This is a genomic window from Streptomyces sp. NPDC051963 (assembly GCF_044593495.1).
In the GTDB taxonomy this organism is placed as follows: Bacteria; Actinomycetota; Actinomycetes; order Streptomycetales; family Streptomycetaceae; genus Streptomyces.
On sequence record NZ_JBIUCC010000001.1, the window covers coordinates 628,900 to 685,464 of the forward strand.

49 protein-coding genes (2 of these 49 cut by a window edge) are annotated in these 56,565 nt (G+C 71.1%); 23 read left to right on the plus strand and 26 right to left on the minus strand.

Annotation, left to right across the window (positions count from 1 at the left end; all coding sequences use genetic code 11):
• The 3 genes from ACIHFB_RS02590 to ACIHFB_RS02600 form a co-directional block, all read left to right on the plus strand.
• On the plus strand, positions 1–943 hold the 3' portion of the coding sequence (locus ACIHFB_RS02590; RefSeq protein ID WP_400124966.1) for an ATP-binding protein. 515 nt of this gene lie to the left of the window's left edge; the window shows 943 of its 1,458 coding nt (coding positions 516–1,458); its start codon lies off the left edge, out of view; the stop codon is at positions 941–943.
• Positions 940–1,293 carry a UBP-type zinc finger domain-containing protein gene (locus tag ACIHFB_RS02595; protein WP_400124967.1) on the plus strand — a complete coding sequence of 118 codons (354 nt, stop codon included), beginning with the start codon at positions 940–942 and terminating at the stop codon, positions 1,291–1,293. Before ACIHFB_RS02590 ends, ACIHFB_RS02595 begins: the two co-directional genes overlap by 4 nt.
• Positions 1,294–1,378: 85 nt before the next feature.
• Complete coding sequence (locus ACIHFB_RS02600) at positions 1,379–4,339, plus strand: AAA family ATPase (protein WP_400124968.1); 2,961 nt, start codon at positions 1,379–1,381, stop codon at positions 4,337–4,339.
• A gap of 29 nt (positions 4,340–4,368) precedes the next feature.
• On the opposite strand, the gene ACIHFB_RS02605 is transcribed toward ACIHFB_RS02600, so the two are convergent.
• The 5 genes from ACIHFB_RS02605 to ACIHFB_RS02625 all read right to left on the minus strand — a co-directional run bounded on the left by ACIHFB_RS02605 (position 4,369) and on the right by ACIHFB_RS02625 (position 12,928).
• Complete coding sequence (locus ACIHFB_RS02605) at positions 4,369–5,544, minus strand: SGNH/GDSL hydrolase family protein (protein WP_365268930.1); 1,176 nt, start codon at positions 5,542–5,544, stop codon at positions 4,369–4,371.
• Positions 5,541–7,916, minus strand: a complete 2,376-nt coding sequence (locus tag ACIHFB_RS02610; RefSeq protein WP_400124969.1) for a glycosyl hydrolase family 95 catalytic domain-containing protein — start codon at positions 7,914–7,916, stop codon at positions 5,541–5,543. The genes ACIHFB_RS02605 and ACIHFB_RS02610 overlap by 4 nt, the downstream gene beginning before the upstream one ends.
• Positions 7,917–7,989: 73 nt before the next feature.
• On the minus strand, positions 7,990–9,792 hold the full coding sequence (locus ACIHFB_RS02615; protein ID WP_400124970.1) for an alpha-galactosidase D: 1,803 nt from the start codon (positions 9,790–9,792) through the stop codon (positions 7,990–7,992).
• Positions 9,793–9,833: 41 nt separating this feature from the next.
• Complete coding sequence (locus ACIHFB_RS02620; protein ID WP_400124971.1) at positions 9,834–11,009, minus strand: ROK family protein; 1,176 nt, start codon at positions 11,007–11,009, stop codon at positions 9,834–9,836.
• A gap of 116 nt (positions 11,010–11,125) precedes the next feature.
• A complete protein-coding gene (locus tag ACIHFB_RS02625) occupies positions 11,126–12,928 on the minus strand; it encodes a M4 family metallopeptidase (protein WP_400124972.1) in 1,803 nt (600 codons plus the stop codon).
• 385 nt (positions 12,929–13,313) lie between these two features.
• Between ACIHFB_RS02625 and ACIHFB_RS02630 the strand changes: the two genes are divergently transcribed.
• From ACIHFB_RS02630 to ACIHFB_RS02650, 5 genes are all read left to right on the plus strand, one after another.
• On the plus strand, positions 13,314–14,774 hold the full coding sequence (locus tag ACIHFB_RS02630; protein ID WP_365268944.1) for a CAP domain-containing protein: 1,461 nt from the start codon (positions 13,314–13,316) through the stop codon (positions 14,772–14,774).
• A 70-nt stretch (positions 14,775–14,844) separates the two neighbouring features.
• Positions 14,845–15,525, plus strand: coding sequence for an AIM24 family protein (locus ACIHFB_RS02635; RefSeq protein WP_365268947.1), 681 nt, complete (start codon positions 14,845–14,847; stop codon positions 15,523–15,525).
• A 231-nt stretch (positions 15,526–15,756) separates the two neighbouring features.
• Positions 15,757–16,026, plus strand: coding sequence for a hypothetical protein (locus tag ACIHFB_RS02640; protein ID WP_365268950.1), 270 nt, complete (start codon positions 15,757–15,759; stop codon positions 16,024–16,026).
• An 83-nt stretch (positions 16,027–16,109) separates the two neighbouring features.
• Entirely contained in the window at positions 16,110–17,078 is a 969-nt protein-coding gene (locus tag ACIHFB_RS02645) for a threonine/serine dehydratase (RefSeq protein WP_400124973.1), read from the plus strand.
• 162 nt (positions 17,079–17,240) lie between these two features.
• Positions 17,241–18,866 carry a serine/threonine protein kinase gene (locus ACIHFB_RS02650; RefSeq protein WP_400124974.1) on the plus strand — a complete coding sequence of 542 codons (1,626 nt, stop codon included), beginning with the start codon at positions 17,241–17,243 and terminating at the stop codon, positions 18,864–18,866.
• Here the strand turns inward: ACIHFB_RS02650 and ACIHFB_RS02655 are convergent.
• The gene (locus tag ACIHFB_RS02655) at positions 18,858–20,288 is read right to left on the minus strand and encodes a serine hydrolase domain-containing protein (RefSeq protein WP_400124975.1); all 1,431 of its coding nucleotides are present in this window, start codon (positions 20,286–20,288) and stop codon (positions 18,858–18,860) included. The two genes, ACIHFB_RS02650 and ACIHFB_RS02655, sit on opposite strands and share 9 nt — an antisense overlap.
• A gap of 165 nt (positions 20,289–20,453) precedes the next feature.
• Here ACIHFB_RS02655 and ACIHFB_RS02660 point away from each other — a divergent pair, with 165 nt between their 5' ends.
• Positions 20,454–21,479: a hypothetical protein gene (locus ACIHFB_RS02660; protein WP_400124976.1), complete on the plus strand. Its 1,026-nt coding sequence runs from the start codon at positions 20,454–20,456 to the stop codon at positions 21,477–21,479.
• A gap of 24 nt (positions 21,480–21,503) precedes the next feature.
• Here the strand turns inward: ACIHFB_RS02660 and ACIHFB_RS02665 are convergent, their stop codons facing one another.
• Together ACIHFB_RS02665 and ACIHFB_RS02670 are read right to left on the minus strand one after the other, a co-directional pair.
• Entirely contained in the window at positions 21,504–22,007 is a 504-nt protein-coding gene (locus ACIHFB_RS02665; RefSeq protein WP_365268964.1) for a DUF6328 family protein, read from the minus strand.
• A gap of 91 nt (positions 22,008–22,098) precedes the next feature.
• Complete coding sequence (locus tag ACIHFB_RS02670; protein ID WP_400124977.1) at positions 22,099–23,082, minus strand: aldo/keto reductase; 984 nt, start codon at positions 23,080–23,082, stop codon at positions 22,099–22,101.
• Between the two features lie 135 nt (positions 23,083–23,217).
• Here ACIHFB_RS02670 and ACIHFB_RS02675 point away from each other — a divergent pair, with 135 nt between their 5' ends.
• Positions 23,218–24,951 (plus strand): cholesterol oxidase substrate-binding domain-containing protein, encoded by a 1,734-nt coding sequence (locus ACIHFB_RS02675; protein WP_400124978.1) that lies wholly within the window; start codon positions 23,218–23,220, stop codon positions 24,949–24,951.
• 43 nt (positions 24,952–24,994) lie between these two features.
• On the opposite strand, the gene ACIHFB_RS02680 is transcribed toward ACIHFB_RS02675, so the two are convergent.
• Together ACIHFB_RS02680 and ACIHFB_RS02685 are read right to left on the minus strand one after the other, a co-directional pair.
• A complete protein-coding gene (locus ACIHFB_RS02680; protein WP_365268972.1) occupies positions 24,995–25,681 on the minus strand; it encodes a ribonuclease H in 687 nt (228 codons plus the stop codon).
• A 48-nt stretch (positions 25,682–25,729) separates the two neighbouring features.
• Positions 25,730–26,527, minus strand: coding sequence for a VOC family protein (locus tag ACIHFB_RS02685; RefSeq protein WP_400124979.1), 798 nt, complete (start codon positions 26,525–26,527; stop codon positions 25,730–25,732).
• Between the two features lie 174 nt (positions 26,528–26,701).
• Between ACIHFB_RS02685 and ACIHFB_RS02690 the strand changes: the two genes are divergently transcribed.
• The 4 genes from ACIHFB_RS02690 (at position 26,702) to ACIHFB_RS02705 (ending at position 31,417) form a co-directional block, all read left to right on the plus strand.
• Positions 26,702–27,757: a zinc-binding alcohol dehydrogenase family protein gene (locus tag ACIHFB_RS02690; RefSeq protein ID WP_365270999.1), complete on the plus strand. Its 1,056-nt coding sequence runs from the start codon at positions 26,702–26,704 to the stop codon at positions 27,755–27,757.
• Between the two features lie 339 nt (positions 27,758–28,096).
• Positions 28,097–28,771 (plus strand): response regulator transcription factor, encoded by a 675-nt coding sequence (locus tag ACIHFB_RS02695; protein ID WP_365268977.1) that lies wholly within the window; start codon positions 28,097–28,099, stop codon positions 28,769–28,771.
• An 8-nt stretch (positions 28,772–28,779) separates the two neighbouring features.
• The gene (locus ACIHFB_RS02700) at positions 28,780–30,438 is read left to right on the plus strand and encodes an ATP-binding protein (protein ID WP_400125586.1); all 1,659 of its coding nucleotides are present in this window, start codon (positions 28,780–28,782) and stop codon (positions 30,436–30,438) included.
• Positions 30,439–30,514: 76 nt separating this feature from the next.
• Positions 30,515–31,417, plus strand: coding sequence for an SGNH/GDSL hydrolase family protein (locus tag ACIHFB_RS02705; protein WP_400124980.1), 903 nt, complete (start codon positions 30,515–30,517; stop codon positions 31,415–31,417).
• Here ACIHFB_RS02705 and ACIHFB_RS02710 read toward each other — a convergent pair.
• From ACIHFB_RS02710 to ACIHFB_RS02735, 6 genes are read right to left on the minus strand one after another with little or no spacing between them, the layout of a single operon-like run.
• Positions 31,380–32,057, minus strand: coding sequence for a TetR family transcriptional regulator C-terminal domain-containing protein (locus ACIHFB_RS02710; RefSeq protein ID WP_365268985.1), 678 nt, complete (start codon positions 32,055–32,057; stop codon positions 31,380–31,382). The two genes, ACIHFB_RS02705 and ACIHFB_RS02710, sit on opposite strands and share 38 nt — an antisense overlap.
• A complete protein-coding gene (locus ACIHFB_RS02715; RefSeq protein ID WP_400124981.1) occupies positions 32,054–34,060 on the minus strand; it encodes a CocE/NonD family hydrolase in 2,007 nt (668 codons plus the stop codon). Before ACIHFB_RS02715 ends, ACIHFB_RS02710 begins: the two co-directional genes overlap by 4 nt.
• Positions 34,057–35,790, minus strand: a complete 1,734-nt coding sequence (locus tag ACIHFB_RS02720; RefSeq protein ID WP_400124982.1) for a dipeptide ABC transporter ATP-binding protein — start codon at positions 35,788–35,790, stop codon at positions 34,057–34,059. The genes ACIHFB_RS02715 and ACIHFB_RS02720 overlap by 4 nt, the downstream gene beginning before the upstream one ends.
• Entirely contained in the window at positions 35,790–36,656 is an 867-nt protein-coding gene (locus tag ACIHFB_RS02725) for an ABC transporter permease (protein ID WP_365268994.1), read from the minus strand. The genes ACIHFB_RS02720 and ACIHFB_RS02725 overlap by 1 nt, the downstream gene beginning before the upstream one ends.
• On the minus strand, positions 36,653–37,609 hold the full coding sequence (locus ACIHFB_RS02730) for an ABC transporter permease (protein WP_365268996.1): 957 nt from the start codon (positions 37,607–37,609) through the stop codon (positions 36,653–36,655). Before ACIHFB_RS02730 ends, ACIHFB_RS02725 begins: the two co-directional genes overlap by 4 nt.
• A gap of 2 nt (positions 37,610–37,611) precedes the next feature.
• Positions 37,612–39,195 (minus strand): ABC transporter substrate-binding protein, encoded by a 1,584-nt coding sequence (locus ACIHFB_RS02735; protein ID WP_365268999.1) that lies wholly within the window; start codon positions 39,193–39,195, stop codon positions 37,612–37,614.
• A gap of 245 nt (positions 39,196–39,440) precedes the next feature.
• Between ACIHFB_RS02735 and ACIHFB_RS02740 the strand changes: the two genes are divergently transcribed.
• Complete coding sequence (locus ACIHFB_RS02740; RefSeq protein ID WP_365269002.1) at positions 39,441–40,316, plus strand: aminoglycoside phosphotransferase family protein; 876 nt, start codon at positions 39,441–39,443, stop codon at positions 40,314–40,316.
• A 50-nt stretch (positions 40,317–40,366) separates the two neighbouring features.
• Here the strand turns inward: ACIHFB_RS02740 and ACIHFB_RS02745 are convergent, their stop codons facing one another.
• Positions 40,367–40,849, minus strand: a complete 483-nt coding sequence (locus ACIHFB_RS02745) for a VOC family protein (protein ID WP_365269005.1) — start codon at positions 40,847–40,849, stop codon at positions 40,367–40,369.
• Positions 40,850–40,972: 123 nt separating this feature from the next.
• Here ACIHFB_RS02745 and ACIHFB_RS02750 point away from each other — a divergent pair, with 123 nt between their 5' ends.
• From ACIHFB_RS02750 to ACIHFB_RS02760, 3 genes are all read left to right on the plus strand, one after another.
• Positions 40,973–42,181, plus strand: a complete 1,209-nt coding sequence (locus tag ACIHFB_RS02750; protein ID WP_365269008.1) for an epoxide hydrolase family protein — start codon at positions 40,973–40,975, stop codon at positions 42,179–42,181.
• 130 nt (positions 42,182–42,311) lie between these two features.
• Entirely contained in the window at positions 42,312–42,965 is a 654-nt protein-coding gene (locus ACIHFB_RS02755) for an ATP-dependent Clp protease proteolytic subunit (protein WP_365269011.1), read from the plus strand.
• A 2-nt stretch (positions 42,966–42,967) separates the two neighbouring features.
• Positions 42,968–43,570, plus strand: coding sequence for an ATP-dependent Clp protease proteolytic subunit (locus ACIHFB_RS02760; protein ID WP_365269013.1), 603 nt, complete (start codon positions 42,968–42,970; stop codon positions 43,568–43,570).
• Positions 43,571–43,583: 13 nt separating this feature from the next.
• Here ACIHFB_RS02760 and ACIHFB_RS02765 read toward each other — a convergent pair whose 3' ends face one another.
• Entirely contained in the window at positions 43,584–44,027 is a 444-nt protein-coding gene (locus tag ACIHFB_RS02765) for a helix-turn-helix domain-containing protein (protein WP_365269015.1), read from the minus strand.
• Positions 44,028–44,212: 185 nt separating this feature from the next.
• On the opposite strand from ACIHFB_RS02765, the gene ACIHFB_RS02770 reads away from it, so the two are divergent.
• Positions 44,213–45,097: an RNA polymerase sigma factor SigF gene (locus ACIHFB_RS02770; protein ID WP_365269018.1), complete on the plus strand. Its 885-nt coding sequence runs from the start codon at positions 44,213–44,215 to the stop codon at positions 45,095–45,097.
• A 42-nt stretch (positions 45,098–45,139) separates the two neighbouring features.
• Here the strand turns inward: ACIHFB_RS02770 and ACIHFB_RS02775 are convergent, their stop codons facing one another.
• Entirely contained in the window at positions 45,140–45,598 is a 459-nt protein-coding gene (locus tag ACIHFB_RS02775; protein ID WP_365269021.1) for an ATP-binding protein, read from the minus strand.
• A gap of 95 nt (positions 45,599–45,693) precedes the next feature.
• Complete coding sequence (locus tag ACIHFB_RS02780) at positions 45,694–46,899, minus strand: DUF6777 domain-containing protein (RefSeq protein ID WP_400124983.1); 1,206 nt, start codon at positions 46,897–46,899, stop codon at positions 45,694–45,696.
• A 159-nt stretch (positions 46,900–47,058) separates the two neighbouring features.
• Here ACIHFB_RS02780 and ACIHFB_RS02785 point away from each other — a divergent pair, with 159 nt between their 5' ends.
• Positions 47,059–48,318: a streptophobe family protein gene (locus ACIHFB_RS02785; RefSeq protein WP_400124984.1), complete on the plus strand. Its 1,260-nt coding sequence runs from the start codon at positions 47,059–47,061 to the stop codon at positions 48,316–48,318.
• 97 nt (positions 48,319–48,415) lie between these two features.
• Here ACIHFB_RS02785 and ACIHFB_RS02790 read toward each other — a convergent pair whose 3' ends face one another.
• The 4 genes from ACIHFB_RS02790 to ACIHFB_RS02805 are packed head-to-tail and all read right to left on the minus strand — an operon-like array spanning position 48,416 to position 52,740.
• On the minus strand, positions 48,416–49,399 hold the full coding sequence (locus tag ACIHFB_RS02790; protein ID WP_365269030.1) for a serine/threonine-protein kinase: 984 nt from the start codon (positions 49,397–49,399) through the stop codon (positions 48,416–48,418).
• Positions 49,389–49,934, minus strand: a complete 546-nt coding sequence (locus tag ACIHFB_RS02795; protein ID WP_365271002.1) for a hypothetical protein — start codon at positions 49,932–49,934, stop codon at positions 49,389–49,391. The genes ACIHFB_RS02790 and ACIHFB_RS02795 overlap by 11 nt, the downstream gene beginning before the upstream one ends.
• Positions 49,935–49,943: 9 nt before the next feature.
• Entirely contained in the window at positions 49,944–52,283 is a 2,340-nt protein-coding gene (locus tag ACIHFB_RS02800; protein ID WP_400124985.1) for an FHA domain-containing protein, read from the minus strand.
• 46 nt (positions 52,284–52,329) lie between these two features.
• The gene (locus ACIHFB_RS02805) at positions 52,330–52,740 is read right to left on the minus strand and encodes a hypothetical protein (RefSeq protein ID WP_365269035.1); all 411 of its coding nucleotides are present in this window, start codon (positions 52,738–52,740) and stop codon (positions 52,330–52,332) included.
• A 357-nt stretch (positions 52,741–53,097) separates the two neighbouring features.
• Between ACIHFB_RS02805 and ACIHFB_RS02810 the strand changes: the two genes are divergently transcribed.
• The gene (locus ACIHFB_RS02810) at positions 53,098–53,499 is read left to right on the plus strand and encodes a nuclear transport factor 2 family protein (protein WP_400124986.1); all 402 of its coding nucleotides are present in this window, start codon (positions 53,098–53,100) and stop codon (positions 53,497–53,499) included.
• A 70-nt stretch (positions 53,500–53,569) separates the two neighbouring features.
• Positions 53,570–53,857 (plus strand): DUF1905 domain-containing protein, encoded by a 288-nt coding sequence (locus tag ACIHFB_RS02815; RefSeq protein WP_400124987.1) that lies wholly within the window; start codon positions 53,570–53,572, stop codon positions 53,855–53,857.
• Here ACIHFB_RS02815 and ACIHFB_RS02820 read toward each other — a convergent pair.
• On the minus strand, positions 53,847–54,767 hold the full coding sequence (locus tag ACIHFB_RS02820; RefSeq protein ID WP_400124988.1) for an AraC family transcriptional regulator: 921 nt from the start codon (positions 54,765–54,767) through the stop codon (positions 53,847–53,849). The genes ACIHFB_RS02815 and ACIHFB_RS02820 overlap by 11 nt on opposite strands.
• Positions 54,768–54,878: 111 nt before the next feature.
• Between ACIHFB_RS02820 and ACIHFB_RS02825 the strand changes: the two genes are divergently transcribed.
• On the plus strand, positions 54,879–55,862 hold the full coding sequence (locus tag ACIHFB_RS02825) for an oxidoreductase (RefSeq protein ID WP_400124989.1): 984 nt from the start codon (positions 54,879–54,881) through the stop codon (positions 55,860–55,862).
• On the opposite strand, the gene mgrA is transcribed toward ACIHFB_RS02825, so the two are convergent.
• Positions 55,852–56,565: the 3' portion of an L-glyceraldehyde 3-phosphate reductase gene (gene mgrA, locus ACIHFB_RS02830; protein WP_400124990.1), read on the minus strand. It continues 279 nt past the right edge of the window; the window shows 714 of its 993 coding nt (coding positions 280–993); its start codon lies beyond the right edge, outside the window; the stop codon is at positions 55,852–55,854. The genes ACIHFB_RS02825 and mgrA overlap by 11 nt on opposite strands.

Below are 56,565 nucleotides of genomic sequence, written 5' to 3' on the forward strand. Positions count from 1 at the left end.
GGCCGCGGCGGCCGTACGCGCCACCGCGACACTGCGGGAGCGGGTGGGCAAGATGCGGCACAAGCTCGCCGTCATCGCCCAGGGCTCCTACTCCCCCGAGGTCATGGCGAACCTCATCGACATCCAGGAACGCACCGCCGAACGCGTCGCCAAGGCCCCGGTGCTGAGTCCGCTGGAGGCCGCCGACCGGGAGGACGCCCTCACCGACTGGCTCGACGACCACGACATCCAGGAGGGCTGGCGGATCGCGCCCACCTTCGTGCAGGCCGGCCTCGACGCCGACTGGCTCGACCAGATCGCGGCCGCCGTGGACGAGGAGATCCTGCCGAACGCGATCGGCTGGCTCAACTACACCGTAGAGACCGAGCTGTTGATGGACGAGATCAACGACTCCACCAACCGCATCTCGCACCTCGTCGACGCCGCCAAGCAGTACTCGCAGCTCGACCGTGCGCCCTACCAGGTCGCCGATGTGCACGAACTCCTCGACTCCACGCTGCTGATGCTCTCGGGCAAGACCGGGGAGCGGATCAAGGTCGTCAAGGACTACGACCGTACGCTCCCGAAGATCCCGGCGTACCCGGCGGAGCTCAACCAGGTGTGGACCAACCTGATCGACAACGCCGTGGCCGCGATCAACGACACCGGGGGCGAGGGGACGTTGACCGTGCGGACGGCACTCGACCACGACCGGTTGCTGGTGGAGTTCCGTGACACCGGGCCCGGAGTGCCGCCGGAGATCCGCAACCGCATCTTCGACCCCTTCTTCACCACGAAGCCCGTGGGTCAGGGCACCGGGCTGGGGCTGGACATCTCCTGGCGGATCGTCGTCAACAAGCACCACGGCACGCTTCAGGTCGAGTCCGAGCCGGGTAACACGCGCTTCCAGGTGCTGCTGCCGCTCACCGCGGAGGAATCCGACACACCCGAGGAGCCGCAATGACCAACGACAACAAGATCGACCCGACTGTTCCGCCCAGTGGCACGGGATGCGTGGAGTGCGACGAGGCCGGCGGCTGGTGGTTCCATCTGCGGCGGTGCGCGCAGTGTGGGCACATCGGCTGCTGCGACTCCTCGCCGGCCAAGCATGCGACCGCGCACTTCCAGGCCACCGGGCATCCCGTGGTCCGTAGTTTCGAACCGGGTGAGGGGTGGTTCTGGAACTACGCGACGTCCGAGATGTACGAGGCCGGGCCGGACCTGGCGGCGCCGGTCAGTCATCCCGCCGATCAGGCGGTACCGGGGCCCGCGGGGCGGGTGCCGGAGGATTGGGCGCGGGTGCTGAGGGCGTGAGCGGCTGAGGCGCCGACCGCGCGTTGTATGCGGCCGGTCGCGCCCACGCGGTAAGGCTGTCAGTGCCTCGTGCCAGGATGGAAACGTGCCGCAGACCTCCGCTTTCACCACGCCCATCGTCGGCCGCGAGGACGAGCTGTCCCGTCTCTCCGGTGTGCTCGATCGTGCCCGGAGCGGTGAGGCCCGTGCCGTTCTCGTCGCCGGGGATGCCGGGGTCGGGAAGACGCGGGTGCTGGGTGAGGTGTCCGGGCGGGCCGCCGCTGCCGGGATGACCGTGTTGACGGGGCACTGTGTGGATCTGGGCGACGTCGGGCTGCCCTATCTGCCGTTCACCGAGGTGCTGGGCGTCCTTGCCGGCGATGAGCGTTTCGCGCCTGTGCTCGCGGCACATCCTGCGGTGGACCGGTTGCTCGGTGCCGGCGCGGAATCCGTGCCGGACGCGGGCGGGCGGGTGCGGCTCTTCGAGAGTGTGGCGGGGCTGCTGGCCGACCTGGCGGACGTCGCTCCGCTGCTGTTCGTCCTGGAGGACCTGCACTGGGCGGACCAGTCCTCACGGGATCTGCTGCGGTTCCTGCTCAGCCGCGGCATCCTCCAGCGGCCCGCGGGCGGTGCGCCCACGCATCGGCTGGCGGTGTTCGCGTCGTACCGCGCGGACGACCTCCATCGGCGTCATCCGCTGCGTCCGCTGCTCGCCGAGCTGGTGCGGCTGCCCGGTGTCGAGCGGCTCGAACTGCGGCCGATGGCCGACCCGGACGTGGCCCGTCTGGTGCGCGGTCTGCGGCCGCGCCCGGTGCCGGACACCACGGTCCGCCGGATCGTCGAGCGCGCCGAGGGCAACGCCTTCTACGCGGAGGAACTGCTGGCCGCCACGGACGCGGAGGCCGGCGGGGTGCCCAGCGGTCTCGCGGACGTGCTCCTCATCCGCTTCGAGCAGCTGTCCGACACGGCCCAGCAGGTGCTGCGTACGGCGGCCGTCGCCGGGCGGCGCGTCGAGCACGACCTGCTGCGGGACGCGGTCGGACTCCCCGAGGACGAGCTGGAGTCGGCACTGCGGGAGGCCGTGGAGCGGCAACTCCTCGTCTCCGGGGGCGGCGACACCTACTCCTTCCGCCATGCCCTCGCCCGTGAGGCGGTCTACGCCGATCTGCTCCCGGGTGAACGGGCCCGGCTGCACGGATCGTTCGCCCGGCTGCTCTCCGGTCGGGGACACCGCGCGGAGACCGCGGCCGAGCGCGCTCACCACTACCGCGCGAGCCATGACCTGGCCGAGGCCCTGGCCGCCTCGCTGGAGGCCGCCGACCACGCACACCGGCTCGGTGCTCCCGCGGAGGAACTCAGGCACCTGGAAGCCGCGCTCGACATCTGGTCGTCGGTGGACCCGGCCGCCCGGCCCTCGGGCGAGGGCATCGACAGCGTGACGCTGACCCTGCGCGCCTCCGCCGCGGCCGCGCACGCCGGGGAGTCGCACCGCGCGGTCTCCCTCACCCGCTCCGCGCTGGCGGGCATCGGCCAGGACGCGGACTCGGAGCTCGCCGCACGGGTGCGCTACACACTCGCCGGGAACCTGCTCAGCGTCGACAACCTGACGGCGGCGTTCGCGTACAGCAGCGAGGCACTCGCGCTGATCCCGGCCGAACCCGCGTCGCGGACCTGGGTGTGGGCGGCGGCCACGCATGTGATGGCGGCCCGCCAGGTCGGCGAGACCGAGGTCGCGATCCGTGTCGCCCGCCAAGCCCTGCGCACCGCCGAGCAGTTGCAGGTGACGGACGCCCGGGCCGATCTGCTGATCTCGCTGGCCACGCTCGAAGCGGGCGGCGGCCGCCGCACTCCTCAGGGTCGCGAGCAGCTGAAGGAGGCCCGGGAGCTGGCCCGGAGTTCGGGCAACGCGCCGGTGGAGCTGCGCGCCCTGTTCAACCTCTCCGTCGGCTGTTTCGAGTCCGGCGATCTGGAGGAGTGCCTGCCCTGGGTGAACGAGGGCCTGGAGCGCGCCCGCCGCGCCGGACTGCTGTCCTCGCCCTATCCGCTGGAGATGCGCTACCTCCATCTGCTGGTGCTGTACACCCTGGGCCGCTGGGACGAGTGCCTGAGGGCCGCGGCGAGCGACGCCGAGGTGCTGCCGGCGGCCGGTGGATACACGGCGGGTCCCGCGCTGTACGTCGCCCTGGCACGCGGCGACTTCAAGGCCGCCGACCGTGCGCGCGCCCTGCTTCAGGGGCCGTTCGACTGGATGGCCACGCTCGTCGCGGGAATCGTGCTGACGGACGCCGCCGCGCTGGTCGGCGATCCGGACGAGGCGGTGGAGCAGATGCGGTCCACGGTCGCGGCGCTCACCGACGACGCCGGCACACCTCCCGACGCCACGGTCCGCCTCGCCACGCTCGCCCTGTCCGCCGTCGCCGACTCGGCCGTCGCACTCCGCCGCACCGGCGACGAGGACGGGGCACGTCGCCGGGCGGAGACGGCGGACGAGTTGGTGGAGCTGGCGCGGAATGTGGCCGGGCACGGTGACGACGGCATCCCGCAGGGCCCGGAGGGTCAGGCGTGGCTGGCTCGTGCGGAGGCGGAATGGGTGCGAGCCGTGTCCGGTCCGGACGCGGAGGCGTGGGGGAAGGCGGTCGCCGCTTTCGACTTCGGCGACCCGTATGAGCGGGCGCGCTGCCGACTGGGGTACTCCGAGGCCCTGTTGGCGGCCGAGCGTCGCCAGGAGGCGGCCGTCGAGGCGGGTGCGGCCCGGGAGACGGCCGTCGAACTCGGGGCCACGCTGCTGCTGGAGCAGGCGGACTCCCTGATCCGCCGGGGCAGGCTGTCGGACTCCGGCAGCCACAGCACGTCACCGCTCACCGCACGCGAGCAGGACGTCCTGCGGCTCCTCGCCCTCGGCCGCAGCAACCGGCAGATAGGCGAGGAGCTGTTCATCACCGGCAAGACGGCGAGCGTCCACGTCTCCAACATCCTGGCCAAGCTGGGCGCCGCCGGCCGTGGCGAGGCCGTGGCGATCGCCTACCGGCGGGGCCTGATCACCCCGGAACCGACGGCGTCCGGCTGACGAACCCCGTCAGCCGAGTCGGATACGGGTCATGCGCAGTCGAGGCTGTTCAGGTCCACGGCGTCCGCCATGGCCTGCATGCCCTTGTCGTTGGGGTGCAGATGGTCGCCGTTGTCGAAGAAGGGCAGGATCCGCTCGGGGTCGTAGGGGCTGCGCAGGATGCGGTCGAAGTCGGTGACGGCGTCGAACTCCCCGCCGTCCCTGATGAATTGGTTCACCTCCTGGCGTACGGCTTCGGCCGCCGGGTCCCATTCGGACCAGCCCTTGAAGGGTCCGACGGTGGCACCGACGACGCACTTCCCGGCCGCGTGCGCCCGCGCGATGATCTCCCGGTAGCCGTCGATCATGTCCGCCGCGGTGACGCCCGTATGGGCCTTGATGTCGTTGACGCCCTCGAAGAGGAACACGGTGCGCAGGCCCGGCTGGGACAGGACGTCGCGTTGCAGCCGGTTGAGGGCGCTCTGGCCGGCGCCGTCGGCCAGCACCTTGTTGCCGGAGATCCCCTCGTTGGCCACGCCCTTGACGTCCGTGTCGGCCTTCTGGAGCCGGCGGGCGAGATAGTCGGGCCAGCGACGGTTGAGATCGGTGCTGGACTGCCAGCCGTCGGTGATGGAGTCGCCGAGGGCGACGACCGCCGCCGAGCCGGTGCGGACCGAGACCGCGTCGAGGTAGAACCACGAGCCGGTCGTGCCCGTCCAGTTGGCGGCGCCCTCTTCGGCCGTGTGATCGCCCTGGGTCAGGTACGACGTCGCCATCGCCATGCCGTGTCCCGTCGCCGGGCCCGCCGCGTCCGGTGAATGGATGCTGATCACCAGGTCGGTCGCGGCGGGCAACTTCCCGGACAGCGGGTCGCTGAGGGTGGTCTCGCCCGCGGGGATGGTGACGGACCGCGCACCCCCGAAGGTGAGCCGCCGATTGGTGCCGCGGACGAGTTCGGCGCCCGTCTTCCGGATGCCGGCATAGACGCTGTCGAAGGTGATCGGCCGGTCTCCGAAGGCGTTGGAGAGCCGGATCCGCAGATCGGTGCCCGCCGCGCTGGTGTGCACGACGAGCCGGTAGCCGCGGTCGGCGACGCCGTCACCCATACGATCGGCGCTCGCGCCCCAGGTGATGACCTCCGGCGGCTTCACCTCGGCGGCCTGGGCCGGAGCGGCCTGAAGGGCCCCTGCGGCCACAAGCAGCGCGGCGACCACTCTGGCGATCACCGGGCCAGGTCCTTCAGCGTCACGGACTGTCCGGGCGTCAGCTTCACCGTCCGGGACGTGCCGCCGTAGGCCACCGTCGTCGTCCGCCCGCCCACGCTGCGGATGCGGGCCTCGGTCGGCTTGCCGTCCTTCCAGCTCAGGTCGACGACGAAGCCGCCGCGCGCCCCGACCCCGGTCACGGAGCCGGACTCGGCCCAGGCGTCAGGGAGGGCCGGGAGGAGCTCCAGGTGACCGGGGCGGGAGTACAGGAGCATCTCCAGCATGGCCGCGGGGGTGCCCCAGTTGGCCTCGGCCTGGAAGATGCCGCGGCCCTTCTCCACCTCGTAGATGTCGAAGAGGTTGAAGGCGGTGCCGTTGCTGCCGTCGACGGACGGGCGGAGGTTGTTGACGATCAGTTGGTAGGCCTTGTCGGCGTCCTTGAGCCGGGCCCAGCACAGGCTGCGCCAGGCGTTGGCCCAGCCGAAGCTCTCCATGCCGCGCGCGGTGAGCAGGGCGGTGGCGCCGTCGACGATCTCCTTCGGGGTGGAGCCGTCGGGGCGGATGCGGTCGCCGGGGAACAGGTTGATGAGCGGCGACAGGTGCCGGTGGGTGGTCTCGCCGAGGTTGTCCGGCGACATCCACTCCTCCAGCCAGCCCGACGTCGGGCTGACCTGCGGCAGGTAGAGCCGCTTGCGCATACTCGCGATCGTGTCAGCGTAGCCGGAGTCCCGCTTCAGTTCGGCCGCCGCGACGCAGAAGCTGCCGAACAGCATCCACACCAGTTCCTGGGCGTACGTCATGCCCTTGGCGTCCTGCGGACCGTGCTCCGGCGACCAGTCGCTGTCGGCGATGAGGACCTCCTGCGAGGTCCCCGGAAGGGTCGTGGTGAGCAGCCGCGACTCCCAGAACTCACAGGCGCCCTTGAGCAGCGGGTAGATCTTGGCGAGATGGGTCCGCGACTGTGTGAACTCGTAGTGCTCCCACAGGCTGGCGCACAGCCAGGCGTTGCCGGTGGGGTGCCACCACCAGCCCAGTCCGCCATGGATGTTGGTGGAGAAGGCGACCGTCCAACCGGCGATCTTGCCGGAGGAGTTGCGGAAGCGGTTGCGCGGGTCGTTGAAGTGGTCCTTGGTGAGTTTCGTCCAGGACGGGAGCTGGTCGAGGCAGTAGTCGGTGAAGGCGTCGAAGCACTGCGGCAGTCCGGCCCGGTCGGTCATCCAGTAGTTCATCTGGATGTTGATGTCGGTGTGGTAGTCGCCCATCCAGTCCGGGTCGTTGCCGTCGAGCCACACCCCCTGGAGGTTCAGGGGCAGGCTGTCGCGCGAGCCGGAGATCGTGAGGTACCGGCCGAACTGGAGGTAGGCCGCCTCCAGTTCGGGGTCGGGTACGTCGTCGCGTTCGCGCGCGTGGAGGCGTTCCCAGGTGTCCAGTTCGCGCTGGTCGGCCGTGGACGTGCCGAGCGACAGGTCCAACTGACCGTAGAGGGCGCGGTAGTCGGCGACGTGGGTGCGCCGCAGGGCGTCGGCGGATTCCGCGGCGGCGTCGCGGACCTTCGTACGGGCCAGCTTCTCGGGGTCGAGGGAGGGGTTGCGGTAGTTCTTCTCGGCGTCCGGCGCGTAGTTGGTGCCGGCGCTCACCACGACGGTGAGTTCCTTGCAGCCGGAGAAGTCGATCCGGGTGCCGTTGACGGAGACCTTGCCGCCGTTGCTGCGGGCCTTGACGGCGGCTCCGTAGCGCAGTCCGTTGGCGAGGGTCGCCCCGAACGACTCGGCGGCCGTGGGGTTCTCGCCGTGGGTGCCGGTCAGCGTGATCGATCCGGTGTAGCGGCCGCCGCCGCTCTGGGTGAAGTGCAGGACGATCACGTCGTCGGGGTGGCTCGCGTACATCTCCCGCCGGTAGGTGACACCGGAGCGGACGTAGGAGCTGGTGACCAGGGACTGGGCGAGGTCGAGGGTGCGCCGGTAGCCGGAGACGGCGCCGAGGTCGTGGTCGGGGATGTCGACGGTGAGCTTGGCGAGCAGGGTGAAGGAGCCGAAGTCGGCGCGCCCGTAGGGGAACTGGCCGTCGTTGTCGAGCGTGTCGTTGAGGCCGCCGGTCCACATCGTGACGTCGGTGATCATCAACAGTTCGCGGCCCGGGTCGTTGCTCGCGAGCGCTCCGAGGCGGCCGTTGCCGATGGGGAGGCCCTGTTCGATCAGGGAGCCCTCGTCACCGGGGGCCTGCCACCACAGCTGCTGCCGGGAGGCGCCGGCGGGCAGCGGGGCTTCGGCGGGGCGGGCGGGCGCGGCGGAGGCGGTGAAGGTGGGGAGCGTGCCGATGGCGGCGGTGAGGCCGGCCGTGGTGGCGAGGGAGAGGAGGGTCCTTCTGCTGGGCTCGTTCGGGCTGGTGTTCATGTGCGGCTCCGGGTGCGTCTGGGGCGGGGGCCCGGCACAGGGACCGGGCCCCCGAGGGGAGGACGGAAGGAGATCAGGAGGTCTTCTGCACGTCGATCCGGTCGATGTCCGGCGCGTAGCCGGTCCCGCTGTCGAACGTGATCGTGTTGGTCCCGGCCTTCAACTTCACCGGCACATAGACGCTGTTCACCGTTCCCCAGTCGCCCGTGGACGCGAACTTGTGCGAGGTGCCACCACCGCCGTTGGCCGAGACGGCGATCGAACGGGAGTCACCGCTGACGTAGGCGACCTTGATCTGGTACGTCCCGGCCTTGGCCACCTGGACGTCGTTGACGGTGACCTTGCCGCCCGTGTAGAGGTTGCCGACCTTGCGGCCGTCGGAGCAGGCGGAGCAGTCGGCGACGGTGGCGCTGCCGCTCAGCGTGCCGGCCTCGGCCTCGTATCCGGTCCACTCCAGACCGGTGCCGCGGGGGGTGACGGTGAACAGCCGGGAGCCGTGCGCGGGCAGCGCCTGGGTGATCTTGTCGCTGTAGGAGCCGAGGCTCTCCTTGTTCCACAGGTCACGCACCGACGCCTTGCCCTTGAAGCCGAGGGTCGACCAGTTCGCAGTCACCGAGGCCGGCGCGTCGGACAGGTTGAACAGGGCGACCGTGTAGGTGCCGTCGGGGTTCTTCGCGGCCCACACCTGCTGCGGGTCGGAGGCGGTGACGGGCTCGGCGGGCGGCGCGCTGCCCTGGTTGATCGCGAGGACCTCGCGGTTGGTCAGCAGCGACAGGCCGTAGGAGTCGAGCTTCGTGAGGTCGTCGCCGGTGAAGAACGGCGACCTGGCTATGGCCCACAGAGTGGCGTAGCTCTGCCGTTCGGCCTTGGTGAGGCCGTCCATCTCACCGTTGCCGACGTTGACGGAGTCCAGGTCGTTCCAGCCACCGGGGCCGGCGTGGTCGGTCCAGGCGGGGGCGTCGTCCCAGCGATCGTCGACCGAACTCTCCCAGCTGACCAGGGTGTTGCAGTAGCACTCGACGTCCGTGTCGATGCGCCAGCCGTTGGAGTACTTCTTCCAGTCCTCGACGTGCCCGTAGTCGAGGGACCAGGACAGTTCCAGGTGGATCGGCCGGCCGGCGGTGGCGATGGCCTTCTGCCAGGCGGCCACGTCGGCGACGTTGTTGTAGTTGTCGCCGCTCTTGAACGAGCCGGGGCCGACGCCGTCGAGCTTCAGGAAGTCATAGCCCCAGTCGGCGAACAACTGCGCCTGGGAGTCGATGTACTTCTGCCCGCAGGGGTTGGAGAAGTCGATCTTGTAGGCGCTGTCCCAGCCGTTGGTGGTGCGCAGGTCGTCGTAGACGAGGTCGGCGGTGGTGCAGCCCTCGGCGTTCCAGATCGGCGTCTTGCCGTCGTCGTACGCGCCCTTCTCCAGGCCGACGGGAAGGTAGATGCCGGCCTTGAGGCCCTTGGCGTGGATGCGGTCGGCGACGGCCTTCATGCCGCTCGGGAAGCGCACCGGGTCGGCCTTCTGGCGGCCGTACTCGTCGTACTGCTGCTTCCACGACCAGTCCATCCACCAGCCGGCGTCGATGTTGACGTACTCGTAGCCGTACTTCTTGAGCTTGGAGGCCATGGCGTCGGTCTGCTTGAGGACGTTCGCCTCGGACAGATAGCTGTAGTCGCCCTTCGGGTTGAGGCCCGGGTACTTCGACGACTGCATGGTCCAACTCGTCCAGCCCATATAGGGCTTGGCGGCGACCGCCGGGGCGGCCGGCTCGGCGGTGGTCTCGGCGCCGGCCCCGGGGGCGGTCGTGGCGAGGCCTACGGTGAGGGCCAGCACGAACAGCGATCTCAGCGCGCGTGCGGGCATGACGGGGTACGAGGATGACCGCATGGGTCGTGCCTCCTGGTGGTGGGTGCGGGTGCGGGTGGGTGCTAGTTCATGTCCGACCTGATGAAGGACTGGATCGCGGTGGCGGCGGCCCCGCGGGCCCATTGCTCGAAAGCCAGCGGGCGGGTCTGTACGTCGCACTGGTCGGCGGAGCCGAAGGCGGCGGCGGTGAAGGTGTCACGGATCTGCTCGGCGAACAGGTCGTAGGCCATCAGGCCCTCGCCGGAGATGATCACGCGCTCGGGGCCGAGCAGGTTGGCGACGGTGGCGATGCCCCGGCCGATCGCCGCACCGGCGTGTGCGAACACCTCCCGTGCTCCGGGGACTCCTCGGTGGGCCAGTGCCACGGCTTCGGCGGTGTCGGCGACCTCGATGCCCGTGGCCTCGCGGACCTGCCGGACGATCGCGGCGTCCCCGGCGATCGCCTCCACACAGCCGCGGTTGCCGCAGTGGCAGAGCGGGCCGGTCGGGTCGACGGTCACATGGCCGATCTCACCGGCCACGCCGTGCGCGCCGGCAACCACCCGGCCGTGCACCACGAGTCCGCAGCCGATGCCCGCACCGACCGTGACCACGGCGAAGTCGGACAGTCCGGCACCGGCGCCGAACCACTGCTCGGCGACGGTCAGGGCCCGCACGTCGTTGTCGACGGTGACCGGCAACCCCGTGGTCATGGCGGCGAGTTCGGCGAGCGGGACGTCACGCCACTCCAGGAACGGCGAGTAGCGGACGACTCCCTCGCCGCGGTCGACGTCGCCGGAGACGGCGATGCCGACACCGAGGACCGATGCGCCCAACTCGTCCGCCTCGATGAGCAGTTCCTGCATCAGATCCCCGACCGAGGACAGCACCGCCTTGGGGGCACGCGAGGGCGGCGCCACACGGCGGGCCACGCGGATACGGCAGCACAGGTCGGTCAGCACGCCGATGATCTCGTCGCCGGTCAGCTTGATCCCGACGAACAGCGCCCGTCCGCCGTCGACCCGGACCAGGTTCGCGGGCCGCCCGAGCGCCGGACGCGCGGCGGCGTCCACGTCCTCCACGAGGTAACCGGCCTCGATCAGCGGCCGGACCGCCTTGGTGACGGCAGCCGCCGAGAGTCCCGACCGCCGGGCCAGCTCCAGCCGGGTGAGGGGCCCTTGGGAGAGAACGGCGGTGAAGATCTGGGACGAGGCCGGTGTGTTGGCGGGGAAGGTCTCGGCACGAACGGGCAGGTGCATGGCCGGAACCTAGAACTGTTTTTTTCCGTCGTCAATAAAAGAAGCAGGATTTACCTGTGAGACCCGGCAGTCGCCTGTCGCGACGTGCGACGACTCCCCGACTGCCGGGCGGGACGTCAGCGGCCGGCAGGCGGCCTGTTGGCGAGGGTCACGTTGACGGCGGCCCACGCCCGGTTCACCGCCTTGTACTCCGTGCTGTTGAGCCCGTGGAGGTCCTTGGCCGCCCTCAGTGTCGCGCTGCGCGCGTCGTGGAAGTCGGTCGTGGAGACCATGTAGCGGGTCAGCGCGCGGTAGAAGATCGCCGTGGCCTTGGTGCGGCCGATCCCCTTCACCGGCAGGCCGTCATAGGTCGGCGAGTCGTAGGTGACGCTGCCGATCTTCTTGCGGCCGCTGCCCTCGGCGAGGAGGTAGTAGGCGTGCGAGGAGACACCGGAACCCGCGTGGACCTCGGCGTCGTACACGGCCGGTGACCAGTAGTCGATCGCTCCCTCGAGGACGTCGAGGGAGGGGCGGTCGAGGCGGCGCAGGAACTTCTGGTCGAGGCCGAGCTTCTCGCCGACGAGGTAGTTGGGCGGGTTCTTGGGGTTGTTGGCGTTGAACTCGACGGCGGAGCCGAAGATGTCGGCGAGGGACTCGTTGAGGGAGCCGGGTTCGCCGTACTGGTTGCCCTCGGCGTCCACGCGGGTGGGCTCCAGGCGTGCGGTGGCGTCGACCACGCCGTGGGTGAGTTCATGGCCGGTGACATCGAGGACGACCAGCGGCTTCTTGAACATGTCGCCATCGCCGTCGCCGTACAGCATGCAACCGCAGGTGGGGTCCCAGAACGCGTTGCCGACCTTGTTGCCGAAGTGGACCAGGGCACGGGCGCCCTTGCCGTCGTTCTTGATGCCCTTGCGGCCGAAGGTCTTCTTGTAGAAGTCCAGGGTCTTGGTGATGCCGTACTGGGCGTCGACGGCGGCGCTCGCGCGGTTCGAGACGGTGCCGTTGCCCCACTTGTTGGTGGTGCTGGTGACCTTCTTGCCGCCGGCGAAACTCGTCGGCTCCCCGCCCTTGGCGTCCCGCGTCTCGGTGCCCCAGCGGCTGGGGTCCTTGAGTAGGTAGCTGGTGCGGGCGGTCCGGGTGGTCGTCAGCGTGACCTTGCCGGCGAAGAGGGATGTGCCGGTGCCGGTCGCCGGTGCCGGGTAGCGGGCGGCGCCGGCCGCCGCAGTCGCGGCGAGGCCGGTGGGCTGCGGGGCGGTGCCGGTGGCCGGGTCGAGCGTCTCGCCGCGTTCGCGCAGGGCGTCCACCAGATCCGGCGACAGGAACTCCTCGCTGTCGGGCGTGTTGCTGCGGACCTTGCCGGTGAGGGCGTCGATGACGACGGTCCGGGAGCCGCCGCCCGCCGCGGTGTCACTGTCGCTGACGCGCACCTCGTAGGCGAGGGCCGACGCGCCGCGGCGGGCGTCTACGACGAGTTCGACGCTCTTCACCGTCCCCTTCGCGACGTCGGCCGCCTTCTCCTCCGCCTGGTCGATCGTCACCTTCGCCTCGGTGGAGGCGGGCGCGACACGGTGGTCGGCGGCCCGGGTGACACCGGCGTACGACAGCCGCTCGGTGAGGTGGACGACGAGATCCCCGCCGAGGACCGGCATCCCGTGGTGGGCCCGGACGAAACGGACGTGCCGAGCGCCCTCCGGGTCGATCAGCACGTCCTGGGCGTGCAGTTCGTCACCCGGTGCGACACCGGCGGCCGTTGCATGGGCAAAGGCGGCGGCGCGGGCCGCGTCGACCACGGAGGCGGCGAAGCCGGCCGAGGTCGCGGAGACGGCGGTCTGCCCGGTCCCCGTGGCCGGGTCTGCGAAGGCCGTGCCGGTGAGCCCTGTTGCGGCGGTCGTCACGGCTACGGCGACCGCCAGGCTGCGTATGTGAGGTCTACGCATTTGAGGGGTTCCTTCGCGCGAAGGCGGCCGGGGTTACCAACCGCCTTGAGGCATAGCGCAGTTGGTGCGCCATGGGGGCTGGTCGGGCCCCGGTGCGCAACCCTTGCGGATAAGTCATGTCCATGTAAAGCATGAATCGACCGGTAGATGTCGATTCATCGCGATACGGAACACATCCGAGCCGCTCAGTGATCAGCGGGAGATCAACTGTGCGTCGGCTGTGGAGAGGTGACGGGACGCGGGAAGGTTGCCCTGCATCGATGTGACCGACGTCGCATCGCCCACTCGTCGAACCGGTTCGAGGGGCGGGGAACCCGTGCGCCCCGGTGGACGTTTTCCGGACAACCCCGACCGGGGCCGGAAGCACGACCAGCAAGGCGGCGCCATGAGCGAGTTGGTCCCAGGGGGCAATCTGCCCCTCCCGGACGGCGCCGTGACCGTCCGGGTGCCCGGCCCCTTCGACGTGTCCGCGCTCATCACGGACGACAGCGGGAAGGTCCGGGGCGACGCCGATTTCGTGTTCTACAACCAGCCGTCCGCGCCCGGGACCCGGCTGCACGGCGACACGCTGACGGTCGACCCGCCGAGGCTGCGCGCCGGCGCCACCAAGGTCACGGTGGTGGTCAGCGCCGCCGATCCCGGCACTCCCCTGGGCCGACTGCCCGCCCCCACCCTCCTGGTCACCGGTCCGGGCAGCCGTCTGCTCGCCCGGTTCGCCCCACCGCGACCACGCCAGGAGACGGTGCTGCTGCTCGCGGAGATCTACCGGCGCGGCACCGGCTGGAAAGTGCGCGCCCTCGGCCAGGGGTACGCGGACGGACTGGCAGGCCTCGCCCGCGACTTCGGGGTGGATGTCGTCGACGACAGCGCGACGACCCAGGCACCGCCCACGCCGTACGGCGCACCGCCCGCGTCCTCCCCCGGGCCGCACCGTCCGGCAGCGTCGCCATCCCGTCCGTCCACCGCGCCATACCGCCCCGCCACGGCTACACAGCGTCCACCCGCCGCGCCCCGCCGTTCCCCCGCTCCTCCCTCCATCCCCTCCCCCGCCTCACACGCTCCTGCCCCCGACCCCGACGGCTTCCTCGGCCTGGTCAACTCCGCCCGCGCCGCGGCCGGTTCGCCGCCCGTCTCCCTCGACGCACGACTGACCTCGGCCGCGCGGGCCCACGCCGGCGCCATGGCCGCGGCAGGACGGCTCGGTGTCGAAGGCGGCGACGGGGTCTCGGTCTACCAGCGCGTCACGGCGAGCGGATTCACGTATGTCACGGTCGGCGAGCACCTGGTCTCCGGCCCGCGCACCCCCGCCGAGTTCATCGACTACTGCCTGCGTTCGGAGCAGCCCCGCCGGACCCTGTGCGACCCGGCGTTCACCCACGCCGGTCTGGCATACGTCAACGGCGGCCGCTCCGGCGACACCTACTGGACCGCGCTGTGGGCGAGGCCGATGACACCGGGAGAACTGGCGCGGACGGCGACCGACGTCGTCGATCTCACCAACCGGGAGCGGGCCAGGGCCGGTCTGCCGCCTCTGGCCGTCGATCCGATCCTCACCACCGCGGCGCAGGCACACAGCGCGGACATGATCGCCCGCGCCTTCTACGCGCACACCTCGCCCGACGGCAGCCAGCCCTGGGACCGGGCCGCCGCGGCGGGCTCCACGCGGCGCTCGATCGGCGAGAACATAGCCTGCGGCCAGCGCTCCGCTGCCGAGGTGGTGGAGGGCTGGATGAACAGCCCGGGCCATCGGGCCAACATCCTCAAGCCCACGTTCACCCACATCGGGGTCGGCTTCGCGGGCGGCGGCGCGGCGGGCACGTACTGGACACAACTCTTCGGCGCCTGACGAGGGCCGTGGAATTCACGTACCCCCGCGATCTTGGCGGAAGGACAGCATCCGGGACACGATGCCGGGTATGAAGGGTGATCTGTTTTCCAGCGAGCACATGGTCCAGCCCGCCGCAGCGCCGGGCATGACGGTCGAGAACGCCAAATGCATCAAGTACGCGGTGAACGGCGAGATGTTGGCCCGTCAGGGCGCGATGATCGCCTACCGCGGGAACCTCCAGTTCGAGCGCAAGGGCCAGGGCGGCGTGGGCGGCATGCTCAAGCGCGCGGTCACCGGCGAAGGGCTCCCGCTGATGGCGGTGCGCGGGCAGGGCGAGGCCTGGTTCGCGCATGAGGCGCAGAACTGCTTCGTCGTCGATGTGAACCCCGGCGACGAGTTCACCGTCAACGGCCGCAACGTCTTGTGCTTCGACGCATCGCTGTCGTACCGGATCTCGACCGTGAAGGGCGCGGGCATCTCCGGCGGCGGTCTGTTCAACAGCGTCTTCACCGGGCAGGGGCGGCTGGGCCTGGTGTGCGAGGGCAACCCGCTGATCATTCCGGTCTCGCCGGAGTATCCGGTGTACGTCGACACGGACGCGGTCGTCGGCTGGACCGCGGGTCTGGGGACCTCGCTGCACCGTTCGCAGTCCATCGGGTCGATGCTGCGCGGCGGTTCGGGCGAAGCGGTGCAGCTGATGCTCCAGGGCCAGGGCCATGTCGTCGTACGGCCGAGCGAGGCGACGCCGCAGAAGGCACAGCAGCACTGAGACAGCGCCGTGAAGTGATCCACACCTCACGGGCAACCCCCGTCGGTCCTTCCGGCGTCTTGATCGACAACAACAAGCGAAGACACCAGGTGACGCCCTGGCCCCCGGGCCAGGGCTCCCTTTCAGCAAGCTATACACACCATGTATAAACAATGCGTATACGTACCGTATACAGGGAAAGCCAGGAAGGCGCGTTACCGTGCGGCCCGAGGCCCGGGGGACACCGGGGCGATGGCCTGGGCGCTGTGGAGCGGCGTGCTGGCCGCGCTCGACTCCCCGCGGCCCGAGGCAAGCCGTCTGGCCGATCTCCTCGAAGCCGACGGCGAAGCCGCCGAGGCGGCCGCGCTGATCGAGGCGGCCGGCGGCAGGTCGGCGGCGCTCGCCGAGGCACGCCGTCATCCGGCCGCGGCGGAGGTCGCGCTCAGTGACGCGGACCTTCGGCGGAGCACGGTGGACGAACTGCGATCGCTGCTGGACTTCCCTGTACGGCGCGACCTGTGATCCCTTGTTGACCTGCGCCGCTTCTCGGGTCAGGGTTCGATGCGACGCGGACTCACTCACCCGCGCCGGAAGGGTGGACTGTCATGATCGGGCTCACGGACATCGAGGCCATCGAGGCCGCGGCCGCACGGATCACCGGGCACGTCGTGCGCACCCCCACCGTGCCGAGCCCGGGCCTGTCCACGCTGCTCGGCGCCCCGGTCACCGCGAAGCTCGAACTGCTCCAGCGCACCGGGTCGTTCAAGGCGCGCGGGGCGACGGCGAAGCTGCTCTCCCTGAGCGCGGCCGAGCGGGCCGCCGGCGTCGTGGCGGTCAGCGGCGGCAACCACGGCATCGCGCTCGCGGTCATGGCCGCCGCCCTCGATGTGAAGGCCACGGTCGTCATGCCGCGCTCGGCGTCCGCCCGTGCCGTCGAGATCGCCCAGGACGCGGGCGCGTCGGTGCGGCTGACCGACGACATGGACGGCGCTTTCGCGCTGGTGACGCGGCTCAGGGACGAGGGACTGACCCTGGTCCACCCGTTCGACGACCCGCTGGTGATCGCCGCACAGGGCACCGTCGGGCTGGAGTTCGCGGACGACGCCGGAGAGCTGACCGATGTCCTGGTGAGCGTCGGGGGCGGCGGGCTGATCGCCGGTGTCGCGGCGGCGCTGCGGGCCCGCCGACCCGAGGTGCGGATCTGGGGCGTGGAGACCGAGGGCGCCCAGGCGATGTCCGAGGCGCTGGCCGCCGGCGGGCCGGTACCGGTGACGCTGTCGTCGATCGTCACCACCCTCAGCGCCCCGTCCGTGTCCCAGCTGACGTACGACCATGTGTCCGCCCTGGTCACCGAGGTGCTCGTGGTTCCGGACCGGGAGGCCGTGCAGGGCGTCCTCGACCTCGCCGACCACGCCAAGCTGTGGACGGAACCGGCCGCGGGCTGTCTGCTGCCCGCCGCCCGCCGGGTACTGGAGCGGGTGGGCGAGGGGGCACGGCTCGGCCTGGTGGTGTGCGGAGGCAATGCGACGACCGGGGACGTGATGGCGTGGACGGAGCGCTTCGGACTGCGCTGATCCGGCACCGATCGGATTCCTCGCGAAACAGGGCGAGTTCGGCACACCTCGGGCACAAGCCGAAAGAAGGTCACCGGACTTGCGGATCCGTTGAACGCTCACCGTTGCACCCCTCGTACCTCTGGGAAAGGTGAGAGCCAGCGGGTTCAGCGAGGGATGACCATGGTCAAGGCGCACGTCTCCACGCACGAGTTGGTCGCCGGAAGGTACCGGCTCCTGGAGGTCCTTCACCGCGAGACGAACCGCATGTGCTGGTATGCCGAGGACGTCGAGGCCGCACGGCCCTGTCTCCTCACGCAGACGGTTCTCCCGGCCGGCTCCGACGGGGAGACGGTGCGGCGGGCCACCGCTCGGGTGATCCGCATGTCCGAGACCATGGGGCTGTTGCGGCCGGGCAAGGTGGCCACGGTCGTCGACGCGATCGAGGAGAACGGCACCCTGTGGACCGTCACCGACTGGATCGACGGCATCCCGCTGGGGGAACTCCTCGCGCAGGAGGGCACGTTCAACCATGTGCGGGCCGCGCGGATCGGCCTGGAGCTGCTCGACGTGCTGGAGGCGGCCCACGGCGAGGGCATCACGCACGGCGAGCTGAGTCCGGGCCAGGTGTTCGTGCGGGACCAGGGCCCCGTCGTGGTCACCGGCTTCGGCCTGGCCGGCACGACCCTCGTACCGCGCGTGACGGCACCGTCGTACGCCTCTCCGGAACAGGCCCGCGACGAGCGCATCGGACCGGCGGCCGACCTGTGGGCGCTGGGTGCGCTTCTCTACACGATGGTCGAGGGCCGTCCGCCCTTCCGTGAACGGGACCGGCCCGAAACCACGTTGAAGGGAGTCGACCGGCTTCCGCTGCGCACCCCCCTGCGTGCCGGGCCGCTCACCCAGGCGGTGCAGGGGCTTCTCCGCAAGGATTCCAGGGAGCGGCTGACCCGGCCGGTGCTCCGCGAGGCGCTGGTCCGCGTCCTCAACGAAGACCCCGAGATGCTCGCACCGTCGGCGCCGCGGCCCCGGCTGCGCCGGGTGTACGCCGCCGCCCTGCATGCGGGCCCGGGGTGGAGCAGGCGCACCATGATCGCCGGGACGGCGCTGGCCGTCGTCACGGTCTCCGTCGCCGTGCTCGCGGTCTCCCGTCAAGTGTCCGACAACGATGGCACGTCGGAGGCGGGTGCGGCGCCCCGGCCGCCCGCTTCGACCACCGTCCCTGAGCGACAGTCCCCGTCGCCGTCGGCGACACCGTCTCCCACGCCGACGCCGACGCCCACACCGACACCGACACCCACTCCGACGTCCGCGTCCCCCTCTCCCACGGGCACGCCCCTGCCGCCAGGCTTCAGCCGCTACCACTCCCCCGAGGGGTTCTCCCTGGCCCTCCCCAAGGGCTGGAAGCCGCTCCGGACCACCCGCCAGGAGGATCTGGCCTACCGCGTCGTGCTCGGCAAGGAGGGCGACCCGCGCACGCTGGCCGTCACCTACAGCGAGCGGCTGGGCCCCGACCCGGTCGCCGTCTGGCGGGACGACGTCGAGCCCGAGTTGCAGCAGGACGGCGGCGACTACCGGCGGATCGGTGACATCCGCGCGACGACGTACCAGGGCCGCGAGGCCGCCGACATGGAGTGGCTCGCCGATGTCGACGGCACGCGTGAGCGTACGTTCGGCCGCGGCTTCCTCATCGGCGAAAGCCGCGGCTACTCGCTGCGCTGGACGACTCCGGCAGCCGACTGGGACGACGACGCCAACCGCGAGGCGCTGGCCGCCTTCCTGCGGACCTTCCGGGTGCCGTCAGACTGAGCCGCGGGGTGCGCGCATCCTGCGCAGCGGGCCCCGGTGCAGCGGCTGCGTGGACCACCCCGCGGTGAAGGTGCCGTCGGTGAGCGAGCACGTCACGACCAGGTGATGCGGCGTCTCCAGGAAGGCGACGTCCACGACGAGGGTGTCCGCGTCGCTCCACCCCCCGCTCACGGCGGTGGGGACCGGTCCCTCGGTGACGGTCCACCCGTCGTCGCCGATCGGCACCTCCAGCGGCTGTCCGTCGTCGACCAGCGTGAGGCTCCGGCCGCCCGTGACCTGCACCGCGGTCAGTGTCGGCTGGTCCGCGCAGGCGCCGCCGTGCGGCGTGAACCCGGCCGCGGACCAGGCCTCCGCGCGCTCCGGCGGTGCCGGCTTGCCCGCGGCCGGAGCCAGTGCGAGCCGCGCCAGCCGTTCGGCCAGGGCGGTGTCGCGCTCCTCCCGGCCCGTCAGCGGCTCGGGGCCGAACGCGGGCAGCAGATGGTCCCAGACCAGGTTCAGGTACTTCTGCATCTGCTCGGTCGCCGCGGTCGTCGCGATCACGGCGTCGTGCTCCGGCAGCACCAGGCAGAACTGTCCGAACGCGCCGTCGCCGCGGTAGCCGTGCCGGGACATCCAGAACTGGAAGCCGTAGCCCTGCTGCCACTCGATCCCGCTCATGTCGATCTCGGCATTGGAGATCTGCGCCCGCGTGGCCTCGGCCACCCACGCCTCGGACAGCAGCCGCTCGCCCTCCCACACGCCGCCCTGCACATACAGCTGACCGAGCCGGGCGACGGCGTCGGTGGTGGCGTGCAGGCCGCTGAAGCCCAGTTCGCGGCCGGACCGGTCGCTGATCCAGGCCGTCTCGCCGATGCCGAGCGGATCCAGCAGCCGGGGCCGCAGATACTCCGTCAGCGACTGGCCGGTGACGCGTCGCACGATCTCGCCGAGCGTGTACGTGGTGGGCTGGTTGTAGGCGAAGACGGTTCCCGGGTCGCGGTCCGGCGGCAGCAGCAGGAAGCCGCGCACCAGGTTCTCGTGGTCGAGGCCCAGGGCCGGGTAGAGGGTGTCGGTCTCGTGCCCGCTCGCCATGGACGCCACGTGCCGCACCAGCATCGCGCGGCTGCGCGGGTCGGTGATGTCGGCCTCGAACTCCGGGAAGTACGAGATCACCGGGGCGTCGAAGTCGATCAGCCCCGCGTCGGCCGCGAGCGCGGCGGCGGCCGCCGTGAAGCTCTTGCTGAGCGAGTACAGGAGATGCAGGCGGTCCTCGGTGTACGGCGCCCACCAGCCGGACGCCACCAGGTGGCCGTGCCGCATGATCATCAGGCTGTGCGGTTCGATGTCCGGGGCGGCGTCGAGGGCGTCGAGGAAGGCGTGGACACCGGATGCGTCGACGCCCTGGGCGGCGGGGGTGCTGGCGGGCAGCAGGCGAACACTCATGCCCGCATCCTCTCCCGACCGTCCCGCGCGATCGAGGGGTCTGCCGACGAACGGGAGGCGAACCACATCGGCCCGAGGCCGGGAAAAGCATCGCCATGAGCCCATATAGGCTGCCTGTCGCACGAGTTCCTGCCACACCGGCACCACCCTTCAGGAGAGTCACCCGTGACCCTGGCGACCGTCCCGTCCGAGACGTCCCCCGCGCCCCTGTCCGACCTTGTGGCGCGGGACGCGCGCGAGTTCGGGGTGTATGCGCGGACCGGAGGCTGGGCCTTCGGCCTGCTGGTGGCGCGCAGCGTACGGCCCGGCGGACAGGGCGCGGAGGAGACGCCGAAGGTGTCCGCGAAGGAGTTCGCCGAGCTCGCCGGGTGCTCCGCCGAGCGCGTCATGCGCTACTACAAGGCCTGGGACCGGGCCGCCGACGACGGTCTCGTCCCGCACTTCGAGGCGCTGGCGCCGGGCCAGGACGTCGAGTTGCCGGACGCGGACGTATGGCTCGGCTACTACGTCTCCCGCAACAGCGCCACCTCCGAGCGCGGCACCGCCATCACCGAGGCCGCCGAGGCGGAGGGCATCCGGCCGACCAAGGCCCTCGAGGTCGCGGAGAACCCCACCGCGCTGCGCGCCGCCATCCTGGCCGATCCGTCCACCGCCCGGGCGGCCCGCCAGGCGCTCCTGGATCGTGTCCTCGAAGACCCGGAACTCCAGGCCGAGTTGGCCCGGGACGTCGTGCGCACCGACGATCTGAAGAAGGCCGTCGCCACCGAGAGCCGGGCGGCCGACCGGATCGGATACGTCCGTCAGATCGCCGAGTCGGGCCAGATCAAGACCCCCGCCGGACAGACCGTCGACGCACCCTCCGACGTGCGCCAGGAGGCCGAGCGGCAGCTGTCCCTGATCGACGAGCTGGACGACGGCGAGGACTCCGGCGAGTGGGCCGGCGAGGCGTACGACACCATGAAGTCCCTCATCGCCGAGACCGTCGAGGCCGACCCCGAACTCCGGGTCCAGGAACGGCGGACGAAGTTCTACAGCAGCCTCCAGCGGGCGACGAAGGTGTTCGAGGAGCTGACCTTCGACGACGCCCAGGACTTCTACGAGGACGACATGGTCCAGCAGTTGGAGGAGCTCCAGCATGCGATCAGCACCTGCATCGCGGCACTGCGCGGGGCGCGCGGGGAAGCGTCCTGACCACCCAGGGTGACGTGCTCGGTCTCACCGTGGCGTGTGGCGGTACCGCGTCCACCACGGCACGCCGAACCAGCACACCACGTACCACACCACGATTCCGGCGACGAGCCATGGCACGTAGTCGTCGCTGCCCGTCGCGACCCGGAGGATCAGCAGCAGCGCGGCGGTCATCGTGGCCAGCAGCAGCAACAGACCGACGAGGGTCAGCCGGGAGGCCCACGCCACCGCCTGCGGTTTGACCTGTCGGCCCGCCACGAGCCGGTGCAGTGTCACCGGGCCGATCAGCGCCCCGGTGGCGGCGGCGCCCAGGACGACGGTGACGATGTAGATGTTCTGGTCGGTGTCGTCCAGATCCACGAACCGTGGCGTGAACACGACGGTGAGCAGAAAGCCGAACAGGATCTGGACCCCGGTCTGGGCGACCCGGATCTCCTGGATCAGCTCGCCCCATTTCCGGTCGGCCCGCTCTTCGGGGGTCTCGTCGCGACCCCGGTCGTCCGGGTCCGCGTTCTTTCCCGTGACCGACAAGGTTCCTCCCTGATCGATCGAATCCGCTTGGTGTCTCGGGCCCCGAGTGCCCAGATTCAGCCGGTTCGATCGGTCAGGGCTGCGGCACCGGCTACCAGCGGCTCTCCACCTGGTCCTTGATCCGGCGGTCGTAGAGGTCCCGGATCGCGGTGAGCGTCTCGTCGGACAGTTCCGGCAGCTTGGCGGCGGCCGCGTTGGCGCGGGCCTGCTCGGGCGTGCGGGCACCGGGGATGACGGTGGTCACGCCGGGCTGCTGGACGATCCAGCGCAGCGCCAGCTGGGCCGGCGTGCACCCCTCCGGGGCCAGGGCGGAGAACTCGGCCGCGGCCTCCACGCCCGTGGCGTAGTCGACGCCGGAGAAGGTCTCGCCCTGGTCGAAGGACTCGCCGTGGCGGTTGAAGGTGCGGTGGTCGTTCTCGGCGAAGACGGTGTCCTTGGTGTACTTGCCGGAGAGCAGACCCGAGGCCAGCGGAACCCGGGCGATGATGCCGACGCCCGCCTCGTGCGCCGCCGGGAGCACCTCGTCCAGGGGCTTCATGCGGAAGGGGTTGAGGATGATCTGCACACTCGCCACGTTCGGCCGGGCGATGGCGGTCAGCGCCTCGGCGCAGGTCTCCACGCTGACGCCGTAGGCGGCGATGCGCTCCTCGGCGACGAGCGTGTCCAGGGCGTCGAAGACCTCGTCGGAGGAGTAGACGGGCGTCGGCGGGCAGTGCAGCTGCACCAGGTCGATGCGGTCGACGCCGAGGTTGCGGCGGGAACGGTCGTTCCAGGCGCGGAAGTTGTCCAGGACGTAGTTCTCGGGGATCTGGTCGACGCGACGGCCCATCTTGGTGGCGACGAAGACGTGCAGATCGGGGCGCCCGCGCAGGAACCCGGCGATGGTCTGCTCGCTACGTCCGTCGCCGTACACATCGGCGGTGTCGAAGAAGGTCACCCCCGTCTCGGCCGCGGCCTCCAGCACCGCAAGGGCTTCCTTGTCGTCGACGTCTCCCCAGTCGGCACCCAGCTGCCACGTGCCGAGACCGACGACGGATGCCTGCTGACCCGACCTACCGAATGCGCGCTCGTCCATGGCGTCAGTCTGTCATCCGACACCGACCTGCGCGGAGTCGGCTCCTCCGGTCACTTCCTGTGAATCGTTCACTCACACGAGTGACGGGAATCGCTGGGGAACATGCACGTGTCAACGCGCCTCTAGCGTGAGCGCGTGATCGAACATTCATCGCATCCGGGCGGCGGCCGACCCGCCCCGTGGACCCGCCGGGGTTTCCTGCTCACCGCCGGCGCACTGGCCGCGACAGCGAGCACCAGGGCGGCCGCGGCTGCCGAACTGCCGGGCTTCCCGGCGGACATCACCCCGTACCGCTCGGCGTACCGCAACTGGGTTGGCGAGATCACCGCGGACGGGCTCTGGGCCTGCGCCCCGAGCGGCCCGGAGCAGGTGGCGGCCGTCGTCAACTGGGCGTGGCGGCACGGCTGGCGGGTGCGCGCACGCGGCTCCTCGCACGGCTGGTCCCCGCTCACGGTCACCGAGGACACGCCGTCGGCGAGCGCCAGCGAGATGGGGGTTCCCCCGGCCGAAGGCTCGGGGAGGGTCTTGCTGGTGGACACCGCCCCGCACCTCACCGGCCTGGCCCTGGACTCCCCCACCTCCGTGCGCGCCGGGACCGGCATCACGCTCGAGGCCCTGCTCGCGTATCTCGAAGCGCACGGTCTCGGGGTCACGGCCACACCCGCGCCCGGAGATCTCACCCTCGGCGGCGCCCTCGCCATCGACGCGCACGGTACCGCCGTACCGGCCGAGGGTGAGCAGCGACTGCCCGGCCACACATACGGCTCGCTCAGCAACCTCGTGCTGGCGCTGACGGCGGTGGTGTGGGACGAAGCCGCCGGTGCCTATGTCCTGCGGACGTATCAGCGGGACGAGCCGGACTGTGCCGCGCTCCTCACGCACCTGGGGCGCGGTCTGGTCACCGAGGTCGTGCTGCGCGTGGGCGCGAACACCAAGCTGCGCTGTGTCAGCCGCACGGACATTCCGGTCGGCGAGCTCTTCGCGGCTCCGGGGACGGGCGGACGGACCTTCGCGAGCTTCCTGGCGGAGTCCGGGCGGGTCGAGGCGATCTGGTTCGCGTTCACGGAGTTCCCGTGGCTGAAGGTGTGGAGCGTGTCACCGACCAGGCCGCTGACGTCGCGGCGAGTGACGTCGCCGTACAACTACCCGTTCTCCGACAACGTGCCGACGCCGGTGGCGGATCTGGTCGGGCGGATGGTGTCGGACGGGGCCTGGTATCTGGCGCCGGTGCTCGGCAACGCGCAGTACGACGCGGCCGCGCTCGGGCTGGTGGCGACCCTGTCGGCGGACATCTGGGGTCCGTCGAAGAACACCCTGCTGTATCTCCGGCCGACCACGCTGAGGATCAACGCGAACGGGTATGCGGTGCACACGTCACGGGACCAAGTCCAGCGTGTCGTCGCCGAGTTCACCGACTTCTACCGGGAACGGCTCATGGCGTACGCGGCCATCGGCAAGTATCCGGTCAACGGTTCGGTCGAGATCCGGGTGACGGGACTCGACGATCCGGCCGACGCCGAACTGGCCGGAGCGCAGACCCCGTTGCTGTCGGCGCTCCGGCCCGGCGGTCCCGGCCGGGACACCGCCGTCTGGCTCGACGTCCTCACGCTGCCCGGCACCCCGCACGCCGAGGCGTTCCTGCGGGAGATCGAGCAGTTCCTGCTGGCGACCTTCGACGGCACCCGGGTCGAATGGTCCAAGGGCTGGGCCTACACCGACCGGGCCGTGTGGAGCGACGAGGAGGTGCTGGGCACGGTGGTCCCCGCCTCGTTCGGTCCGGACGTGTGGGGGCGAGCGGTCGAGACGCTGGACCGGCTCGACCCCCACCGTGTCCTCGGCAATGACTTCCTCGACCGGTTACTGCGTTGAGTGCCGATGAGGGCTGGGCCCATCGCGTCGGCTTCCCGGACGATCAGGCGTCAGCCGTACGGCACTCCGGGTGCCCCCAGCCCTGCGGGTTCTTGGCGATCGGCTCACCGGCCGCATAGGGGCGGCCGCACATGCAGCGTCCCGGGAACTTCGCCTTGATCGTGCGGGCGGAGCCGCCGGCCTTGCGGGGCCCGGCCGCGGCGGTCTTGCGACGCGGGGCACCGGAGGCGGGGGTGTCGGGCGAGGGCGGCGGCGGGGGTGAGCCGAGTTCGCTGCCCGCGGGTTCCTGGACCACCGCGGCCTGGCTGGCGGCCCGGTCGGCGAAGTCGTTGAGCGGGTCGCCGTCGACCTGGTGGGCGGGGACGTAGCGGAAGTCGACCTTGCGGCCGTCGAGGAGTTCGTCGATGCGGACGACGAGGTCCTGGTTGGCGACCGGCTTGCCGGCGGACGTCTTCCAGCCGTTGCGCTTCCAGCCCGGCAGCCAGGTGGTGACGGCCTTCATGGCGTACTGCGAGTCCATGCGGATCTCCAGCGGCACGTCCGGGTCGATGGCCGTCAACAGGCGTTCCAGCGCGGTCAGTTCCGCGACGTTGTTGGTCGCCTTGCCGAGCGGGCCCGCCTCCCAGCGAGTCGGCGTCTCGGCTTGGTCGGCGACCACCCAGGCCCAGCCCGCCGGTCCGGGGTTTCCCTTCGAAGCCCCGTCGCACGCGGCCACCAGTCGTTCACGCATGCGCCGATCATGCCATGCACGGGCCGGGCCCCGGGTCGCGGTGTGGGATCAGACGTCGGTGAGGTTCGGCATCTCACCCTGGGTGTTCGTGGTGTCGATCACGGAGAAGTTGGCGCCCTGTGGGTCGGTGAGCGCCGCGAACCGTCCGAACGGGCTGTCCATCGGCCCGAACCGCAGAACGGCGCCGAGCTTGGTCGCCTTGGCGACGGCGTCGTCGCAGTCGCGGACTCCGAAGTAGACGTTGATGTAGGGCGGCACCTCGGGCGGGAAGTCGTCGGTCATCTTCATCCGGCCCAGGGCGGGGTTGCCCGCGAGGTTGTAGACCCGGAAGTCCATCGCGTCGTCGTCCATCTGCTGTGACGTGTACGGGAAGACGGCGGGGAAGAACGTGTCCGACTTCCTGGGCTCACGCGTGAAGATCTCCGCCCAGCAGAACGCGCCCGCCTGGTCCATGGGCGCCTCGAACCCCTCATGGGTGCCCGCCTGCCACACACCGAACACCACGCCGCCGGGGTCGCTCGCCAGGCACATGGTGCCGAAGTCACCCACCTGCATCGGCTCCATCACGACCTGGCCGCCGTTGTCACGGATCTTGCCGGCGGTGGCTGCCGCGTCCGGCGACGCGAGATACAGACACCACTGGGACTGCTCTTCCTGGCCGGGCATCGGCGGTACGACGGCGGCGACCGCCTTGCCGTCCACGTAGGCCTGGGTGTAGTTGCCGTATTCCGTCGACGCTTCGCCGAAGGTCCAGCCGAGGACGTCACCGTAGAAGCTCTTCGCTCCCTCGACGTCGCTGAACATCGCATCGGCCCAACAAGGGGTTCCCTCAGGTTGCACGGCCATGACTGCGGCCCTTTCGGGTGGGTTGGCTGTCCGGATCGGGTGGGTTGGCTGTCCGAATTCTCACGCTAGTCACCCGTAGACCGGACCGCGCGCCGAATGCGTGACTCCGTTCCAGACTGGAGGGGTACGGGGGCGGACTCCGGGTGGACGGGGCGCGGGATGGCGGACGGAACGATGCGGGCGTGGGCCGTGATGCGCCCGGGGCCCGTCGAGGAGGGGGCCCTCCGGTTGGTGGAGAAACCGCTGCCGGAGCCGGCGGACGACGAGCTGCTCGTGCAGGTGCGCGCGTGCGGGGTGTGCCGGACCGATCTGCATGTGACCGAGGGTGACCTGCCGGTGCACCTGCCCGAGGTGACGCCGGGGCACGAGGTCGTCGGCGTGGTCGCGGCCTTCGGGGCGGCGGTGCGGGGGTTCGCGGTCGGGGATCGGGTGGGCGTGGCATGGCTGCGGCGCACGGACGGTACCTGCGGGTACTGCCTGCGCGGGGCGGAGAATCTGTGCCCGCACTCCGAGTACACCGGCTGGGACGCCGACGGCGGTTACGCGGAGTACACGACCGTGCCGGCCGCGTTCGCCTACCGGCTCCCCGAGGGCCTCGACGACGTGGCGGCGGCGCCCCTGCTGTGCGCCGGGATCATCGGCTATCGCGCACTGCGACGGGCGTCGCTGCCGCCGGGCGGACGGCTCGGACTGTACGGCTTCGGGGGCAGCGCCCATCTGTGCGCGCAGGTGGCGCTGGCCGAGGGCGCCACCGTGCATGTGCTGACCCGGGGTGCGGCGGCACAGCGGCTGGCCCTGGAGCTGGGGGCCGCGTCGGCGCGCGGTGCGCAGGAAGCACCGCCGGATCCGCTCGACGCGGCGATCCTGTTCGCGCCGGTCGGCGATCTGGTCCCGGTCGCACTGCGCGCCCTCGATCGCGGCGGTGTCCTGGCCGTCGCCGGGATCCACCTCACCGACATCCCGCCCCTGCGCTACGAGAGCGAGCTGTTCTACGAGAAGGAGCTGCGCAGCGTCACCTCCAACACCCGTGAGGACGGGCGGGAGTTCCTGGCGCTGGCCGCCCTGCACGGTGTACACGCCACGACGCACACCTATCCCCTGTCGGGAGCAGATCGGGCACTGGCCGACCTCAAGCACGGCCGCTTCGACGGGGCGGCGGTGCTGGTGAACGACATGGCGTCGGGTCCTGTGGAGCCGATGAAGGACGGGGCGACCAGTTCAACGACGTAAGGCCCATGGCCCTCAAGTGGGCGACGGAGACCGGCCGGGAGCGTAGGCGGGGGCCGTCGCGGCAGCCGCCGTCGTACGGCCCCGCGACCGCCGGACCCACGGCGGGCAGCAGATCCGGCACGGGCTCGTGCGGCGACTTGGTCATCCCCGCACCGCACGGGCCCGCGCCGGGTCTCCCCCTGGCGGCTCCCCCCTTGAACCGTGGGCATTTACTGTTCTACCTTCGCCACATGGTCGGGGCATCAACGCCCGCTCATTGGCGACACAACGCCGGGGAGCGCAGCGAGATGGGGGTCCCCCCGGCCGAAGGCCGGGGGGAGGATGGGCCGGTGATGTGGAATGCGTCCGCACCTCGCTCTGATCGAGGACGACCCCGACTTCGCACTGATGTGCCGTTCCTATCTCGAGCGCGAAGGCTTCACCGTCACCTGGGCCATCGACTCCCGTGCCGGCAAGACAGTGCTGTACGAGGGCCTCATCGACCTGGCGGTGCTGGATCTGGGGCTGCCCGACGGCAGCGGTCTTGAGCTGCTGCGCGCGGTGCGTTCCACCAGCCGTCTCCCGGTCATCGTGGTGACCGGGCGGGGCGCGGAGGCCGACCGGGTCGCGGGGCTGGAGATCGGCGCCGACGACTACCTGGTCAAGCCGTTCTCGCAGCGCGAGCTGGTGGCCCGGATCCGGGCCGTGCTGCGCCGCTCGCAACCGCCCGAGACACCTGAAGTCCTCCAGGTGGGGTCGTTGCGGGTCGACACGGGCGCATGCCAGGCCTCCGCCGCCGGCACGCTGTTGACGCTGCGCCCCAAGGAGTACGCGCTGCTGGAGGTGCTGGCCGGGGCGCCCGGGCGGGTGTTCTCCGCGCAGCAGCTGCTCGAACAGGTCTGGGGTGCCACCTGGCCCCAGACCGCGACGGTGATCGAGCACGTGTACCGGCTGCGCGGCAAGCTCGCGGGGCTGCCCGCACCCGCTCCGCGGATCACCACCGTCCGCGGGTACGGCTACCGCCTCGACCCGTGAGCGCCGCCATGCCAATGACCGGCCCGGACTTCCGGAGTCTCTTCGACGCCACGCTGTCGCCTTTGCTGATCCTCAGCCCCGACTTCACGATCGTCGAGGTCAACCGCGCCTACTTGACGGCCACACACACCGAGCGGGACATCGTCGGGCGGCCGATCTTCGAGGTGTTCCCCGACAATCCTGACGACCCGTCGGCCGACGGCGTCACCAATCTGCGCCGCTCGCTGGAGACGGTGGTGGCAACCGGCCGCCCGGACGTCATGGCGTTGCAGCGCTACGACATCCCCTCGGCCGAGGAGGGCACCTTCACCGAGCGCTACTGGAGTCCGGTCAACACACCGGTCGTCGATGCCGACGGGCAGGTGACGCACGTCATCCACCGGGTCGAGGACGTCACGGAGTTCGTGCATCTGCGCCGCGTCGGCCGGGAGCAGAAGCGGGCCGCGGCCGAGACGCAGATGCGGGCGGAGGGCATGGAGATCGACCTGTTCGTCCGCGCCCGGGAGATCCGCGAGGTGAACGAGCAGCTCAGCCGGGCCAACAGCGAACTGCACGCGGCGGGCCGACGGCTCAAGGAGGAGCAGCGGGCCAAGGACCGGTTCATCGCCACGCTCTCGCACGAGCTGCGCAACCCGCTGGCAGCCGCGACCGCGGCCATCGAACTGCTGGCGCTGGACCTGCCCGACGGACATCCGGCGCTGTCGGTCCTGGAACGCCAGTTGGGCACGCTGGTGCGGATGACCAACGACCTCCTGGACGGCACGCGCGCGGTGAACGGGCGGCTTGAGCTGGTGCGGGAGCGGACCGACCTCAGGTCCGTCATCGAAGGTGCCTGCGCCGACATCCGGGGCCTGTTCGGGCACGAGGACCGGACGCTGCACCTCAGCCTGCCGCCCGGCCCGGTACCCGTGGACGGGGACCGGCTGCGGCTGGCCCAGGTCCTCACGAACCTGCTGTCGAACGCGCTGAAGTACACGCCGCCGGGCGGCCACACCGAGGTGCGGCTCGCCGTCGAGGAGGGGCAGGTCAGGCTGACCGTGCAGGACGACGGCATCGGTTTCGACCCCGGTCAATCGGAGGACCTCTTCGGGGTGTTCATGCGGGCGGCGCCGACCGGCCCGCACACCCCCGAGGGCCTCGGGCTGGGGCTCTCGGTCGCCCGGACGGTCGTGGAACTGCACGGCGGCACCATCTCGGCACACAGTGACGGGCCGGGCAAGGGCGCGTCGTTCACGGTGCTGATGCCGGTGGCGGACACCTCGGTGCCGCAGCCGCCGCACCCCCTGTCCGCGGTCCGGCGGACCCGGCGTCATCTCGCCATCCTGATCGTGGAGGACAACACGGACCTGGCGGCGACCTATCGCACTCTGCTGGAACGGCAGGGCCACCACGTCACGGCCGTGCACACGGGCGCCGACGCGCTCACCGCCACGCGGGCCGATCTGTTCGACGTCGTCCTGTGCGATCTGGGCTTGCCGGACATCGACGGCTACACGGTCGCGCGGGGTGTGCGGGCCCTGCCGCACGGGGACCGGATCCGGCTGATCGCGGTGTCCGGGTTCAGCCAGGGCACCGATCACGCGCTGTGCCGGGCGGCCGGGTTCGACACCCACTTGGCGAAGCCGCTGCCGCTCACCGATCTGCTGGACCTGCTCGAGCGGCCGTGACGCGTGTCTTCCCCCTGAGGCCCGGCTGTGCTTGCCTGGGGAGCCTTTTTCCGTGTCCGGGGCGGGGAGTTGCTGCATGCGGAGACCGTGGATCGTGGGGGTGTTACTGGCCGGTCTGCTGCTCGGCGCGTGCGGGGATCCGGCCTCCGAGCCGGAGGAAGCACCGCCCACGCCCTCCGCACCGGCGGGCACGACGCGCCAGCAGGCGCCCACCACACCGACCAGGACCGCGACGGCACCCACCGTGCTCTACCTCGGGGACTCCCTGGCCATGGAGAACCAGAAGGTGCTGGGGCAGGAGCTGCGCAACGACCTCGACGCGCGGTACACGAGCGCCCCGTACTCCGGAACCACGCTCTGCGACTACCTGGAGGGCACGAACGAGCGCTCCCTCGTCCCGGACGCGGACAAGGCGGCCGCCCTCGTGCGTTCCCTGCACCCGGACTTCGTGGTGCTCCAGTTCTGGGGCAACGCCTGGGGCTACACCTGGTGCATGGACGGGATCACCCACGACAAGGCCCGCAGCACGTACTTCGCACGGTATGCCGCCGACGCCGCACGCCTCACCGAGCAGATCACCGCGGCCGGCGGATCCAAGCGTCCGCGGATCGTCTGGGTGCTGCAGGGCCCGGACCCAATCACCCCGGACCGGGTCCGCCGCGTGAACGCGATCTACGAGCAGCAGGCCACCGCCTCCGGCGACCTCGTCGCCGACGCCGGCGGGACGGTCAGCCCGGACGGCGCCCGCTACACCTGGACGAAGTATCTGCCCTGTACGGCGTACGAACGCGAACACCCCGACTACTGCACCCAGCCGGGCGCCGACCGGACGACGCTGCACTTCGGCGACGACTACCTGCACTTCTGTCTGGCGCCCACGACGTCCACACCGAAGCCGTGCCCGGTCCGGTCCCCCGGCATCCTGCGGATCGCCCGGGAGATCACCCGGGTGATCGGCGAACGAGCTCGGTCTCGATGAGCCGGTTGAGGTGACGGCGGGCGTCCGCCGTGCTCAGCGGGGGTGCCTGGCGCAGCCGTTGCAGGGCGAGTCCGTCGGCGAGCGCGGCGAAGCGGGCGGTGAAGCCGTCGAGGTCGTCACCGGTGAACTCGCCGTCGGCGACGCCCCGTTCGGCCAGGGCGCGGATCTGCTGATGCCAGGCCTCGTACCGCTGTGCCTGTCCGCGCGCGAAGGCCTCGTCCGTGACGCCCTTCTCGGCCGAGGAGCCCGCGTTCCAGTAGTCGAACCACATGCGCCAGTGCCGGTCGGTGTCCTCGGTGAACAGCGCGTCGACGAGCAGCCGCAGCGCCTCGGCCCCGCTGGACGCCTGCTCGGCGGCTTCGCTCAGCTCGGTGTAGTAGCGCTCGATGTGCAGCACCATCGCCTCGGAGAGGATCTCCTGCACGCTGCCGAAGTGGTAGGTGACGGTGCCGACGGACACTCCGGCCGCGGCGGCCACGTCCCGTACCCCGACGGCGGCATAGCCGCGCTCGGCGATCAGCGGGACAGCGGCCTCCACGATGAGCCGGCGGCGCACCTCGGTGGGCTGCCGGGTGCGGTCGGCGGCGGCGACGGCACGGCGCGGGGACTTCGCGGCCTGCGGGGGCTTGGCGGGCGTCATCCGGAGGTCCTCGGTGTGGTGCGGTGCCATGCGCGCTGGGCCACTGTCTCTCCGTTCGCCCGGGTCTCGATGCGACTGTCCATGATGAAGTCCGCCGCCGTGGCACGCAGCTCCGTGCGCGCCATGATCTCAGCGTCCCAGTCGTCCCCGCGCCGCAGCCGGATGTGCCACTCCGACACCGCCTGCGCGGACAGCGGATCGTCGCCGCGGACGCGGTACGTCTCCCTGGCGCTCTCCTCGTAGCGCAGCCCGTCCGGATACGTCCGCGATCCCCCGTAGTTGGGGTCGACCTCCAGCGTCCACTCCCCCTTCGCCACATCGTGCGTGACGAGCCGTTCGGGTGCGGGTTCGGCGGGCCGGTCGTAGGTGACGTCGAGCGGCGGGGCCTGCTCGGGCTCCTCGAAGAGGATCGGCGGCCCGGGGGCGTCTTCGCGTACGGGCAGCAGTACGGCGCTCTCGGCCGGTACGACGCGCAGTTCGCCGCGTTCCCCGTGCGGCCACACCCACGGCCAGTAGGCGTCGGAGACGGCGACGCGGAGACGGTGGCCGGGCGGGAGGGCGTATCCGATCCCGGTGAGCTCGAACTCGACGTCCTCGTACGTCCCCGGCGTCCACTCGACGGCCCGGTCACGGCCGTGCCTGCTCAGCAGGTTGAGCACCCCCCGGGTGACGAGCGTGGACGAGCCGTCCGGCGCGACGTCACAGAGGCGGACGACGACGTGGGCGCGTGGCGTGGCGCTGTCGAGGCGGAGTCGTACGCGCGGTCGGCCGAGGATCTCGACGCGCCCGGTCAACGGCTCCGAGTCGAAGCACACCGAACGGCCGTCCTCCGCACGCTGGTCGGGCGGCAGGTCGCTCGCGTTGCCGAACGGGAAGAAGCGGCCGGCGTCGAGGCCGGTGTGGAGCGGGGACCGTACGAGGACGGGGTCGGCACCCGCACCCAGTACCCGCCGGTCGAACGTGATGTGCGGCGACGGCCAGTCGGTCTCGCCCACCCAGCGTCCCGGCATCACGTCGTACGAAGTGGCGGGCGGCACCCGGTCGTTGACCCAGGCGCGCAGCAGGGGCTCCTTCATGACGCCCGTGTCGACGCCCTTGAGGTGCTGGTCCCACCAGCGCAGGGTCTCCTGGAGGAAGCCGATCGCGGGGCCCGGCGGGAGTCCCCGGTCGGGGTACTGGTGGGACCAGGGGCCGATGAGCCCCCGTACCCGCTCGGCGGGCAGCCGCTCGACCAGCCGCAGCACGGTGTCCCGGTACGGGTCGTTCCAGCCGCCGACCGCGAGGACCGCGGCGTCGATCGCGGTGTAGTCCTCGCAGACGCTCCCGTGCCGCCAGTAGGCGTCGCGCTGCTGATGCTCCAGCCAGGTGTGCAGGAAGGGTTCGAGCGTGTCCAGGCGCTCGCGCCACATCGGCAGCCAGCGGTCGGCGCCGACGTTCGCCGGGTCCGGTGGGCGGGAGGCGAAGGCGAGCATGGTGCCGGCCCAGGCGAGCATGTCGATGCCGAGGACGGCGCCGCCGGTGTAGTGGACGTCGTTGTCGTAGCGGTCGTCGGTGGAGCAGACGGTGACGATCGCCTTGAGCGGCTCGGGGGCGAGGGCGGCGATCTGGAGGGAGTTGAAGCCGCCCCAGGAGATACCGAACATGCCGACCTTGCCGGTGCACCAGGGCTGTGCAGCAAGCCAGTTGACGACGTCGACGCCGTCCGCGAGTTCCTGCGCGTCGTACTCGTCGCCGGGGACGCCCTCGCTGTCGCCGTGGCCGCGGATGTCGACGCGGACGGAGGCGTAGCCGTGTCCGGCGTACCAGGGGTGGCGCTGGGCGTCGCGCGGGGCGGTCCAGTCGCTCTTGCGGTACGGAAGGTATTCGAGCAGCGCGGGCACCGGGTCGGACTCGGCGTCCGCGGGGCGCCAGATCCGGGCGTGCAGCCGGGTCCTGCCGTCCCGGGTGGGGATCCACACGTCCTCGCGGATCACCTGTCGTTCGAACTGCTCGCGGTACTTCACACAACTCCTTCCAGTGCGGTGGAGCGCCAGCGGCGGACCCGATGGCCGTTTCCGTGGTCGGTCCAGATGTCGTCCGGCGCGGCCGCGTCCTCCCAGTCGGGGGCTTGCTCGACCAGGGGGGTCGCGTCGGGGTCGGGTTCGAGGGCCGCCGCCATCAGCTGCCGGGTGTAGGGATGCCCGGGGTCGGCGAACACGGCCTCCGTCGGGCCCTCCTCGACCACGACGCCGTGGCGCAGCACGACCACGCGATCCGCGATACCGCGTACGACGGCCAGGTCGTGGCTGATGAACAGACAGGCCAGTTCGCGTTCCCGGCGCAGGTCGTCGAGCAGCCGCAGGACGTCGGCCTGCACGGACACGTCCAGTGCCGTGGTGATCTCGTCGGCGATCAGGACGTCCGGCTCACCCGCCAGCGCCCGCGCGATGCCGATGCGCTGCCGCTGGCCGCCGGAGAGCTGTGCGGGCAGCCGGTCGGCGAGGGCCGGGTCGAGACGTACGTCGGAGATGAGCTGCCGGGCGCGCTCGGCAGCCTCGCCACGACCGCCCGCCGTGCCGAAGAACCGCAGCGGCCGCCGGACCGCCTCCCCCACCGAGCGCCGTGGATTGAGCGAGGTGTCCGCGTTCTGGAAGACCAGCTGCACCCGGCGCCGCAGCGACAGCGGCCGCCGCTGCGCGGGCGCGGACAGATCGCCCGCCTCATGGGTCATCGCGCCGCCGGACGGTGTGCGCAGTCCCGCCAGCGCCCAGGCCAGCGTCGACTTTCCGCTGCCCGACTCCCCGACGAGGGCGAGCACTTCGCCACGCCGGACGTCGAAGGAGACACCGTGCACGGCACGCGTCCTGCCGTAGTCGATCGTGATGTCCTGCGCGGAGACGGCGACCGTGGCATCGGCGGGTACCTCCGCCCTGGGCCTGACCTCCCGCTCGCCCGCCTCCCCGACGAGGGCGAGCCCGGCGTCGTCGAGACGTGGCACGCTCGCCAACAGCCGTCGGGTGTAGGGGTCTTCGGGCGCCCGGAACAGGGTCCGCGTGGGCGCGGCCTCCACGACCTGCCCCGACCGCAACACGGTCACCTCGTCGGCCATGTGCGCGACCACGCCCAGATCGTGGCTCACCAGCACGGCCGCCAGGCCGAGTTCGTCGCGCAGGGCTGCGATCAGGTCGAGGACGCTGCGCTGGGTGACGACGTCCAGGCCGGTGGTCGGCTCGTCGAGGACCAGTACCTTCGGCCGGGCCGCGACGGCCATGGCGATGGCGACGCGCTGCTGCTGGCCGCCGGACAGCTCGTGCGGGTAGCGGCGGGCCAGCTCGGCGGGGTGCGGCAGCCGGACCTGTTCGAGCAGGTCGACGACGGGGATCTCACCGCCCACCTCCTCGATCTGCTTCCCGATGCGCATCGAGGGCGTGAGCGCTTGGCCCGCGTTCTGGCCGACCATGGCGACCGTCCCACCGCGCAGCCGTCGCAACTCCCTGGCGGGCAGGGCGAAGACGTCGGAATCGTGGACGTGCACCGAGCCCCCGGTGATCCGGGACCCGTGCCGCAGATGCCCCAACAGGGTCGCGGCGACGGTCGACTTGCCGCTGCCGGACTCGCCGACGAGCGCGAGCGTCCGCCCCTCGGCGACCTCGAAGGACACCTCGTGCACCACGGGCACGTCACGGCCGCCCGAACGGTACGCGACGGACAGGGAGTTCACGGAAACGATCGAGGTCGTTGCGTTCGAGGCCATCAGGAGCCCTCCCTGATCCGGTCGACGCCCCACGCCTTGGACAGGCCGTCGGCCGCGAGGTTGAGCCCGACCACGAGCGTGGCCAGGGCGATGATCGGCGCGAGGCTCGCCATCGGGACGACCGTGATGGCGGTGCGGTTCTCGGCGACCATCAGACCCCAGTCGGGGGTGGGCGGGTCGGCGCCGAAGCCGAGGAAGGACAGCGAGGAGATCAGCAGGACGACCCAGGAGGCCCGCATCGCGAACTCCACGCACACCACGTCCGTGATGTTCGGCAGCACTTCCCGGCGCAGGATCGACCAGGTGCTCTCGCCGCGGGCCCGGGCCGCGGTCACATAGTCGGCGGGGACCACCGCGAGGGCGGCGCCGCGCACGACCCGGACGACCTGAGGGGCGTACACGACGGCGACGGCGAGCACGATGACCGCCGGGCCGGTGCCGAGCGCGGTCACGACGACGAGCAGTACCAGGATCGGCGGCACGGACAGGACCGCGTCCAGCACCCGCCCCAGCACGTCGTCGAACCAGCCGCCGCGCAGGGCGGCCGCGCATCCGATCACCGTGCCGAGGGCGACGGTCAGCACGGTGGCGCCGACGGAGACGCCGAGCGCGTACCGGCCGCCGTAGAGCACGCGCGCGAGGACGTCACGGCCGTACTGGTCGGTGCCCGCCCAGTGGTCCCAGCTCGGGCCGAGCAGTGCCTCGGAGGGGGCGTTGGCGATGGGGTCGTACGAGGTGAGGAGCGGGGCCAGCAGGGCGATCACGACGTGTACGGCGACGATCGCCAGGCCGATGACGGCGATGCGCGAGGTGCGCAGGGTGCGCCAGGCGCGGGCGGCCACCGGGGCGACGGCGAGTGTGGTCATCGGGTCCTCCCGCGCGTACGGAGCTTGGGGTTGAGGGCCATGGCGCCGAGGTCGGCGGCGAGGTTGCAGACGACGTAGACGACCGCGCTGATCAGGGCGATGGCCTGGATGACGGGCAGGTCCCGGTTCTGCACGGAGGAGAGCATCAGCTTGCCGATGCCCGGGTAGTTGAAGACGTTCTCGACGACGGCGACGCCGCCCGCGAGCCAGGCGACGTTGAGGGCGATGACGTGGAGGGTGGGCAGGAGCGCGCTCGGCAGGGCGTGCCGGGTGACGACGCGCCAGGTCGACAGGCCCTTCAGACGGGCGGTCGTGACGTACTCGCTCGCCATCACGTCGATGACCGAGGTGCGGGCCATGCGGACGATGTACGCGGCCATGACGATCGCGAGTGCGAGGGCCGGGAGCCAGACGGCGGGCAGGAGTTGGCCGACGGTGGCGTCGGGGCCGTAGAGGACGACCGCCGGGAACCAGGGCAGCGCGACCGAGAAGCACAGCACCAGCACGGTCGCCACGACGAACTCGGGGACGCTCATGCCGACGAGGCTGACGGTGGAGATGACGTGGTCGGGCCAGCGGTCGCGGTACAGGCCCGCGAGGATGCCGAGGACGATCGATCCGGTGACCGCGAAGAGGACGGTCACCAGGGCTATCAGCGCCGAGTTGGCGAGATACGACGACACCTCGCCGCCCACCGACCCACCGGCGACGAGGGAGGTGCCGAAGTCGCCGTGCACGGCGCCCGTGATCCAGTCGGCGTAGCGCTCCCAGGCGGGCTGGTCGAGCCCGAGCTGCTTCCGTAGCGCGGCGACCGCGTCCGGGGTGGCGTCCTTGCCGAGGACCTGGGTGGCGACGTCGCCGGGCAGGGCCTGCACGGCGAGGAAGACCAGCACGGAGGAGAGGAAGAGCGTGCCGAGGGCGGCGGCGACGCGGCGGGCGAGGAAGGAGAGCATGCTCAGGCTCCCTTCAGGCCGATGGCGAGATAGTCGAACTCGAAGCCGTACTCGGCGTATCCGCGGACCTTCCGCGAGATGCCGACGAGCCGGTCGGCGAACATCGGGGTCATCGCCCCGCCCTTCTCGATCACCATCGTCTGCGCCTGGCCGTACAGCTCACCGCGCCGCGTGTCGTCCGTCTCGGCGCGCGCCCGGTCGAGCAGGGCGTCGAAGTCCTTGTCGGACCAGGCGGTTTCGTTGTAGCTCGACCCGCTGCGGAAGATCTGCGTGAGCAACTGGTCGACGGGGCGGCCGGTGTACCAGTAGGTGGCCATCAGCGGCTTCTTCATCCAGATCTGCGTGTAGTACGAGTCCGCCGACGCCGTCTTGATCCGGACACGGATGCCCGCGCGCCTGGCCGAGTCCTGGTAGGCGAGGGCCATCGGCGTGAACAGCGGGTCGTAGGCGGAGGTGTAGAGGTCCACGGCCAGGCCCTCCTGGCCCGCCTGCTTCAGCAGGTGCTTCGCCTGTTCCGGATCGTGCTTCGGGTGCGCGGAGACATGGGCCGGGTCGCTCGGCGGCACCGGGTTGTCCCAGCCGGCCGTGCCCGCGCCCTGGAGGGCGACCTTGACGACGTGCTCGGGGTCGTAGGCGAGCTTCATCGCCTGCCGGACCCGCACGTCGGTGAAGGGCTTCTCCGTGGTGAGCATCGGCAGGACGTACCACTGGGCGTTCGTCACGCGCGCGATGGTCGCCCGGTCGGAGGCGGCGACCACGCGGGCGGTCGCGAAGTCCAGGTTCGTCTGGGAGAGCAGGTCGACCTGGCCGGCGAGCAGGGCGCCCGAGCGGGCGGACATGTCGGCGACCGAGTAGAAGTCGATGGCGTCCAGGACGGGAGCGCCCGCCCAGTGGTCCCGGTACGCGGTGACGCGGCCGGGGCCGGCGGGCGCGAAGGACTCCAGTTTGAAGGGGCCGGTGCCGATGCCGGTGCGGCCGATGGACTTCGCGCTGCCGTCGGGAACGACGTAGCAGTTGTAGTGCGTGAGGAGACTCGGGAACTCGGCGTTCGGGGTCTTGAGCGGGACGACCAGGGTGTGGGCGTCGGGCGTCTTCAGCCGGGCCGGGTCGATGAGCGGCGCCAGTACGGACGCCTGCGGGGAAGCGGTCGCCTCGTCGAGGATGTGGCGAAGCGTGTAGGCCGCGTCGGCGGAGGTGAAGGCGCGGCCGTTGTGGAAGGCGACGCCCTTGCGGAGCCGGAAGGTCCAGGTGCGCGCCTTGCTGTCGGGCTCCCAGGACTCAGCGAGGTCGGGGACGAGCTTGCCGGTCGCGTCGACGCGGACCAGCCGGTTGTAGAGGGCACCCAGGTATTCGTACGCCGACAGGGCACTCGCCGGGTCCAGGGTCTCGGCGTCGGAGGCGGGCGGCCGGGCGATGCGCAGGGTGCCACCGCGGTCGGGGGCGCCCTTCGCCGCGGCGGCCGGCAGGACGGGGGCGGACGCGGCCCCCGTACAGCCCGTCAGCAGCCAGGACGCACCGAGCGACGCCGCCGAGGCCACGCCCGCGGCAAGCACCGACCGCCGTCCCGGGTGGTGGATGTCGGACATGTACCGACCGTCCCTCTCGCTATTCGTTCAGCATTCGTTCAGCGGAACGATTGAGTGAAGTGCGTGAACGATAACGAGGGGTCGGTTTCCCGCCAACCCCTTGAGCGCGGAAATTAACCGGAATTAACCGCCGAAACGCGTTGGTTACGTGCGGGCGAAGGCGTCGGACGACGGCCGCGAGCGCCGAAATCGTTGGACAGGGAGCGCCGTCGACCAGTGGGATGTCGCCCATGTGTGCTCTGAGGATGCGTCCCGACGAGGTGGACATCGACGCGGCGCTGGTGGGCCGGCTGATCGCCGGGCAGTTCCCCGAGTGGACGGGGCTGCCCGTGGCGCGGCTGGAGTCGTCCGGCACCGAGAACGCGATGTTCCGGCTCGGTGACGACCTCGTCGTACGGCTCCCCCGGCATCCCGGCGCCGTAGGGGACGTGGAGCACGAGCAGCGCTGGCTGCCCCGGCTGGGGCCGCTGCTGCCGACCGCGGTGCCGGAGCCGGTCGGACTGGGGGCGCCGGGCGACGGCTTCCCGTGGGTGTGGTCGGTGCTCCGCTGGCTGGAGGGGCGGAATCCGACGGTCGACGCGCTCGACGATCCCGAGGGGCTGGCCGAGGACTTGGCGGCGTTCGTCGGGGCGGTGCGCCGCATGGACCCCGTGGGTGCGCCGGTCGGCTACCGGGGTGTTCCGCTGGCAAACCGGGACACGGCGACGCGTGAGGCCATCGGTCAGCTGACGGACGCCGTGGACACGGGCGCGGTGACGGCCCTGTGGGAGGCTGCCCTGCGAGTCCCGGAGCACACAGGTCCCCCCGTCTGGGCACACGGGGACCTCTCCCCCGGAAACGTGCTGGTCGCGGACGGTCGGCTGAGCGCCGTGATCGACTTCGGGACTCTGGGGGTCGGCGACCCGGCCGTGGATCTGATCGTGGCCTGGAATCTCCTGCCCGCGTCGGTCCGTCCCGTCTTCCGTGCGGCCCTGGGTGTCGGCGACGCCGAGTGGGAGCGCGGGCGGGGCTGGGCGCTGTCGGTCTCGCTGATCCAGCTGCCGTACTACTGGGAGACGAATCCGCCGCTGGCGGCGAACTCGCGGCATGTGATCAAGGAGATCCTGGCCGAGGCCGGGTGACGAAGAACCGGTCGCCGGGTCCCCGGCGACCGGTCACCGCGCTGTGTCCCCTACTCGCCCGCGGCAGCCTTCTCCAGGGCGGCAATGTCGATCTTGCCCATCTTCATCATGGCCCCCACCGCGCGGGTGGCCCTCTCCGGGTCCGGGTCGGTGGTCAGCTCGATGAGACGGTCGGGGACGACCTGCCAGGACAGGCCGTACTTGTCCTTCAGCCAGCCACAGGGGCCGGGCTCGCCGCCGCCCTCGATGAACTTGTTCCAGTAGAAGTCGACCTCTTCCTGGTCCGCGCAGGCGATCATGAAGGAGATCGCCTCGGTGAACTTGAACTGCGGGCCGCCGTTCAGGGCCAGGAACCGCTGGCCGTTGGCCGTGAACTCGACGGTCATCACGGACCCGGCGGACTGCATGGCGCCCTCGGTGTAGCGGGCGACCGTGCCGACGCTGGAGTTCTTGAAGATCGAGACGTAGTAGTGCGCGGCCTCCTCGGCCTGGTCGTCGAACCACAGGCACGTGGTGAATCCGTCGGTTGACATGAGCTACCTCCTGGGGCGTGGAACGCGGTCACCTGTATCGACCGATCCCGGCCCCGGAACTCATCGGCCGGCGGCCGATCAATCCACGTGGCCGTTACACCGTCCCGGCATAGCATCGCGAGCATGACATCGACGCCCGCCGACGGCATCCGTCCCTTCCGTATCGACGTGTCCCGGAGCGACCTCGACGATCTCCACTACCGGCTCGACCACGTCCGCTGGCCGGACATGCTGCCGGGCGTGGGCTGGTCGTACGGCGTCCCGCGCGACTATCTCCAGGAGCTCGTACGGCACTGGCGGCACGAGTACGACTGGCGGGCGGCCGAGGCACAGCTCAACGAGTGGCCCCAGTTCACAACCACGATCGACGGGGCGAACGTGCACTTCGCGCACATCCGCTCCCCGGAACCGAACGCCACCCCGCTGGTCATCACACACGGCTGGCCGGGCTCGATCGTCGAATTCCTGGACGTCGTCGGGCCGTTGACCGATCCCGTCGCGCACGGGGGCGATCCCGCCGACGCGTTCCATGTCGTCGTTCCGAGCATTCCCGGGTTCGGGCTGTCCGGGCCCACCTCCGACACCGGCTGGGAGGCAGGGCGTATCGCCGACGCCTGGGCCGAGTTGATGACGCGGCTCGGCTACGAGCGGTTCGGCGCACAGGGCGGCGACTGGGGGTCGGCCATCTCCCGCGAGTTGGGCCGCGCCCACCCGCACCGGTTGATCGGCGTGCACCTCAACCTGCTGCCGGGCGCGCAGGCGACCCATGAGCCCACGGCCGAGGAACTGGCCGGGCTGAGCCCGAAGGAGCAGGAGCGCACCCGCGCCTCGTGGCGCGCCTGGAGCGCCTGGTCCGTCGAAGGCATCGGTTACGCCATCCTTCAGTCCACCAAGCCGCAAACCGTGGCGTACGGGCTCACCGACTCGCCCGTCGGTCAACTCGCCTGGATCGTCGAGAAGTTCCAGGAGTGGACTGACTCCGAGGAGCTGCCCGAGGAGTCCGTGGACCGGGACCGGCTGCTGACCAACGTGATGCTGTACTGGCTGACCGGTACTGCCGGTTCGTCCGCCCGCGTCTACTACGAACGGGCACACGCCCCGGCCGACCGGGCCGGGGCTCCCAGGCAGCCGTCGACCGCGCCGACCGCGCTCGCCCTGTTCCCGGCGGAGCCGCAGATCCCACTGCGGCACAAGGCCGAGCGCACGGAGAACATCGTGCGCTGGACGGAGCTGGACCGGGGCGGGCACTTCGCGGCGATGGAGGAGCCGGATCTGCTGGTCCAGGACGTGCGGGCCTTCTTCCGGCAGCTGCGCGAGAAGGGCGACGGCTGACCCGCACGTGACGGGGCTCTGCCCACGGCGAATCTGCCGCGGGCAGAGAAACCCCCGGTGGGGGCGGTTCCCGGCCGAGAGTGGAGAGCGCAAGCAACGACGACTCGACACCTCGAAAAGGAGCGCGCCGATGTCCGCACTCATCACCGGCCGGAGGCCGGCCCTCATGCCTCGGGCGGAGGAGGGCGACACCCCTCAGACCCGGTTCGACGATCACCTCGCCGCCCAGCTGCTCGCCCAGCGGATCGTCCTGCTCGGCACCCAGGTCGACGAGGTCTCCGCGAACCGGATCTGCGCCCAGCTGCTCATCCTGTCCGCCGAGGACCCGCGCACCGACATCAGCCTGTACATCAACAGCCCGGGCGGCTCGGTGCACGCGGGTCTCGCCATCTACGACACGATGCGGCTGATCCCCAACGACGTCTCGACGCTCGCCATGGGATTCGCGGCCAGCATGGGCCAGTTCCTGCTCAGCGTCGGCACGCACGGCAAGCGGTACGCACTGCCCAACGCGCGCATCATGATGCACCAGCCGTCGGCGGGCATCGGTGGCACCACCGCCGACATCGAGATCCAGGCGGAGAACCTGGACCAGCTCAAGCGGACCATGGAGCGGCTGACCGCCGAACACACCGGCCAGAGCCCGGAGACCATCTCCCGGGACGGCGACCGCGACCGCTGGTTCACGGCCGAACAGGCCCAGGAGTACGGCATGGTGGACCGGGTCGTGGAGTCCCTCGACGATGTGCGCCCGGCCGCGACGCGACGACGGATGGGGCTGTGATCATGGGGACGTACACGATTCCGAACGTCGTCGAGCGGACCCCGCAGGGCGAGCGGTCCTACGACGTGTTCAGCCGGCTGCTGTCGGAGCGGATCATCTTTCTCGGCACCGAGATCGACGACGGCGTCGCCAACGTCGTCATCGCGCAACTGCTCCATCTGGAGTCGGCGGCACCCGAGAACGAGATCGCGATCTACATCAACTCCCCCGGCGGCTCGTTCACCTCGCTGATGGCGATCTACGACACGATGACCTATGTGCAGGCGCCGATCTCCACGTTCTGCGTCGGCCAGGCGGCCTCCACCGCGGCCGTCCTGCTGGCGGGAGGGGACCCGGGGCGGCGGTTCGTGCTCGAGCACGCGCGCGTGCTGCTCGGACAGCCCGCGTCGGGCGGCCGGCAGGGCACGGTCTCCGATCTCGCCCTCCAGGCCAAGGAGATGGTGCGGATCCGTGCGCAGGTCGAGGAGGTGCTGTCCCGGCACACGCATCACGAGATCGCGACGCTGCGTGCGGACATGGACCGCGACAAGGTGTTCACGGCCGAGGAGGCCGTGGCCTACGGGCTCGCCGACGAGGTGGTGAGCCGGCGCCTGGTGGGGGCCTGAGGCGCCGGTCCCGTCAGGCTGCCAGGCAGAGGCCGTTGTACTGCGATGTGCCCATGGCCCGGCTGCGGGTGAGCTCGCTGTGCGCCAGCGACAGCAGATCGCCCAGGCCCAGGCCGAGGGCGTGGGCGGCGGCCGCGAGGACCTCCGAGGAGGCCTCCTTGCGGCCGCGCTCCACCTCCGACAGATACGGCACGGAGATACGGGCGGCCTCGGCCACGTCCTTGAGCGTGCGCTCCTGCGCGAGCCGCTCACGGCGCAGGACGTCACCGATCAGGTCACGCCAGAGGGGTTCCCTGGGGGCGGCGGGCGACGGGGAGCGGTCGGGCGTGGGTGCGACGGGCGCGACGGGGCGGGCGGACGCTGGGCGGGCCGCGGTCCCCGGGCGAGAGGTCACCGGGCGCTGGGCCGGCGGGCGCAGGGGGATGACGCGGGCTTCGTTCGGCGCTTGGTTGCTCACCTCTTCAGACTAGATTCCCTCCGCTCCAAGGGAAGGGACCGGCGTTCCGCCCTCGGTGGAATCACCTGGGCGCCCCCCAATTTGCGCCGCCCGTCGACCTGATGGCATGCGGCGGCCCTACCTGGGTACTCGCTTCTGGGAGAACGAGGCCGAGTCGTGGATGACTTGCGTGGGGAGAGGACGACATGGACACCGCCGTGATGCGGTCGGAGGCAGAGGTCGCACAGACCGCCGGGACCAGCACGGAGATCGGGCCACTGCCGGACATCGAGAACCCGCGGACCGTGGCTCCGCGGGATGCGCGGGAGTTGTCCCGCCAGTTCTTCCAGCGCCTGACGGAACTCGACGAGGGCACGCACGACCATCAGTACGCGCGCAACACGCTCATCGAGATGAACATGTCCCTCGTGCGGTTCGCGGCCGGCCGGTTCCGGGGCCGCGGGGACGACATGGAGGACATCGTCCAGACCGGGATGATCGGCCTGATCAAGGCCATCGACCGGTTCGAGCTCAGCCGCGAGGTCGAGTTCACGTCGTTCGCGCTGCCGTACATCGTGGGCGAGATCAAGCGGTTCTTCCGGGACACCACCTGGGCCGTGCACGTGCCGCGCCGGCTTCAGGAGCTGCGCGTCGACCTGGCGAAGGCACGCGACGAACTCGCCGGCCGGCTGGACCGGGAGCCGACCGTCGCCGAACTCGCCACGCTCATGAACATCGAAGAGTCCGAGGTGATCGAGGCCCAGGTCGCTTCGAACGGCTACAACTCCGCCTCCCTGGACGCCGCGCTCACCGGCGACGGCCCGGAGGACGGGGAGGCGGTGCTCGCCGACTTCATCGGGGTCGAGGAGGACGGGCTGCGGCTCGTCGAGGACTGCCAGTCCCTCGCCCCGCTCATGGCCGAACTCAGCGAACGGGACCGCCAGATCATCCATATGCGGTTCGTGGAGGAGGCCACACAGGCGGAGATCGGCGCCCGGCTGGGCTGTTCCCAGATGCATGTGTCCCGGCTGATCAAGCGGATCATCACGCGGTTGCGCCAGGGCATGCTGGGCGAACTCGGCTGCGCCTGATCCTTGTGTCCGGAGCCGCCCTCACCGGCGGCTCCGGTCATCTCATTCGCCGCTGCTGAGGCCGAGCACGACGCGGACGCGCTTGCCGACCGGCACACGTTCGACGACGACTTCCTCCGCGAGCGCGTGGACTATCTCAAGGCCGTGCCGGCCCACGCGCTCGGGGTCCCGGGGGAAGCGCCGGGGCAGCGCGGCACTGCTGTCGTAGACGCACACGGCCACCGCGGCGTCCGTGCCCTCCAGATCCAGGATGTACGGACCGTTGCTGTGCCGGTCCGCGTTGGTGATCAGTTCACTCACCACCAGGAGCACCGCTCCTTCGACCCGCTCGTCGATCTCGGCGCACCACTCGGTCCTGAGCTGATCGAGGAAGAACGCGGCGAAGGACCGCGCCTCGGCGATGCATCCAGGTGCTCCGGTGTAGTGAGCCGCGCGCCGTAGCGGCTCCACGGGGACGTCGAAACCAGTCGTTACCACTGACCCGTCCAGGTGTTCGATCATGCGTTTCTCTCTCGGAAGCCGGACTGGCCGGACGCTGCTGCATCAGTGCTCGTACCCCGAGCGGCGCGCGACAGTCCCCACTGCTGCACAGCCGGTCAGCTGGTGAGCGTTTCCGGAGTGCTCGTGGTGTCGGGGGCCAGCGATGGCTGGGCGGCCGACGAGGACTCGGACGACGGCGGCTCGGCGCTCGTCTCGGCACCCGACTCGGCCTCGGAGCTCGGCGTTTCGGGGGACGAGGACTCGGTGGACGGGGAGTCGGAGCTCGGGGACTCCGAACTCGGAGACTCGGAACTCGGGGACTCGGAGGACGGGGCGGTCGAGGTCGGCGGGCACGTGGTCGCCGATTCGCAGGCCGACGGGCTCTCGCCCGACGGCGATGTCGACACGCTCACCGAGGGGGTGGGCCGGACGGGCGGGTCGGTCTTCCGGTCCTTCTCCCCGGTGTCACCCCGCCGGCGGGCGAACCAGTCGCCGCGCTCGGGGTCGTACACCACGAAGATGTTGATGATCGTCGTCGAGGGTGCCACCACGACGACGTTCGAGGCCCGGTACGACGGCCACGAGTCGCCCGTCTGCTCGGGCGTCGAGCTCTGTGCCACCGGCGGGGTCAGCGGGTTGCCGCAGGCGCAGCGCACCCGGGGCACACCACGGTCGTCCACGAGGACGGCGGTGCCGGACTGAAGGACGGCCTGGTAGCTGGTGGCGGCACCGTCGCGGTAGCCGTGGTTGGTGACGCGTGTGTCCATGCGCAGCTGTACGGGAGTGAGCGAGCGCAGATAGGCGGGAACGCCGGACGGGTCGACGCCGGCGACGGAGGCGAACGCCCGGTTCTTGTCCGGGTCCGCCTGGAGCGCCTTGATCTGTTTCTCCACATCACAGCTGGCGACGTTCTGCGTACCGCCGTACAGGCCGGGCGCGCCGCCGTCGACACCGTGCACCGCGTTCGAGGGCGCGGACTCGGTGGGGGACGCCGAGACCGGCGGGGCGGAGCTGTCGGTCGCCGACGACTCCGTGAAGGGGTCGGGGCCCGTCTTGCCCGCGGCCTGGAGGAAGACCTCGCTGCCCTTGCCCGATCCGCCGTCCGGGCGAGTGAAGACGATGCCCAGGACCACGGCGGCCACCACCACGGCGGTGAGGATCGCGACACGGGGGGCCGACCGCCACCACGGCCGATGGGGTTCGGGCGTCTCGCCATCGCCACCCGGCGGCTGCGACGGCGGCCCGGGCGGCTGGGAAGGCCCCGACAGCGGGCCGGACGGTGGTCCTGTGGGGCGGCCGGAGGACGGCGGTTCGGCGCTCACGAGCCCTTCTTCCCGCCGCGGCATTGCCTACATATGGCGATAGTTATCCGATTTGGCCGCGACGCCCTCATTGTGTGCCGCGGCCCCGCGCCCCCCGCAAGCCGACGCGGACGGACCTCCCGGCGGGCGGTCCCACCAGGTGCTGCTTAGCGTGGCAGCGTGAGCCCACGTACCCCCTCCGACCAGGCGGTCGCCCGGCACGGCTGGGTCCAGGCCGTCGCCGTCGTGCTGGCCGGGCTGGTCGCGATGGGAGTGACCGCCGCATTGGGGCTGTGGGCGGCCGACGCGACCGGCCTGCCGGACGGCGCATTCCCCCGGGTCGTCGCGGCGACGGTCGTCACGGCCGTCGGCGGCACCATCGAGCTGTCGGGCAACGCGGGGGACCTCGCCGACACTTCGGCCGGGCTCACCGTGATCCCGCTGTCCGTCACGCTCGTCGGCGCCCTCGTCCTCGCCGCCGGTTTCCTACGGCCGCTGCGGCACCGCGCGGTGGCCGGTGCCCAGGAGCTGGCGGGCTGGGCGGCCAGGATCGCCGGGCTGTGGCTGCTCGGGCTCATCGGCCTCGCCCTCGCGGCCCGCCAGACGTTCACGATCTCCCTCGGGGACGACACGCTCGGCGAGTTGGGTGACCTGTTCGGCGCCTCGCCGAAGGTCGGCTTCAAGACCGATGTACCGCTGACGCTGGTGTTCGGCCTGCTGTGGCTGGCCGGTGTGCTGGTGCTGGCGCTGCTGGTCTCACGCAGGGCACCGCTGCCGCCCCGGCTGCTGCGCTTCCAGGAGTCGGTGCGTCCGGCCGCGTACGCGATGGTCGTCCTGCTCCTCGCGTACGTCGTTCTCGGCATCGTCATCGCCGTCGTCACCGCCGCGACGCGCGGGAATGCCGCTCAGACTCTCGCCGTGGTGCTGCTCGGACTGCCGAACCTGGTCTGGCTCGCGTTCACGATCGGGCTCGGCGCGACCTGGAAGGGCCAGGTGGAGGGGCCGTTCGGGCTGCCGATGCCGCAGGTGCTCGATGAGGTGCTGCGCGGTCCGGACATCTCCACCCTCAATCTGAGCACGCTCGCCGAGCAGGACGGCCGGGTGTGGTGGCTGGTGGCCGTCGACGCCGTGCTGCTGCTGGCCGCCGCGTTCCTGATGGCGGTCCGCTCGCCACGCCGGATGCGGGCCTGGCAGCACGCGGTGCACCTGGCGGTCGCGCTAGCGCTCACCGTCCTCATGGTCTGCCTCCTCGGCCGGATCTCCGCGCACTACGGCCTGTCCGTGCTCGGCATCGGGGACCTGGGCGGTGACCTCGGGGGTGAGCTGTTCCTGCGGCCGGAGCTGTGGCCAGCCCTTGGTCTGGCCTTGCTGTGGGGGCTGCTAGCCGGCTTCCTCGGCGCGCTGCTGGCGCGACCGGTGCGCCGGAGGGGCCAAGCCTGAAATCTGGCCGATCAGCGGGCGCCCCAAAGGGGCGCGGGGAACTGCGCGACCAGCCACAACGGACCCGCAGAGGACCACGAGCCCTCCAGCGCAACACCTAGTCCCGCCCGCCGAACACCGGTTCAGCCCAACGCGGCGGCGCCTTCGGTCTCTCCCCTACGGCCCTCAGATCGACCTCCGTCGCCGGGTGACCGGACGCCGCCCCGCCATGCATCGCGGAGCGCACCGCGGCGACGAAGGCGAGGCAGGAGTCGTAGCGGTCGTCGGGGCTCTTCGCCAGGGCCTTGGCGAACACCGCGTCAACGTGGGAGTCGAGGTCCGGGCGCGCCTCGGTCAGCGCGGGCGGCTCATCGTACTGGTGGGCCCAGAGCAGGGCCATGTCGTCGTCGCGCCGGAAGGGCGGACGGCCGGCCAGGCACTCGTAGACGACACAGGCGAAGCCGTAGACGTCGCAGCGCCCGTCGACGGGCTTGCCGGAGATCTGTTCGGGGGCGACGTAGTCGAGCGTGCCGACGAACTGGCCGACGGTCGTGAAGCCGGTCAGGGAGAGCGACTTCTTCGTCAGGCCGAAGTCGGTGAGGTAGACGTGCTCGGGGTGATCACTGTCGGTGCCGCGGGAGACCAGGATGTTGCCGGGTTTCACGTCGCGGTGCACCAGGCCGTGCTCATGGGCCGCGTCGAGCGCGGAGGCGACCTGAGCGGCGATGCGCAGGACCGTCGGCGGCGGCAACGGGCCCTGGCGGTCGAGGAGATGACGCAGGTCGCTGCCTTCGACGTACCGCATCGCGATGTACAGGACGCCGTCCGTCTCGCCCGCCTCGAAGACCGGGACGATATGCGGGTGGTCGATCGCGGCGGCCGCCCTGGACTCGTGGGTGAAGCGGCGGCGGAAGGTGTCGTTGCGGGACAGTTCCGGGGCGAGGAGCTTGAGGGCGACGGTGCGCTCCAGGCGCAGGTCCCGGGCGCGGTAGACGACGGCCATGCCGCCGCGGCCGATCTCACACTCGATGCGGTAGTCGGCGATCTGCGTGCCGATGAGTTCGGAGGGACGGCCGGAGAAGAAGCTCGTGTCACGTGCCATCGGGCGTCACGACCTCGGTGGGTGCACGGCCGGTGGGCTCGGCTGCGGCGCGGGGCTCGTCGTCGGTCGCGAACGTGCCGGCCCGCGCCCCGTCCGTGTAGACCCAGCGCGCCTGCTCGACGTCGTACAGCCACACGTGCTCCCCGTCGACGACGATCCCGATGCGCAGCCCGCGCGTCCGGCTGCGGAAGGCCTCGCCGTCCAGGGCGCCGGCCGCGAGTTCCCCGACGGCGGCGCGGTAGTGCGCGAGGGTCTGTTCGGCGTGGGTGAGCAGGGGGCGCGGGTCGTCGCTGCGGGTGAGCGGTCCGCCGGGCAGGGGCGGGTCCTGGGGTACGGCGACCAGGCAGCGGCCGTCGACCCAGGCCGACCAGCCGTTGGCGCACAGGACGTGCCCCCAGTCGCCGCGCCGCTCGACGAGCTGGACCGGCAGCAGGGCGTCGAGGGGCACCGTGGGGCGAGCGGGGTCGGGGGTCTCCCAGGCGGGCATTCCGTGCTGCGGGACCACGTGGGTGGGGCGGAAGCCCGGGGTCGCCATCATGGACGCCTACTTCCGCATCACGACGGGTTCGTGGCGGCGCAGCAGCCGGGACACCACGTACCCGAAGACCGCCGACAGCACGACCAGCATGCCCATGTTGAGCAGCCACACGCCCACGGAGTGCTCGAACAGCGGATCACCGGTCAGCTCCCCGGGCACGATCCGGGCCAGGTCGACGGTGCCGGCCATCGCGCCGAACGCCCAACGTGCGGGCACCAGCCAGGCCAGCTGCTCCAAGCCGATCACCCCGTCGACCTTGAGCAGAGCGCCGCAGAAGACGACCTGGACGATGGCGATCAGCACGAGCAGCGGCATCGTCACCTCCTCCTTGCCCACCAGGGCGGAGACCAGCAGGCCGAGCATCATCGCCGTGAAGGCCAGCAGGGCGACGGCGAGGATGATTTCCACGAGGGGCGGCAGCAGCACGCCTTCTCCGTCGGGCGCCTTGAGGTCGACGCCGAGCAGGGCCACGAGGGTGAGCACCACCGCCTGGAGCACGGTGATCGTCCCCAGCACGACGACCTTGGACATCAGGTACGCCGATCTGGACAGGCCCACGGCCCGCTCACGGCGGTAGATCACGCGTTCCTTGACGAGTTCGCGCACGGCGTTGGCCGCTCCGGTCAGGACTCCGCCGACGCAGAGAATCAGCAGTGCGCTCATCGCCTTGTCCTGGGTCAGCCCGCCGCCGGCGAGGGCCCTGGCCATGGCGCCCATCACGAACGGCAGGGCGATCATGATGGCCAGGAAGGTGCGGTCGGCGCTGAGCGCGGTGGCGTACCGGCGGATCAGGGTGCCCAGTTGGGAGCGGCGGCTGCGTGGCCGGGGCGGTGGGGCGACGCCCACCGGGGCCGAGCCGCCCAGCCGGGGCTGCGCGCTCGCTTCGGAGATGTAGCGGCGGTGGAAGGGCGAGCCGCCGAACTCCCCCGCCCAGTCCCGTTCGGTGTCCCGCTCGAACGCCTCGAAGGCTTCCGGCCACTGCTCGAAGCCGAAGAAGGCGAGGGCGTCCTCGGGCGGTCCGTAGTACGCGATCCGGCCCCCGGGCGCGAGCACCAGGAGCCGGTCGCAGACGTCGAGGCTCAGGACGCTGTGGGTGACCACGATGACGGTCCGGCCGTCGTCGGCGAGGCCGCGCAGCATGTGCATCACCGAGCGGTCCATGCCGGGGTCCAGACCCGAGGTCGGCTCGTCGAGGAAGAGCAGCGACGGCTTGGTCAGCAGCTCCAGGGCCACGCTGACCCGCTTGCGCTGCCCGCCGGAGAGGCTGTGCACATGCTGCCCGGCGCGCTGCTCCAGTCCCAGTTCGCGGATCACCTCGTCGACCCGGGCCTGGCGTTCGGCCTTGGCGGTGTCCTGCGGGAAGCGCAGTTCGGCGGCGTAGGACAGGGCGCTGCGGACGGTCAGCTGGGCGTGCAGGATGTCGTCCTGCGGGACGAGGCCGATGCGCTGGCGCAGCTCCGCGTAGTCGCGGTAGAGGTCACGGCCGTCGTACAGGACGGCGCCCTGGTCGGCGGGGCGCTGGCCGGTCAGGGCGTTGAGCAGCGTGGACTTGCCGGCGCCGCTCGGGCCGACGACCGCGAGCAGGCACTTCTCCCCCACCGGGAACGACACGTGGTCGAGCAGCGTCTTGCGGCCGCGGTCCACGGTGACCGCGAGGTCCTGCACGTCGAGGGAGACCTCGCCGGTGTCGACGTACTCCTGAAGCTCGTCGCCGACCAGGCAGAACGCCGAGTGGCCGATGCCGACGATGTCGCCGGTGCCGACCGGCGCCCCGGTCACGGGCAGGCCGTTGAGGAAGGTGCCGTTGTGGCTGCCGAGGTCGACGATCTCGTAGCTGCCGTCCGGGAGGGCGCGCAGCTCGGCATGGCGTCGGGAGACCACCAGGTCGTCGATGACCAGGTCGTTGTCGTCGGCGCGGCCGATGCGGACGGTGCGGGAGGGCAGCGGCCGTACGGTCGTGGGCCGGCGGAAGGTGCCGGTGAGTGCGGGCATGGAGACGGCGGAGGGGCGCTCCGGAGCCGGTGCCGGGGCTCCGACCAGGACGGCGCGGGGGCCGTCGGACGCGTTGCCGAAGCGGATGACGCAGCCGGCGCCCACGTCCCAGGCCTGGACCCGGCGGCCGTCGGCATAGGTGCCATTGGTGCTGTGCTCGTCCTCGAGGGTCCAGTGGCCGTCCTCGGCCCGCAGTACGGCGTGATGCCACGAGACCCGGGCGTCGTCGATGACGATGTCGCTCAGTGGATCGCGCCCGACGTGGTATTCGTGGCCCGGACTCATCACCGTGGAGCCGGTGTCGGTCTCCAGGACGAGTTGAGGTGCTGTCGACGCTACCGGCCGTTCCGCCATGCCGGAATTCTATCGATTCGTTCACATACGCGCTCAGCGTGGGGATTCAGGCGACCGGTGCGAACAGGGTCGCGGTGGTCCGATGCATCCGCAGGGCGTCCACGGACTCCGCGAGCAGCTCGTACTCGGTCGTGTCGTCGCTCACAGCGACCCTGACTAATCGCCCCGCGGCCAACTCATCGCCGACCAGACCCTGTTGGGCCACGTCACTGCACCAGGCGCGCAGCACGGCGGGCACGTCGGCCACGGTGCCGGCGACGGGGACGAGCGCGCCGGGCGGCAGATGCTCCGTCTCCGGCTGCGGATCCAGGCGGTCGGCGATCCAGGAGGCACGGTCGCGCAGCCACCACAGGGCGAGGGCGAGCGTGGGGGCCCGATAGGTTCCCAGGGGTACTCCGATACGCCGACCGTTGCAGGTGCCGTACCCCGTGACATGGCACAGGAATTCGTCGTGCACGATCCACTCCCCGTTTGTTCCGCTCGCCGGTGTTCCGGTCCTCGCTTTCGTGCGGCTCTGGTGCAGTGCGCGGCTTGTGCTCTGTGCGGCTCATGCGCGGTGCGTGACGGAGCCCTCGCCTGCTGTGAAGGCCCTCAAGTTGAGTATGTTCACTACTGAATCACTGTCACCATGAATTTCCGGCCAGTCTCCTGGCATATTCATGGCGCCCGTTGGCCGAAAGGCGGCGGGCGCGGCCCTTACCCGAGGGGTAATCGACGGTCTTCCGCGGGCCCGGCATGGTTGCCGTACCGGGTCGCCGCGACGCGATCCGGGCTCCGACCAGCAGCGTACGACCTCGATGGAGGCTGATCCCGCATGTCCGCGAACACCGACCGTTTCGACAGTGCCGTGGCCCGTTATTTCGAGGCCTGGAATGCCTCCGAGCCGGAGGAACTCGCCAAGTCGGTCGCCGCCGCCTGGACCGTCGACGGCTCCTACACCGATCCGCTTGCCGACGTCAGCGGGCACGAGCAGATCACGGCCGTGATCGCGGCGGCCCACGAGCAGTTCCCCGGCTTCGCCTTCCGGCCGGCCGGCCCGGTCGACGGGCACCACGACACCGCGCGCTTCTCCTGGGAGCTGGTGAGTGACTCTGGGGGTACCCCCTCCGGGGGAGGTTCGGCTCCGGTCGCCGGCTTCGACGTGATCACGCTCGACGCGGACGGCCGGATCCGGTCCGTGCTGGGCTTTCTGGACCGGATACCCGCCGGGGCATGACACCGGCGATGAGTTTCTCCGCTCGCGGCGGTCTCTTCCGCATACGACCACCGCGAGCGGAGGCACCATCATGACCACGACCACCAGGCTGGACGCGGAGTTCACCGCCGTCCTGCACAAGAGCCCGGCCGACGGCGGCTGGACCTATCTCGTCTGGCCGAGGAGCATCGACTTCTTCGGCACCCGCGGGCTCGTGAAGGTCCGCGGCACGATCGACGGGCACCCGTTCCGCAGCTCGTTCATGGCCCTGGGCGACGGGAGGCACAAGCTGCCCGTCAAGGCCGAGCTCCGCAAGGCCATCGGCAAGGGGGAGGGCGACACGGTGACCGTGCACCTCGAGGAGCGGCTCAGCTCCTGACGGTCTCCCGGTAGCGCCGGGGTGCGACACCGACCGCCCGCTTGAAGGCGTTACTGAAGGCGCTCTCGGAGGTGTAGCCGACGGAGCGGGCCAGCACCGCGACCGGGGCCGTGTCCTGCCGGAGGGCTCGGGCGGCCAGACTCATCCGCCAGTTCAGCAGATACGTCAGCGGCGGCACCCCGGCCGCCTCCTTGAACCGTACGGCGAAGGTCGTGCGGGACATCGCCGCGGCCTGCGCCAGCTCCTGAAGCTGCCAGGGGTGCGCCGGGTCGGCGTGCATCAGGCGCAGCGCCGGGGCGAGGCGTTCGTCGGCGAGAGCACGCAGCCAACCCGGCGGCAGCCCGTCGGACTCGGTGAGACAGACCCGCAGTACCTGGACGAAGATCAGCTGGGCGAGCTGGTCCAAGGTGAACTCGACGCCGGCGCGGCGCGTCCTCATCTCCCGCGCCAGCTGGTCGACGAGCCAGCGCAGCGCCTCCGCCTCCGCCACCTCGGCCTTCACATGGATGAGCTCCGGCAGCGCCCGGCGCAGCAGCTCACCGCTGTCCCGGCTCAGGTCGATGTGCCCGGAGACGCATGTCACGTCCTCCTCGCCCGCCCCGAGCCGTGCCATACCGGTGGCCGGGTCGACGACGGCCCGGCCCGATTCCAGGGGCTCGACGCCGGTTTCACTGCACAGCACATACGGCTGCCGGCCGTCGGACACCACGATGTCCCCCTCGGCCAGCTTCAGCACCTCCCCGCCGGGGTCGCGGGCCAGCAGACAGCTGCCCCGCAGCAACGCGATCACCTTGAGCCGGTCGCGTCCGTGCAGCCGGACGGCCCAGCCGCCGCCGGCCGTGAAGGCACCGGAGAGCACACTGCGGGCATCGGCGACGGCAAGGGCGTCGGACAGCGGGTCAGCGGACATGCTCGAACTATCACGCAAGTAACGCGCATTCTCAAGCATTCATCGTACGGGGCCGTAGATCTACGGTGGTCTGGACAGCGCAGGACAGCTCACCGTGAGGAGAGACCAGACATGACGACCACACAGCACCCCCTGGGTTCCGGATTCGGCGCGGCATCCACGGCAGAGGAGGTGATCAAGGGCATCGACCTGACCGGCAAGGTCGCGATCGTCACCGGCGGCTACTCCGGCATCGGCCTGGAGGCGGCACGCGTCCTGCGGAACGCCGGCGCCGACGTCGTCGTTCCGGCGCGGGACCTCGAGCGCGCCCGGGTCGCGCTGAAGGATGTGCCCGGGGCCGAGGTCGAGCACCTGGACCTGCTGGACCCGGCGTCGATCGACGCCTTCGCGGACAAGTTCCTGACGTCCGGGCGTCCGCTGCACATCCTGATCAACAGCGCCGGGATCATGGCGACCCCGCTGACGCGCGACGCACGCGGGTACGAGGGGCAGTTCGCGACCAACCACCTGGGCCACTTCCAGCTGGTCGCGCGACTGTGGCCCGCGCTGCTCGCCGCCCACGGCGCGCGGGTCGTGTCGGTGTCGTCGCGGGGCATCCGCTTCAGCGGCGTCGACTTCGACGACCTGCACTTCGAGCACCGGCCCTACGAGCCGTTCGTCGCCTACGGCCAGTCGAAGACGGCCAACGCGCTGTTCGCCGTGGAACTGGACCGGCGAGGCCGGGCGGAGGGCGTGCGGTCCTTCTCCGTGCACCCCGGCATGATCGTCGACACCGGTCTGGCGAAGCACATCCCCGAGGAGGCACTCCGGGCGGCCGGTGCCCTCGACGACCAGGGTGTTCCCGTCCGCGACCCCGCCCGGCAGTTCAAGACCGTCCAGGAGGGCGCCGCGACCGGCGTGTGGTGCGCCACCAGCCCGCAACTGGACGGGCTGGGCGGCGTCTACTGCGAGAACTGCGACATCAGCCCCCTGGTGACCGACGAGACCGAGGCCGAGTGGCGCGCCGACGCGGGCCGGCCCGGAGTCCTGCCGTACGCCGTCGACCCGGAGTCCGCGGCCCGCCTCTGGGAGGTCAGCGAGAGCCTTACGGCTTGACCAGCGCGTCGATCCGGGCGAGCTCGTCCGCGTCGAAGTCGAGGTTGCGGATGGCGCCGACGCTGTCCTCGATCTGCTGCGGACTGCTCGCGCCGACGAGCGCGGACGTCACTCGGCCGCCGCGCAGGACCCAGGCGAGCGCCAGCTGGGCCAGGGTCTGACCGCGCGACTTGGCGATCTCGTCGAGCGCGCGCAGCCGGCCGACCAGTTCCCCGGTGAGCGCCTCCGAGGTCAGGAAGGGGCTGTCGCTCGCCGCCCGCGAGCCCTCCGGGATGCCGTCGAGGTAGCGGGCGGTGAGCACGCCCTGGTCCAACGGGGAGTAGGCGATGGAGCCGACCTGCAGCTCGTCGAGCGCGTCCAGGAGACCCCCGTCCTCGGGCCGGCGGTCGGTCATCGAGTAGCGCGGCTGGTGGATCAGCAGCGGGGTGCCGAGCTCACCGAGGATGCGGGCGGCCTCGCGGGTCTGCTCCGCCGAGTAGTTGGAGACGCCGACGTACAGTGCCTTGCCCTGCTGGACCGCCGAGTGCAGGGCGCCCATCGTCTCCTCCAGGGGAGTCTCCGGGTCGGGGCGGTGCGAGTAGAAGATGTCGACGTAGTCCAGGCCCATCCGGGCGAGGGACTGGTCGAGCGAGGAGAGCAGGTACTTGCGGGAGCCCCACTCGCCGTACGGGCCGGGCCACATCAGGTACCCGGCCTTGGTGGA

What these genes read in the sequence shown, in the direction of transcription:
- ACIHFB_RS02595 (WP_400124967.1), top strand. Translation starts at nt 940, where the DNA reads ATGACCAACGACAACAAGATCGACCCGACTGTTCCGCCCAGTGGCACG.
- ACIHFB_RS02610 (WP_400124969.1), bottom strand. Translation starts at nt 7,916, where the DNA reads ATGAACACCAGCCCGAACGAGCCCAGCAGAAGGACCCTCCTCTCCCTC.
- ACIHFB_RS02615 (WP_400124970.1), bottom strand. Translation starts at nt 9,792, where the DNA reads ATGCGGTCATCCTCGTACCCCGTCATGCCCGCACGCGCGCTGAGATCG.
- ACIHFB_RS02620 (WP_400124971.1), bottom strand. Translation starts at nt 11,009, where the DNA reads ATGCACCTGCCCGTTCGTGCCGAGACCTTCCCCGCCAACACACCGGCC.
- ACIHFB_RS02625 (WP_400124972.1), bottom strand. Translation starts at nt 12,928, where the DNA reads ATGCGTAGACCTCACATACGCAGCCTGGCGGTCGCCGTAGCCGTGACG.
- ACIHFB_RS02630 (WP_365268944.1), top strand. Translation starts at nt 13,314, where the DNA reads ATGAGCGAGTTGGTCCCAGGGGGCAATCTGCCCCTCCCGGACGGCGCC.
- ACIHFB_RS02635 (WP_365268947.1), top strand. Translation starts at nt 14,845, where the DNA reads ATGAAGGGTGATCTGTTTTCCAGCGAGCACATGGTCCAGCCCGCCGCA.
- ACIHFB_RS02640 (WP_365268950.1), top strand. Translation starts at nt 15,757, where the DNA reads ATGGCCTGGGCGCTGTGGAGCGGCGTGCTGGCCGCGCTCGACTCCCCG.
- ACIHFB_RS02645 (WP_400124973.1), top strand. Translation starts at nt 16,110, where the DNA reads ATGATCGGGCTCACGGACATCGAGGCCATCGAGGCCGCGGCCGCACGG.
- ACIHFB_RS02650 (WP_400124974.1), top strand. Translation starts at nt 17,241, where the DNA reads ATGGTCAAGGCGCACGTCTCCACGCACGAGTTGGTCGCCGGAAGGTAC.
- ACIHFB_RS02655 (WP_400124975.1), bottom strand. Translation starts at nt 20,288, where the DNA reads ATGAGTGTTCGCCTGCTGCCCGCCAGCACCCCCGCCGCCCAGGGCGTC.
- ACIHFB_RS02670 (WP_400124977.1), bottom strand. Translation starts at nt 23,082, where the DNA reads ATGGACGAGCGCGCATTCGGTAGGTCGGGTCAGCAGGCATCCGTCGTC.
- ACIHFB_RS02680 (WP_365268972.1), bottom strand. Translation starts at nt 25,681, where the DNA reads ATGCGTGAACGACTGGTGGCCGCGTGCGACGGGGCTTCGAAGGGAAAC.
- ACIHFB_RS02685 (WP_400124979.1), bottom strand. Translation starts at nt 26,527, where the DNA reads ATGGCCGTGCAACCTGAGGGAACCCCTTGTTGGGCCGATGCGATGTTC.
- ACIHFB_RS02690 (WP_365270999.1), top strand. Translation starts at nt 26,702, where the DNA reads ATGCGGGCGTGGGCCGTGATGCGCCCGGGGCCCGTCGAGGAGGGGGCC.
- ACIHFB_RS02695 (WP_365268977.1), top strand. Translation starts at nt 28,097, where the DNA reads ATGCGTCCGCACCTCGCTCTGATCGAGGACGACCCCGACTTCGCACTG.
- ACIHFB_RS02700 (WP_400125586.1), top strand. Translation starts at nt 28,780, where the DNA reads ATGCCAATGACCGGCCCGGACTTCCGGAGTCTCTTCGACGCCACGCTG.
- ACIHFB_RS02705 (WP_400124980.1), top strand. Translation starts at nt 30,515, where the DNA reads ATGCGGAGACCGTGGATCGTGGGGGTGTTACTGGCCGGTCTGCTGCTC.
- ACIHFB_RS02710 (WP_365268985.1), bottom strand. Translation starts at nt 32,057, where the DNA reads ATGACGCCCGCCAAGCCCCCGCAGGCCGCGAAGTCCCCGCGCCGTGCC.
- ACIHFB_RS02720 (WP_400124982.1), bottom strand. Translation starts at nt 35,790, where the DNA reads ATGGCCTCGAACGCAACGACCTCGATCGTTTCCGTGAACTCCCTGTCC.
- ACIHFB_RS02725 (WP_365268994.1), bottom strand. Translation starts at nt 36,656, where the DNA reads ATGACCACACTCGCCGTCGCCCCGGTGGCCGCCCGCGCCTGGCGCACC.
- ACIHFB_RS02730 (WP_365268996.1), bottom strand. Translation starts at nt 37,609, where the DNA reads ATGCTCTCCTTCCTCGCCCGCCGCGTCGCCGCCGCCCTCGGCACGCTC.
- ACIHFB_RS02735 (WP_365268999.1), bottom strand. Translation starts at nt 39,195, where the DNA reads ATGTCCGACATCCACCACCCGGGACGGCGGTCGGTGCTTGCCGCGGGC.
- ACIHFB_RS02740 (WP_365269002.1), top strand. Translation starts at nt 39,441, where the DNA reads ATGCGTCCCGACGAGGTGGACATCGACGCGGCGCTGGTGGGCCGGCTG.
- ACIHFB_RS02745 (WP_365269005.1), bottom strand. Translation starts at nt 40,849, where the DNA reads ATGTCAACCGACGGATTCACCACGTGCCTGTGGTTCGACGACCAGGCC.
- ACIHFB_RS02750 (WP_365269008.1), top strand. Translation starts at nt 40,973, where the DNA reads ATGACATCGACGCCCGCCGACGGCATCCGTCCCTTCCGTATCGACGTG.
- ACIHFB_RS02755 (WP_365269011.1), top strand. Translation starts at nt 42,312, where the DNA reads ATGTCCGCACTCATCACCGGCCGGAGGCCGGCCCTCATGCCTCGGGCG.
- ACIHFB_RS02760 (WP_365269013.1), top strand. Translation starts at nt 42,968, where the DNA reads ATGGGGACGTACACGATTCCGAACGTCGTCGAGCGGACCCCGCAGGGC.
- ACIHFB_RS02770 (WP_365269018.1), top strand. Translation starts at nt 44,213, where the DNA reads ATGGACACCGCCGTGATGCGGTCGGAGGCAGAGGTCGCACAGACCGCC.
- ACIHFB_RS02775 (WP_365269021.1), bottom strand. Translation starts at nt 45,598, where the DNA reads ATGATCGAACACCTGGACGGGTCAGTGGTAACGACTGGTTTCGACGTC.
- ACIHFB_RS02790 (WP_365269030.1), bottom strand. Translation starts at nt 49,399, where the DNA reads ATGGCACGTGACACGAGCTTCTTCTCCGGCCGTCCCTCCGAACTCATC.
- ACIHFB_RS02795 (WP_365271002.1), bottom strand. Translation starts at nt 49,934, where the DNA reads ATGGCGACCCCGGGCTTCCGCCCCACCCACGTGGTCCCGCAGCACGGA.
- ACIHFB_RS02800 (WP_400124985.1), bottom strand. Translation starts at nt 52,283, where the DNA reads ATGGCGGAACGGCCGGTAGCGTCGACAGCACCTCAACTCGTCCTGGAG.
- ACIHFB_RS02810 (WP_400124986.1), top strand. Translation starts at nt 53,098, where the DNA reads ATGTCCGCGAACACCGACCGTTTCGACAGTGCCGTGGCCCGTTATTTC.
- ACIHFB_RS02815 (WP_400124987.1), top strand. Translation starts at nt 53,570, where the DNA reads ATGACCACGACCACCAGGCTGGACGCGGAGTTCACCGCCGTCCTGCAC.
- ACIHFB_RS02820 (WP_400124988.1), bottom strand. Translation starts at nt 54,767, where the DNA reads ATGTCCGCTGACCCGCTGTCCGACGCCCTTGCCGTCGCCGATGCCCGC.
- ACIHFB_RS02825 (WP_400124989.1), top strand. Translation starts at nt 54,879, where the DNA reads ATGACGACCACACAGCACCCCCTGGGTTCCGGATTCGGCGCGGCATCC.